54 protein-coding genes (2 of these 54 running past the window's edge) are annotated in these 55,599 nt (G+C 72.2%); 30 read left to right on the top strand and 24 right to left on the bottom strand.

Annotation, left to right across the window (positions count from 1 at the left end):
- Together FH608_RS45740 and FH608_RS45735 are read right to left on the bottom strand one after the other, a co-directional pair.
- Positions 1-1,078 carry the 5' portion of a trypsin-like serine peptidase gene (locus FH608_RS45740; RefSeq protein ID WP_226900491.1) on the bottom strand. It extends 89 nt beyond the left edge of the window, so only the first 1,078 of its 1,167 coding nucleotides appear in the window; its start codon is at positions 1,076-1,078; its stop codon lies off the left edge, out of view.
- Between the two features lie 55 nt (positions 1,079-1,133).
- The gene (locus FH608_RS45735; protein WP_139637453.1) at positions 1,134-2,153 is read right to left on the bottom strand and encodes a trypsin-like serine peptidase; all 1,020 of its coding nucleotides are present in this window, start codon (positions 2,151-2,153) and stop codon (positions 1,134-1,136) included.
- A gap of 198 nt (positions 2,154-2,351) precedes the next feature.
- Here FH608_RS45735 and dxr point away from each other — a divergent pair, with 198 nt between their 5' ends.
- The 4 genes from dxr (at position 2,352) to FH608_RS45715 (ending at position 7,374) form a co-directional block, all read left to right on the top strand.
- Positions 2,352-3,530 carry a 1-deoxy-D-xylulose-5-phosphate reductoisomerase gene (gene dxr, locus FH608_RS45730; RefSeq protein ID WP_139637452.1) on the top strand — a complete coding sequence of 393 codons (1,179 nt, stop codon included), beginning with the start codon at positions 2,352-2,354 and terminating at the stop codon, positions 3,528-3,530.
- A 31-nt stretch (positions 3,531-3,561) separates the two neighbouring features.
- A complete protein-coding gene (ispG, locus tag FH608_RS45725) occupies positions 3,562-4,725 on the top strand; it encodes a flavodoxin-dependent (E)-4-hydroxy-3-methylbut-2-enyl-diphosphate synthase (RefSeq protein WP_139637450.1) in 1,164 nt (387 codons plus the stop codon).
- A 135-nt stretch (positions 4,726-4,860) separates the two neighbouring features.
- On the top strand, positions 4,861-6,447 hold the full coding sequence (locus tag FH608_RS45720) for an alpha/beta hydrolase (protein ID WP_139637449.1): 1,587 nt from the start codon (positions 4,861-4,863) through the stop codon (positions 6,445-6,447).
- A gap of 84 nt (positions 6,448-6,531) precedes the next feature.
- Positions 6,532-7,374 carry a GNAT family N-acetyltransferase gene (locus FH608_RS45715; protein WP_139637483.1) on the top strand — a complete coding sequence of 281 codons (843 nt, stop codon included), beginning with the start codon at positions 6,532-6,534 and terminating at the stop codon, positions 7,372-7,374.
- A gap of 11 nt (positions 7,375-7,385) precedes the next feature.
- Here the strand turns inward: FH608_RS45715 and FH608_RS45710 are convergent, their stop codons facing one another.
- The 3 genes from FH608_RS45710 to FH608_RS45700 form a co-directional block, all read right to left on the bottom strand.
- A complete protein-coding gene (locus FH608_RS45710) occupies positions 7,386-7,763 on the bottom strand; it encodes a DUF3037 domain-containing protein (RefSeq protein WP_226900490.1) in 378 nt (125 codons plus the stop codon).
- On the bottom strand, positions 7,760-8,575 hold the full coding sequence (locus FH608_RS45705) for a HipA family kinase (RefSeq protein WP_139637447.1): 816 nt from the start codon (positions 8,573-8,575) through the stop codon (positions 7,760-7,762). The genes FH608_RS45710 and FH608_RS45705 overlap by 4 nt, the downstream gene beginning before the upstream one ends.
- A 67-nt stretch (positions 8,576-8,642) precedes the next feature.
- On the bottom strand, positions 8,643-9,797 hold the full coding sequence (locus FH608_RS45700) for an FAD-dependent oxidoreductase (protein WP_139637446.1): 1,155 nt from the start codon (positions 9,795-9,797) through the stop codon (positions 8,643-8,645).
- 54 nt (positions 9,798-9,851) lie between these two features.
- Here FH608_RS45700 and FH608_RS45695 point away from each other — a divergent pair, with 54 nt between their 5' ends.
- On the top strand, positions 9,852-10,313 hold the full coding sequence (locus FH608_RS45695) for a MarR family winged helix-turn-helix transcriptional regulator (protein ID WP_139637445.1): 462 nt from the start codon (positions 9,852-9,854) through the stop codon (positions 10,311-10,313).
- Positions 10,314-10,371: 58 nt separating this feature from the next.
- On the opposite strand, the gene FH608_RS52140 is transcribed toward FH608_RS45695, so the two are convergent.
- Positions 10,372-10,905, bottom strand: a complete 534-nt coding sequence (locus tag FH608_RS52140) for a hypothetical protein (protein ID WP_193319005.1) — start codon at positions 10,903-10,905, stop codon at positions 10,372-10,374.
- Between the two features lie 66 nt (positions 10,906-10,971).
- Here FH608_RS52140 and FH608_RS52135 point away from each other — a divergent pair, with 66 nt between their 5' ends.
- The 3 genes from FH608_RS52135 (at position 10,972) to FH608_RS45675 (ending at position 15,337) form a co-directional block, all read left to right on the top strand.
- The gene (locus FH608_RS52135) at positions 10,972-11,544 is read left to right on the top strand and encodes a TetR/AcrR family transcriptional regulator (protein ID WP_193319004.1); all 573 of its coding nucleotides are present in this window, start codon (positions 10,972-10,974) and stop codon (positions 11,542-11,544) included.
- Positions 11,545-11,638: 94 nt separating this feature from the next.
- The gene (locus tag FH608_RS45680) at positions 11,639-13,309 is read left to right on the top strand and encodes a serine/threonine-protein kinase (protein WP_139637441.1); all 1,671 of its coding nucleotides are present in this window, start codon (positions 11,639-11,641) and stop codon (positions 13,307-13,309) included.
- A gap of 108 nt (positions 13,310-13,417) precedes the next feature.
- Complete coding sequence (locus FH608_RS45675) at positions 13,418-15,337, top strand: PASTA domain-containing protein (RefSeq protein ID WP_139637440.1); 1,920 nt, start codon at positions 13,418-13,420, stop codon at positions 15,335-15,337.
- A 41-nt stretch (positions 15,338-15,378) separates the two neighbouring features.
- Here the strand turns inward: FH608_RS45675 and FH608_RS45670 are convergent, their stop codons facing one another.
- On the bottom strand, positions 15,379-16,596 hold the full coding sequence (locus tag FH608_RS45670) for a Gfo/Idh/MocA family protein (RefSeq protein WP_226900489.1): 1,218 nt from the start codon (positions 16,594-16,596) through the stop codon (positions 15,379-15,381).
- Between the two features lie 16 nt (positions 16,597-16,612).
- On the bottom strand, positions 16,613-17,137 hold the full coding sequence (locus FH608_RS45665) for a TetR family transcriptional regulator (RefSeq protein WP_139637438.1): 525 nt from the start codon (positions 17,135-17,137) through the stop codon (positions 16,613-16,615).
- 97 nt (positions 17,138-17,234) lie between these two features.
- Between FH608_RS45665 and FH608_RS45660 the strand changes: the two genes are divergently transcribed.
- The 5 genes from FH608_RS45660 (at position 17,235) to FH608_RS45640 (ending at position 22,658) form a co-directional block, all read left to right on the top strand.
- Positions 17,235-19,448, top strand: a complete 2,214-nt coding sequence (locus tag FH608_RS45660) for an MMPL family transporter (protein ID WP_139637437.1) — start codon at positions 17,235-17,237, stop codon at positions 19,446-19,448.
- A 48-nt stretch (positions 19,449-19,496) separates the two neighbouring features.
- On the top strand, positions 19,497-20,219 hold the full coding sequence (locus FH608_RS45655) for a dienelactone hydrolase family protein (protein ID WP_139637436.1): 723 nt from the start codon (positions 19,497-19,499) through the stop codon (positions 20,217-20,219).
- 85 nt (positions 20,220-20,304) lie between these two features.
- A complete protein-coding gene (locus FH608_RS45650; protein ID WP_139637435.1) occupies positions 20,305-21,207 on the top strand; it encodes an LLM class flavin-dependent oxidoreductase in 903 nt (300 codons plus the stop codon).
- A 49-nt stretch (positions 21,208-21,256) separates the two neighbouring features.
- Positions 21,257-21,562 (top strand): hypothetical protein, encoded by a 306-nt coding sequence (locus FH608_RS52130; RefSeq protein ID WP_193319003.1) that lies wholly within the window; start codon positions 21,257-21,259, stop codon positions 21,560-21,562.
- Between the two features lie 118 nt (positions 21,563-21,680).
- Positions 21,681-22,658, top strand: a complete 978-nt coding sequence (locus FH608_RS45640) for an alpha/beta hydrolase (protein WP_226900488.1) — start codon at positions 21,681-21,683, stop codon at positions 22,656-22,658.
- A gap of 13 nt (positions 22,659-22,671) precedes the next feature.
- Here FH608_RS45640 and FH608_RS45635 read toward each other — a convergent pair whose 3' ends face one another.
- The 5 genes from FH608_RS45635 to FH608_RS45615 form a co-directional block, all read right to left on the bottom strand.
- Positions 22,672-23,829: a PucR family transcriptional regulator gene (locus FH608_RS45635; RefSeq protein WP_139637434.1), complete on the bottom strand. Its 1,158-nt coding sequence runs from the start codon at positions 23,827-23,829 to the stop codon at positions 22,672-22,674.
- A gap of 54 nt (positions 23,830-23,883) precedes the next feature.
- Positions 23,884-25,749, bottom strand: a complete 1,866-nt coding sequence (locus FH608_RS45630) for a CHAP domain-containing protein (RefSeq protein ID WP_139637433.1) — start codon at positions 25,747-25,749, stop codon at positions 23,884-23,886.
- A gap of 307 nt (positions 25,750-26,056) precedes the next feature.
- Entirely contained in the window at positions 26,057-27,775 is a 1,719-nt protein-coding gene (locus FH608_RS45625) for a serine/threonine-protein kinase (RefSeq protein WP_193319002.1), read from the bottom strand.
- A 97-nt stretch (positions 27,776-27,872) separates the two neighbouring features.
- On the bottom strand, positions 27,873-29,354 hold the full coding sequence (locus FH608_RS45620; RefSeq protein ID WP_139637431.1) for an ATP-binding protein: 1,482 nt from the start codon (positions 29,352-29,354) through the stop codon (positions 27,873-27,875).
- Positions 29,351-31,000, bottom strand: a complete 1,650-nt coding sequence (locus tag FH608_RS45615) for an FAD-dependent oxidoreductase (protein WP_139637430.1) — start codon at positions 30,998-31,000, stop codon at positions 29,351-29,353. Before FH608_RS45615 ends, FH608_RS45620 begins: the two co-directional genes overlap by 4 nt.
- Positions 31,001-31,078: 78 nt before the next feature.
- Between FH608_RS45615 and FH608_RS45610 the strand changes: the two genes are divergently transcribed.
- Positions 31,079-31,651: a TetR/AcrR family transcriptional regulator gene (locus tag FH608_RS45610; RefSeq protein ID WP_193319001.1), complete on the top strand. Its 573-nt coding sequence runs from the start codon at positions 31,079-31,081 to the stop codon at positions 31,649-31,651.
- Between the two features lie 32 nt (positions 31,652-31,683).
- Here the strand turns inward: FH608_RS45610 and FH608_RS45605 are convergent, their stop codons facing one another.
- The gene (locus FH608_RS45605; protein ID WP_139637427.1) at positions 31,684-32,445 is read right to left on the bottom strand and encodes an SDR family oxidoreductase; all 762 of its coding nucleotides are present in this window, start codon (positions 32,443-32,445) and stop codon (positions 31,684-31,686) included.
- 36 nt (positions 32,446-32,481) lie between these two features.
- Complete coding sequence (locus FH608_RS45600; RefSeq protein ID WP_226900487.1) at positions 32,482-33,327, bottom strand: RNA polymerase sigma-70 factor; 846 nt, start codon at positions 33,325-33,327, stop codon at positions 32,482-32,484.
- 139 nt (positions 33,328-33,466) lie between these two features.
- Between FH608_RS45600 and FH608_RS45595 the strand changes: the two genes are divergently transcribed.
- Positions 33,467-34,141, top strand: coding sequence for a ThuA domain-containing protein (locus tag FH608_RS45595; RefSeq protein ID WP_139637425.1), 675 nt, complete (start codon positions 33,467-33,469; stop codon positions 34,139-34,141).
- Between the two features lie 40 nt (positions 34,142-34,181).
- On the opposite strand, the gene FH608_RS45590 is transcribed toward FH608_RS45595, so the two are convergent.
- Positions 34,182-34,595, bottom strand: coding sequence for a TIGR03668 family PPOX class F420-dependent oxidoreductase (locus FH608_RS45590; RefSeq protein ID WP_139637424.1), 414 nt, complete (start codon positions 34,593-34,595; stop codon positions 34,182-34,184).
- A 128-nt stretch (positions 34,596-34,723) separates the two neighbouring features.
- Here FH608_RS45590 and FH608_RS45585 point away from each other — a divergent pair, with 128 nt between their 5' ends.
- Positions 34,724-35,611, top strand: a complete 888-nt coding sequence (locus tag FH608_RS45585; protein ID WP_139637423.1) for a hypothetical protein — start codon at positions 34,724-34,726, stop codon at positions 35,609-35,611.
- Positions 35,612-35,709: 98 nt separating this feature from the next.
- Here the strand turns inward: FH608_RS45585 and FH608_RS45580 are convergent, their stop codons facing one another.
- Positions 35,710-36,330 carry a MerR family transcriptional regulator gene (locus FH608_RS45580; protein WP_139637422.1) on the bottom strand — a complete coding sequence of 207 codons (621 nt, stop codon included), beginning with the start codon at positions 36,328-36,330 and terminating at the stop codon, positions 35,710-35,712.
- Positions 36,331-36,345: 15 nt separating this feature from the next.
- Positions 36,346-37,194, bottom strand: coding sequence for a LysR family transcriptional regulator (locus tag FH608_RS45575; protein ID WP_139637421.1), 849 nt, complete (start codon positions 37,192-37,194; stop codon positions 36,346-36,348).
- A gap of 445 nt (positions 37,195-37,639) precedes the next feature.
- Between FH608_RS45575 and FH608_RS45565 the strand changes: the two genes are divergently transcribed.
- The gene (locus FH608_RS45565) at positions 37,640-37,897 is read left to right on the top strand and encodes a hypothetical protein (protein ID WP_139637420.1); all 258 of its coding nucleotides are present in this window, start codon (positions 37,640-37,642) and stop codon (positions 37,895-37,897) included.
- Here the strand turns inward: FH608_RS45565 and FH608_RS45560 are convergent.
- Entirely contained in the window at positions 37,894-38,862 is a 969-nt protein-coding gene (locus FH608_RS45560) for an N-acetylglucosamine kinase (protein ID WP_193319000.1), read from the bottom strand. The two genes, FH608_RS45565 and FH608_RS45560, sit on opposite strands and share 4 nt — an antisense overlap.
- 60 nt (positions 38,863-38,922) lie before the next feature.
- Between FH608_RS45560 and FH608_RS45555 the strand changes: the two genes are divergently transcribed.
- The 6 genes from FH608_RS45555 (at position 38,923) to FH608_RS53500 (ending at position 44,969) form a co-directional block, all read left to right on the top strand.
- Positions 38,923-39,795: a MurR/RpiR family transcriptional regulator gene (locus FH608_RS45555; RefSeq protein WP_226900486.1), complete on the top strand. Its 873-nt coding sequence runs from the start codon at positions 38,923-38,925 to the stop codon at positions 39,793-39,795.
- Positions 39,792-40,538 carry a sugar isomerase domain-containing protein gene (locus tag FH608_RS45550; protein ID WP_139637417.1) on the top strand — a complete coding sequence of 249 codons (747 nt, stop codon included), beginning with the start codon at positions 39,792-39,794 and terminating at the stop codon, positions 40,536-40,538. Before FH608_RS45555 ends, FH608_RS45550 begins: the two co-directional genes overlap by 4 nt.
- A 55-nt stretch (positions 40,539-40,593) precedes the next feature.
- Positions 40,594-41,949, top strand: a complete 1,356-nt coding sequence (locus FH608_RS45545; protein ID WP_139637416.1) for a cellulose binding domain-containing protein — start codon at positions 40,594-40,596, stop codon at positions 41,947-41,949.
- Positions 41,950-42,021: 72 nt separating this feature from the next.
- Positions 42,022-43,269, top strand: a complete 1,248-nt coding sequence (locus FH608_RS45540) for an extracellular solute-binding protein (RefSeq protein ID WP_139637415.1) — start codon at positions 42,022-42,024, stop codon at positions 43,267-43,269.
- A complete protein-coding gene (locus tag FH608_RS53505; protein ID WP_226900485.1) occupies positions 43,270-44,154 on the top strand; it encodes a carbohydrate ABC transporter permease in 885 nt (294 codons plus the stop codon). It abuts the gene before it with no gap.
- A complete protein-coding gene (locus FH608_RS53500; protein ID WP_226900484.1) occupies positions 44,151-44,969 on the top strand; it encodes a carbohydrate ABC transporter permease in 819 nt (272 codons plus the stop codon). The genes FH608_RS53505 and FH608_RS53500 overlap by 4 nt, the downstream gene beginning before the upstream one ends.
- 10 nt (positions 44,970-44,979) lie before the next feature.
- Here the strand turns inward: FH608_RS53500 and FH608_RS45530 are convergent, their stop codons facing one another.
- The gene (locus tag FH608_RS45530) at positions 44,980-45,942 is read right to left on the bottom strand and encodes an N-acetylglucosamine kinase (protein WP_193318999.1); all 963 of its coding nucleotides are present in this window, start codon (positions 45,940-45,942) and stop codon (positions 44,980-44,982) included.
- Between the two features lie 79 nt (positions 45,943-46,021).
- Here FH608_RS45530 and FH608_RS45525 point away from each other — a divergent pair, with 79 nt between their 5' ends.
- Genes FH608_RS45525 through FH608_RS45505 form a run of 5 tightly spaced genes read left to right on the top strand, consistent with a single transcriptional unit; the run spans position 46,022 to position 50,887 of the window.
- Complete coding sequence (locus tag FH608_RS45525) at positions 46,022-46,891, top strand: MurR/RpiR family transcriptional regulator (RefSeq protein WP_139637413.1); 870 nt, start codon at positions 46,022-46,024, stop codon at positions 46,889-46,891.
- 1 nt (position 46,892) lies between these two features.
- Positions 46,893-47,627, top strand: coding sequence for a sugar isomerase domain-containing protein (locus FH608_RS45520; protein WP_139637412.1), 735 nt, complete (start codon positions 46,893-46,895; stop codon positions 47,625-47,627).
- A 19-nt stretch (positions 47,628-47,646) separates the two neighbouring features.
- Positions 47,647-49,059, top strand: a complete 1,413-nt coding sequence (gene ngcE / locus FH608_RS45515) for an N-acetylglucosamine/diacetylchitobiose ABC transporter substrate-binding protein (protein ID WP_139637411.1) — start codon at positions 47,647-47,649, stop codon at positions 49,057-49,059.
- Positions 49,059-49,970, top strand: a complete 912-nt coding sequence (locus FH608_RS45510) for a carbohydrate ABC transporter permease (protein WP_139637410.1) — start codon at positions 49,059-49,061, stop codon at positions 49,968-49,970. Before ngcE ends, FH608_RS45510 begins: the two co-directional genes overlap by 1 nt.
- Positions 49,970-50,887 (top strand): carbohydrate ABC transporter permease, encoded by a 918-nt coding sequence (locus FH608_RS45505; protein ID WP_139637409.1) that lies wholly within the window; start codon positions 49,970-49,972, stop codon positions 50,885-50,887. The genes FH608_RS45510 and FH608_RS45505 overlap by 1 nt, the downstream gene beginning before the upstream one ends.
- 67 nt (positions 50,888-50,954) lie before the next feature.
- Here FH608_RS45505 and FH608_RS45500 read toward each other — a convergent pair whose 3' ends face one another.
- Positions 50,955-51,545 (bottom strand): TetR/AcrR family transcriptional regulator, encoded by a 591-nt coding sequence (locus tag FH608_RS45500; RefSeq protein WP_139637408.1) that lies wholly within the window; start codon positions 51,543-51,545, stop codon positions 50,955-50,957.
- Between the two features lie 85 nt (positions 51,546-51,630).
- Between FH608_RS45500 and FH608_RS45495 the strand changes: the two genes are divergently transcribed.
- Both FH608_RS45495 and FH608_RS45490 read left to right on the top strand, forming a co-directional pair.
- Complete coding sequence (locus FH608_RS45495; protein ID WP_139637407.1) at positions 51,631-52,827, top strand: alpha/beta hydrolase family protein; 1,197 nt, start codon at positions 51,631-51,633, stop codon at positions 52,825-52,827.
- 5 nt (positions 52,828-52,832) lie between these two features.
- A complete protein-coding gene (locus tag FH608_RS45490) occupies positions 52,833-53,444 on the top strand; it encodes a VC0807 family protein (protein WP_317135620.1) in 612 nt (203 codons plus the stop codon).
- Here FH608_RS45490 and FH608_RS45485 read toward each other — a convergent pair.
- The 3 genes in view from FH608_RS45485 to modA are tightly spaced (at most 5 nt apart) and all read right to left on the bottom strand, a layout consistent with a single transcriptional unit that may run on beyond the window.
- Positions 53,432-54,463: an ABC transporter ATP-binding protein gene (locus FH608_RS45485; RefSeq protein WP_139637404.1), complete on the bottom strand. Its 1,032-nt coding sequence runs from the start codon at positions 54,461-54,463 to the stop codon at positions 53,432-53,434. The two genes, FH608_RS45490 and FH608_RS45485, sit on opposite strands and share 13 nt — an antisense overlap.
- Positions 54,460-55,299 (bottom strand): molybdate ABC transporter permease subunit, encoded by an 840-nt coding sequence (gene modB, locus FH608_RS45480; RefSeq protein ID WP_139637403.1) that lies wholly within the window; start codon positions 55,297-55,299, stop codon positions 54,460-54,462. Before modB ends, FH608_RS45485 begins: the two co-directional genes overlap by 4 nt.
- A 5-nt stretch (positions 55,300-55,304) precedes the next feature.
- Positions 55,305-55,599 carry the 3' end of a molybdate ABC transporter substrate-binding protein gene (modA, locus tag FH608_RS45475; protein WP_193318998.1) on the bottom strand. Its footprint extends 506 nt past the window's final position, so the window shows 295 of its 801 coding nt (coding positions 507-801); its start codon lies off the right edge, out of view — the gene reads right to left on this strand; its stop codon occupies positions 55,305-55,307.

The raw sequence follows: 55,599 nt of genomic DNA, 5'->3' as shown, positions 1-55,599 counted from the left end.
AGCTACTCAGCGACGTGATCGTGCCCTTGCCGGTGGCCGGGTCGAACCCGGTCATCCACGGGCCGCCGCTCGAACCCGCCGTCATGTCGCAGCTCAGGCCCTGGTCGCGGCTCTGCCCGTACGGGTCCGCCCGGAGCCGTCCCGCGCAGTAGACCAGGTGGCCGCCGTCGTACGGCGGGTCGGCGGGGTAGCCGAAGCCGAACGCCTGGCCGCCGCGGGCCGCGTTGAAGGCGATCTCCTGCGTGCCCACCACGTCGGCCACGTGCCTGCCGCCCGAGGTGGCGAGCGCCACCATGCCCACGTCGTAGTTGTCGTCGCCGCCGCGTGACCACGGCCCTGCGACGAACATGCGGCGCGCCGCGAACTGCCCGTACGGCTGCTCGCCGCCCGTCCCGTAGCCGGGGACGAACGTCCAGTTGGCCGCCCACTCGCCGGCGCCGTCCTTGACGCAGTGGCCGGCGGTGACCACGACGTCCCTGTTCCCGCTCTTGACCGTGCTGGCCGAGCAGACGAAGTCGGCCCCCGCCATGGTCAGGAAGACCCGGCCCGTGGTCCTGGCCACGGCGCCGCCCGTGCTCCAGCGCGAGCCCGCCGTGCTGGTCAGCGGCCGCGCGGCCGCCTGCCGCCGCACACCCGGGACGAGCCCGGCCTTCGGGACGAGCCGCGCCTCCGGGGCCGTCCCCACGGAGGGAGCCGGCCGCGCGTCGGGAGCGGACCGCTCGTCGGGGTGGGGCCGCGCGGGCGGGGCCGGCCGCGCGCCCGGGGCGGGGCGTACGGCCGGGGCGGCCGCTGGGCCCGCGTGCCCGGTCAGGCCGCTCAGCAGGCCGGCGCCGTCCGTCACGAGGTCGAGCAGGCCGATCGGCAGCGCCCCGGCCATGCGCTCAGGCGTCCAGTAGTCGAGCACGCGCCGCTGCTCGGCGGTGGTGCGGGCGGCGACGTGCTCGACTATCTCGGCGCGCACGGCCCGAGGGGCGGGCGGGTCGGCCTGCTGCCGGCCGGGGGCCGCGCCGAGGAGGGCGGGCCCGATCAGCCCCGCCAGGAGCGGGGCGGCCGCAAGCAGGGGGGTGCTCAAGGTCATGCCCCCCGAGTGTGCACCACGAGATGTGTTCTTGTGGCTACTTTCGGTAAATTCCTTAGGCTGCGTTGGTGCTTTGCGCGGCTTGGTAGACGGCCTGAGCCTCATTCCCGAAATATGGGCCGAACATCCAGTTCGGGGCGAAGTTGTATTTGAAGCTGTTGACGGAATTCTGGGTGCCGAGCCCGGTCGACTCGTTGAAATTCAGCATCCACGGGCCGCCGCTCGAACCGCCGGTCATGTCGCAGGTCAGGCCGTGGTCCTCGCTCATGAGGTAGTCGTCGAACGTCCGGCCGCTGCAGTAGACCAGCTTGGACCCGTCGTACGGCGCCGCCGCCGGGTAGCCGAACGCGTACATCTGCTGCCGTCTTTGCTGGTTGAACGCCACGCCCTGGCCGCCCACGACGTCCACCAGCGACTTGCCGTCCAGCGGCGCGACCACGGCGGCGGCCACGTCGTAGTTGATGTCCTCGCCGGAGTTCCACTGCGGGGTGGTGAGCAGCTTCGTCGCGGGCCAGGTGCCGAACGGCCGCTGCCCGTTGGCGTAACCGGGCACGAAGACCCAGTTGGTGTGGAACGTGCCATTCAGCTTGACGCAGTGGCCCGCGGTCAGCACGACGCTCTTGTTCGCGCTGGTCACCGCCGAGCCCGAGCAGGACGCGTTCCTGCCCTGCGTGGTGAAGAAGATCCGGCCGGTCGTCTTCACGACGGTGCCGCCGCCGGTCCACGCCGCGCCGGACGACCTGGCGGCCTGCAACCGCGCGCCGGAGCGGCCCGCGCCAGCGGCGCCCGCGCCGGTGGGCTGCGCGGTCCACGGGGTGCCCTGCGCGGGCTCGTCCATGGCGAGCTCGGCGGCCTTCCCGGGGGCCGGCGCCTCCAGCGGCCGGGCCGCCTCCATGCGCTGCTCGGTCCAGTACGTCAGGACCTTCCGCTGCTCGGAGGCCGAGTCCGCGGCGGCGTGCTGGGCCGGCTTGGGCCGCGCCTGGACGCCGGCCTGCGCCGCGCCCACAGGGAGCAGGGCGGCTCCCGCGGCGAGGCCCGCGGTGAGGAGGGAAAGCCGAACGATTCTGCGGTGCATTACGTACCTCCCGAAAACCGGATCTGGGCTTCGGAAGGTAGTGGGAGCAACATCCGCATTTCTCAAGATTTGCGCATACCGCTATGGCCATATTCCGGCATAAATGAACTCCATTAACTGACGTCACTTAAGTGCGGGAGTTTTGACACGGTCGGCGCCGCGTGCCTGAGTACGCCCCGCAGCGGGGACAATGGACAGGTGCATGAAGAGACCCTCCGCTCCGTCGTCGTGCTCGGCTCCACCGGCTCCGTCGGCACCCAGGCCCTCGATGTGATCGCCGCCCGCCCGGGCGGCTTCAGGGTCGCGGCGCTGGCCGCGGGGGGTGGCAAGGTCGAGCTCCTGGCCAGGCAGGCGGCGGAGTTCGGTGTCGAGGCGGTGGCGGTGGCCGACGAGGCGGCCGTGCCCGCGCTGAAGGACGCGCTGGCGGCGCACGGCGCGCGGCCCGCCGTGCTGGCCGGCCCCGAAGGCGTCGCGGAGGTGGCGGCCTGGCCCTGCGACACGGTCCTCAACGGCATCACCGGCGCGCTCGGGCTGACCTCCACCCTGGTCGCCCTCGAAGCGGGCCGGACGCTGGCGCTGGCCAACAAGGAGTCCCTGATCATCGGCGGCCCGCTGGTCAAGCGGCTGGCCAAGCCCGGCCAGATCCTGCCGGTCGACTCCGAGCACTCGGCGCTGCAGCAGTGCCTGTGGGCCTCGGGCCCCGGCGGCCACGACCCCGACAGCGTCAAGCGGCTCGTGGTCACCGCGAGCGGCGGGCCGTTCCGCGGCATGAAGCGCGCGGAGATGGCCGGCGTCACGCCCGAGATGGCGCTGGCCCACCCCACCTGGTCGATGGGCCCCGTCATCACCATCAACTCCGCGACCCTGGTCAACAAGGGCCTCGAGGTGATCGAGGCGCACCTGCTGTTCGACCTCGGATTCGACCGCATCGAGGTGGTGGTCCACCCGCAGTCGATCATCCACTCCATGGTCGAATACGTCGACGGCTCCACCATCGCCCAGGCCAGCCCGCCCGACATGCGGCTGCCGATCGCGCTGGCGCTCGGCCACCCCGGGCGCATCCCCGGCGCGGCGCGGGCCATCGACTGGACCACGGCCCACACCTGGACGTTCGAGCCGCTCGACGACGCCGCGTTCCCCTCGGTCGCGCTGGCCCGGCACGTCGGCTCGGCGGGCGGCACCGCGCCCGCCGTCTACAACGCGGCCAACGAGGCGTGCGTCGAGGTGTTCATGCGCGGCGCGCTGCCGTTCCCGGCGATCGTCGACACCGTCGCCAAGGTGGTCGAGGAGCATCGGGTGACCCCGGCCGACTCCGTCGACGAGGTGCTCGCCGCCGATGCCTGGGCGCGCGCCCGGGCGGCGGAGCTGACTACCTAAACTGGAAACCGTCGTCACAGTAAGGGTTGAAATGACTTCTGTAGCTCTCGGCATCCCGACGGTTCGTCCCAAGCCGCTCGCCGAACGCCGACATTCTCGCCAGATCATGGTCGGCAGCGTGCCCGTGGGCGGCGACGCGCCCGTCTCGGTGCAGTCGATGACGACCACGGTGACCGCCGACGTCAACGCCACGTTGCAGCAGATCGCGGAGCTCACCGCGTCGGGCTGCCAGATCGTGCGGGTCGCCGTGCCGTCCCAGGACGACGCCGACGCGCTGCCGCTCATCGCCAGGAAGTCGCAGATCCCGGTCATCGCCGACATCCACTTCCAGCCCAAGTACGTGTTCGCCGCCATCGAGGCCGGGTGCGCGGCGGTCCGGGTCAACCCGGGAAACATCAAGAAATTCGATGACAAGGTGGGCGAGATCGCCCGCGCGGCGGCCGACCACGGCGTGCCGATCAGGATCGGCGTCAACGCCGGCTCGCTCGACCCGCGCCTGCTGCAGAAATACGGCAAGGCCACGCCCGAGGCGCTCGTGGAGTCGGCGCTGTGGGAGTGCTCGCTGTTCGAGGAGCACGGGTTCCGCGACATCAAGATCTCGGTCAAGCACAACGACCCGGTCGTCATGATCAACGCGTACCGCCTGCTCGCCGAAAAGTGCGACTACCCGCTGCACCTCGGCGTCACGGAGGCCGGTCCGGCCTTCCAGGGCACCGTCAAGTCCGCGGTGGCCTTCGGCGCCCTGCTGGCAGAGGGCATCGGCGACACCATCCGGGTCTCCCTGTCCGCGCCTCCGGTGGAGGAGGTCAAGGTCGGCACCCAGATCCTGGAGTCGCTCGGGCTGCGCGAGCGGGGGCTGGAGATCGTCTCCTGCCCGTCGTGCGGGCGCGCCCAGGTCGACGTCTACACCCTCGCCGACCAGGTGCAGGCGGGCCTCGAAGGGCTCAAGGTGCCGCTGCGGGTCGCCGTGATGGGCTGCGTCGTCAACGGGCCCGGCGAGGCCCGCGAGGCGGACCTCGGGGTGGCCTCCGGCAACGGCAAGGGCCAGATCTTCGTCAAGGGCGAGGTCATCAAGACGGTGCCCGAGTCGCAGATCGTGGAGACGCTGATCGAGGAGGCGCTCCGCCTGGCCGAGGAGATGGGCGTCGAGGTCGACCTCGGCGACGACTCCGGCCCCGAGGTCGTCGTGCGCTGAGGCCGCCCCCGCACGAGCCGTTACGTCATGCAATCATGCGATTACATGATGGCAAGCTTTTCCCCATACCCAGCGTCATGACCCCGTCACGTACGGCAGCATCGCAACGCCTACGGACACGGGGAAGGGGACCGGGTGAAGCGGGTCGTTGGGGTTGTCGCCGGTGTCGCGGTGCTAGTCGCCGGGATCGCGAGCGCGGACGGGGTGGCGGTGGCGAGCGGCGCGCGCCTTGCGCCGCAAGCTGTGGAGTGGGCGCCCTGTCCGCAGCAGCCGGGCCGGGCGGTCTCGGCCGATCTCGAATGCGCCACCGTACGCGTGCCGCTCGACTACGCCGAGCCCTGGGGCCAGACGATCAAGGTGGCCATCAACCGGATCAAGGGCAAGGTCTCCAGGGACGCCAACCACCTGGGCACGCTCCTGGTGAACCCCGGCGGGCCGGGGGCGTCCGGTCGCGACCTGACGCAGTACGTCGCCATGGCGCTGCCCCATGACGTGAGCGAGCGCTACGACATCGTCGGGTTCGACCCGCGCGGCGTCGGCGGCAGCGAGCCGGCCGTGCACTGCGTCGACCCGGAGGCGTACTACAGGGCCCCGAGGCCCGACGCGGTGCCGCACGGGCCGGACGAGGAGCGGGTGCTGCTCCGGCGGGCGGCCGACTACGCCAACCGGTGCGGCAACTACTGGGCCTGGCTGCTGCCGTACCTCACCACCGAGAACTCCGCCAGGGACATGGACACCATCCGGGCCGCGCTCGGCGAGGACCAGATCAGCTACCTCGGCTACTCGTACGGCACCTACCTGGGCGCCGTCTACGCCACGCTCTTCCCCACCCGGGTCAAGCGGCTCGTGCTGGACAGCTCCATCGACCCGACGGAGGTCTGGTACGAGTCCAACCTCAAGCAGGACCGCGCCTTCGAGCACCGCCACCGCCAGTTCCTCGCCTGGACGGCCAGGAACAACTCGGTCTACCGGCTGGGCGCCACACCCTCGCAGACCTCGTTCGCCTACTACGCGATGCGCGACCGGCTGCGGACCCGCCCGGCCGGCGGCGTCGTGGGGCCGAGCGAGCTGGACGACGTCTTCACGGTCGCCGGCTACAGCGACCGGGTCTGGCCCCGGTTCGCCGCGGCCTGGTCGGCGTACGTACGGCACGGCGACGTCAAGGGCCTGGTCGACCTCTACGAGAAGCACGGCAAGAACGACGCGAAGGACGAGAACGGCTACGCGATGTACCTGAGCGTCCAGTGCCGCGACGCCAAGTGGCCGCGCGACTGGGACAGGTGGCGGGCCGACATGACCAGGATGAACCGGCTCGCGCCGTTCCTGACCTGGCCGAACGCCTGGTTCAACGCCCCCTGCGCGTTCTGGCCGGTCGAGGGCGGCACGCCGGTCAAGGTCAAGGGGTCGCGGAAGCTGCCGCCCATTCTCATGATCCAGTCCAGGGGCGACGCGGCGACGCCGTACCAGGGGGCGCTGGAGATGCGCCGGCACTTCCAGCGCGTGACCATGGTGATCGACCGGGGCGGCAACCATGGCGTGTCGCTGGGCGGCAACCGGTGCGTGGACAACCATCTGGCGGCGTACCTGCGGGACGGCACGCTCCCGCCGCGCGACGTGTCGTGCGCCGCGGTGCCCGTGCCACAGGCGACCCAGCCCATGGCGGCGGAGCAGCAGCCCGCGGGTGGCCTGCTGGACGCGCTCGGGGTGCTGCTCGGACGTTGACGTCAAGAGGTGACGTCAAGAATGGATTACCGAGGGCGTCGCGCTATGAGGTAATCGGTAACCTTCGCGTAGTCTGACCATGTGATGCTGCGTACATCGGCGTCGCGCGTGCTCGACGACAGCGACCGGGACGAGGTGCTGGCTCTGCTGGACACCGACCCGGTCGCGAACGTCTTCGTCTCCTCCCGGGTGCGGGCCGTCGGACTCAACCCGGCGAGGCTCGGCGGGCAGATGTGGGGGTACGGCACGCGCGGCGGGCTTGTGTCGCTCTGTTACGCCGGCGCCAACCTGGTGCCGGTCAACGCCGGTCCCGAGGCCGTGCACGCGTTCGCCGACCGCGCCAGGAAGCAGGGGCGCCGCTGCTCCTCGATCGTGGGCCCGGTCGACGCGGTCTCGCTGCTGTGGGAGCGGCTCGAGCCCCACTGGGGGCGGGCCAGGGCGATCCGCTGGGCGCAGCCCGTCATGGCGACCTCGCGCCGCCCGCCGGTGCCCGCCGATCCGCTGGTGCGCCGGGTGCGGCCGGAGGAGTTCGACATCCTGCTGCCCGCCTGCGTGTCCATGTTCACCGAGGAAGTCGGCGTCTCGCCCAACCTCGGCGACGGCGGCGCCCTCTACCGCACGCGGGTGGCCGAGCTGATCCGCATCGGCCGCTCGTACGCGCGCATCGACCAGGGACGGGTGGTGTTCAAGGCGGAGATCGGGGCGGTCACGCCGCACGCCTGCCAGATCCAGGGCGTCTGGGTCGCGCCGGAGCTGCGGGGGAGGGGCCACGCCGTGGCCGGCATGGCCGCCGTCGTGGAGGCCGCGACCAGCTGCTACGCCCCCGTGGTCACGTTGTACGTCAACGACTACAACCATTCGGCCAGGGCGGTCTATCGCAAGGTCGGCTTCCAGGAGGTCGACACGTTCATGTCGGTGCTGTTCTAGCCGGTGCCGTTCTAGACGCGTACGAGCTTGTCGAACAGCCGGGCCAGCTCGACGCCGGGGTCGGCGGTGAGGCCCGCGTGCACGGGGCCCGTCTGCACGACGGTGCTGCGGGGCGCGGTCAGCCAGCGGAACCTGCCGCCGAGCGACTCCCCGGCCAGCGGCCCCGGCTTGTCGCCGCAGGCCAGCTCGTACGCGCTGAGCGCGCGACGCACGGCGTCGACATCGGCGGCCGGGTCGAGGGCGCGCAGGCGGGCGGGGTCGAGCTCGACCCGGGCGCACAGGTAGCCGCGCGGCTGGCAGTAGAGCAGCACGCCGGCGTTGATCAGCTCGCCGCGCTCGACCTTGGGCACGACGCGGATCACCGCGTACTCGTAGACGTCCCTGCTCACCGGCCGCCTCCCCGCCAGAACTCGCCCACGGAGCCCGGCCCCTGCCCCTGTCTCGGCGCCTTCTCCCCGGTCCGCACGAGCCAGTCGTGCGGGCCGTCGGCCCGCCGCAGCAGATGCTCGACGTACGCCTCGCGCACGGCCGCCGGACCGTCGAAACCGGGCTCGCCCGCCAGCCACTCGTCGGGCACGAGCGCCGTCACGGTCTCCAGCAGCTCCCTGTCGATCTTAGCGGCCAGCTCCGCGCCCGCCGCGTCGACGTCGCCGGCGTACGGCGCGAGCACGTGGTCGCCCGCGTCGAACGCCCGCCGGGGGTCGGCCGTCCGCCAGTTGTGGTGGAACCAGAGCGCCGCGCCGTGGTCGATCAGCCAGGTGTCGCGGTGCCAGATCAGCAGGTTGGGGTTGCGCCAGCTGCGGTCGATGTTGTGGATCAGCCCGTCGAACCACACCACCCGAGCCGCGAACACCGGGTCCGCCACCCAGGCCAGCGGCTCGAACCCCAGCGCGCCGGGCAGGAAGTCGACCGCCAGGTTGAGCCCGGTGCTGGCCTTAAGCAGGTCCTGCACCTCCTCGTCGGGCTCCCTGATGCCCAGCTGCGGGTCGAGGTCGACGAGCTTGAGGTCGGGGACCTTGAAGCCCAGCCGGCGGCCCAGCTCGGCGGCGATGATCTCGGCCACCAGCACCCGCCGGCCCTGACCCGCCTCACGGAACTTCACGACGTACGTGCCCAGGTCGTCGGCCTCGACCACGCCGGGCAACGACCCGCCCTCTCGCAACGGGGTCACATAACGGGTGGCTGCGATCCTTTCCAGCACAGGATGAGGCTATCGCCCATCTGACCTCGTTCTCTCCTTCGGCCTGGAATGTCCGCCGGGGTCGGCGTCAGCGGGACGGGCGCCGGAAGGGGGCGAAGGGGTGGTCGCGGGAGGCGTCCACGGCGGCGAAGGCGTAGTCGAGCATGCGGTGCTCGTACTCCGCCTTGGCGGCGGCGAGCGGCTTGCCCGCCCCTCCCAGCAGGTCGCTCAGCAGGTGGGCGTCCCTGAGCCCCACGTTCGCGCCCTCGCCCCGCCCCGGGCTCATGCTGTGGACGGCGTCGCCGACCAGCGTGACCGCGGGCTCGTCCCAGGGCTCCACGCGCCGCGCCGAGTGGGTCCGCGACACGAACGTCGCCGAAGGCTCCGCCTCCTCCACGACGCGCCGCACGCCCTCGTGCCAGTCGCGCACCGTGTCGACGGCCAGCCGGTGCAGCGCGGCCGGTGGCGCGCCGCCGGGGCGCGGGCCAGGCACGCTCAGCGTCCACGAGAAGGAGCCCGGCACGTCGGTCAGGCGCGCGCCGGGGGCGTGCCGGGCCACCGCCTCGGGCACGGGGGTGAGCGGGCGGCAGGTGGCTACGGAGACGGCCGTGCCGTCGGGGGCGATGATTCGGTTGAACGTGTCGACCAGCTCGGGCGGCGTGGTGGACAGCAGGCCGGGGGTGATCCACGTCCTGCCGTACAGGGCCCAGTCGAGCTCGTCCACCACGGCGCCGGGCAGGAGCTGCGCCCGCACCCGGGAGGCGACGCCGTCCGCCCCGACGAGCAGGTCACCGGTCACGCTCGCGCCGTCCGCGAAGTTGGCGCGCACGCGGCCGTCACCGAGCCGCTCGTACCGCTCGTACTCCATGCCGAAGCAGACGGAGCCGGACAGCCCCGTCATGAGGATCTCCCGGAGCGTCAGCCGGTTGACGCCGAGCCCGTCGAGGCCGGGCCGCTGGTCGGGGATGTCCTTGGCGAACTTGGGCCGCAGGTCCGGCTCCATGAAGATCATGCGGGTGGCGGGGCGGATGGAGGTGGCCACCGCCAGGTCGAACAGGTGGTCCGGCAGGCAGGCCCGCAGCGCCCGCGCGCCGGTCTCCTTGAGGCTGATGCGGTATCCCTGGGGGCGGTGCGCGGCCGAGGGGTCGCGCTCGAAGAGGGTGACGCCGAGGCCCGCCCGCCGCAGGCCCTGGGCCAGGCAGAGGCCGGCGATACCGCCTCCCACGATCAGGATGTCGGTCATGTCGCGACTGTAACTGTCGCGACAGCAAATGTCTACGCAGGATATTCTCGGCGGATGAACGAGAACCGCGCACCGCAGCCGGCGTTCGAGCTGGTCCTTGGGGGAGGGTCGCTGCTCGTGCAGGTGGGCAGAGAGCTGAACACCGAGACCGAGCGGCGCCTGGCCCCGCTCGGCCTCACCGCGCAGCAGGCCGCGCTGCTGCTGCACGCCTCGCGCGGCGGCGGCACGCCGAGCGAGCTGAAGAGCCGGCTCGGCACCGACACGGCGGGGATGACCAGGCTGCTCGACCGGCTGGAGGCGAAGGGGCTGCTGCGGCGGACACGGCATCCCGAGGACCGGCGCTCGATCGTCATCGAGTTGACGGACGAGGGGCAGGCCCTGGTGCCCAGCCTGCCGCCGGTCTTCGGGCGGATCAGCCATCAGGTCTTCGCGGGGTTCTCGCCGGAGGAGGTGGCGCAGGTCACGGACATGCTCCGGCGCATCCTGCACAACCTCGCCGACCATCCGGACGCCTGAGCTCCTGGCGGGAGGTGGCCGTGCGGGGCACGGGCGGCTTCGCGGAGGGCCGGCGGATTCACGGGTGGCGGGTGGCGCGGGCGCGGATGCCGGCGAGCATGAGGCGGCGGATCAGACCGCTGCCGAGGCGGATCACCAGCCAGTACCTCATGAACGCGCGCCGCGCGTCCTCGCTCGTGGCCACCACGCGGGTCTCGGTGACGAGCCTGATCCGCCCCTCGCCCGCCTCGTCCAGCAGGAAGCTCAGCGTGCCCTTCGCGTAGCCCGGCCGGTTGAACGCGCGGAAGCCGTCTCCGTCGGCGATCGCGCCCGAGCTCTCGGCGTGGCCGAGGCGCCACCACTGCCCGATGAGGCCGAGGACCACCTCGCGTCCCGGGTCCTCGGCGAGCCGGGTGAAGGCGGGCGCGACACGTGGCGGGCGGCCGCGGCTCAGCCGTACGGCCACGTTGCGGAGGGCGACGACGGGCCGAAGGTCGAGGGAGCCCGGGCGCGTGACAGCGTCCCAGACGCGGTCGCGGGGTGCGCTGATCACGATGGAGTGGCGCTCGGCGGCGTCGGGGACGGGGATGAACCGGTCGGTGAGCGTCGGCATGGGCCACCTCTTCCATACGGATGCGTATGGAAGGGACTATACGCTGGCGTATGGAAGGATGGGCGCGTGGGTCGGTTGAACGCGGACGACTGGGCGAGGGCCGCGCTGGACGCGCTGGCGGAGGGCGGCCTGGCCGCCGTGGCCGTGGAGCCGGTGGCGGTCCGGCTCGGCGTGTCGAAGGGCAGCTTCTACTGGCACTTCCCCAACCGGCAGGCGCTGGTGGAGGCGGCGCTGGAGCGCTGGGAGGCCGAGACCGAGGCGGTCATCGCCGGGCTGGAGCGGCTGCGCGATCCGGTGGAGCGGATGCGGGTCCTGATGGAGCGTGCCTTCGGCGACGGGCGCGACGCGGCCATCTCGTTCCGGCTGATCAGCGAGGTCGACGACGCGGTGACAGGGGCGGGTTCGTCGGGGGTGGGGGCGGTGGTGCGGAGGGTGAGCGAGCGGCGGCTGGCGTACATCCGGGCCGCGCTGGAGGAGGCCGGCCAGGCGCCGGAGGAGGCCGCCCGGCGGGCGCTGGCCGCGTACGCCGGCTATCTCGGGCTCGCGGCGCTGGCCCGCATCGGCGTGGCGGCGGACGGCGCCGGGCACCTCGCCGACCTGGCGATGGCGGAGCTGGGCCTTCCTTCCCGCTCGGTCTGAGCCCTTCCTGGCATGCGAGCAAACGCTTGGTCGAAATGCGTCGATTCCGGATGGCGACGCGGCGCTGATCCAAAGCCCGGCATAATCGAGAGATATGTCCGCACTCCGCGCCGATGATCCCCGACAGCTGGGCACGTACCGGCTGTCGCGCAGGCTCGGCCAGGGCGGGCAGGGCGTCGTCTACCTCGGCCACTCCGAGCAGGGGGCCCAGGTCGCGATCAAGCTGCTGCACGCGAGCCTCGGCGACGCGGACGTGCGGCGCAGGTTCCTGGCCGAGGTCGAGGCCGTGCGCAGGGTCGCCGCCTTCTGCACGGCCCAGCTGCTGGACGCCGACCTCGAAGGCGACCGCCCCTACCTGGTCAGCGAGTACGTCGAGGGCCCCTCGCTCATGGAGCACGTCGTCGCCAGCGGGCCGCGCCTCGGCGGCTCGCTCGAGCGGCTGGCCATCGGCACCGCCACCGCGCTCGGCGCCATCCACCGGGCCGGGGTGGTCCACCGCGACTTCAAGCCCGCCAACGTGCTGCTCGGGATCGACGGGCCACGGGTGATCGACTTCGGGGTGGCCCGGCTCTCCGAGGCGTCGGCGACGACCAACCTCATGCCCGTCGGCACCCCGGCGTACCTGTCGCCCGAGCGCATCAAGGGAGAGCCCGCCGGGCCGGCCGCCGACCTGTGGGCGTGGGGGCTGACCGTCGTCTACACGGCCACGGGGCGGCACGCGTACACGGCGGACACGTACCAGGAGATCCTGGCCAGGATCCTGTACGGGAGGCCGGACCTCGGCACCCTGACCGGGCGGCTGGGGGAGATCGTGGCGGCCTGCCTGGCGCCGGAGCCGGGGGACCGGCCGGACGCCGAGGAGGTCCTGCGGCGGCTGCTGGGGCAGACGGCGGCAGGTGGAGACGTCCTGTCGTCCGGCGCGCTCGCCGCCGTCGACGGCGCTCACGCGGCTCCCCGCCACTCCCGCCCGGACGCCGCCGCGGGTGAGGGCACCGAGGCGACGGAGCCCTCCAGCGAGGGCGTCGCCGCCGGCCAGGGCATCGCTACCCCGGAGGCGGATACCCGGCCGAGCGGGCCGGAGACGGATGCCGGACCGGGCGGGTCGCGGACGGGCGTCGGGCCGAGCGTGCCCGAGATGGGCGTCGGGCTGGGCGGGTCGGAGGCGGGGGTGCGGCCGGGCCGGGACGCCGGCGGGCCGGGGGCGGGCCAGGATCGCGAAGGAGATCCGGACACGGCCGGGTTGCGGCTGGTCATCGCGACCGCTCCGCCCGGTCCGGAGCCGGGCCGGATCACGGACCCCGATCCCACCACGAGCTTCCCCGCCGTCGGCCGCGACAGCACCGCGAAGCAGAAGCAGAAGCCGGGCAGGCGGGTGCGCGGCTGGCAGGTGGCCGTGGCCGCCGCGCTGCTGGTGGCGGTGGCCGGGCTGGTGTTCTGGCTGCGCGGCGCGCAGGAGCCGGGGCTGGAAGGGACGTGGACCGGCTCGGCCGAGCACTTCACTGCGCAGCGGGTCTTCCCGGTCGAGCTGAGCCTGGGCTCCGACGGCGGGGCGATGCGCTGGGGCGCGGACCTGCACTGCACGGGCCGGCTGGGCCGCGTCGAAGGCGGGACGGTCTTCACCCTCGACAGGGTCACCGGCTACGAGTGCTATCCGGGGACGCTGCGGATGTTCCCGACGTCCGATGCGAACCAGATGGCCATCAAGGTGACGCGCCAGGGTAAGGACGAAGTGACGTATTCGGGCACGGTCGCGCGAGCCTCCTGACCTGCTGTGTCACGGTCAGGCCGCGATTGCCCTGCGTACTGTTGACGGGACGCGCCGCATTGCCTTCAGTGGAGAGCAGGAAGGGGTGGCGGCGAGGGGAGGCGCCCCGTGCCAACGGCGCAGCCGCTCAGGACGGGGGACCCGCACCGACTCGGGGAGTACGAGCTTTCCGGACGGCTGGGCGAGGGCGGGCAGGGCGCGGTGTTCCTCGGTTCGAGAGCCGGGGAGTCATACGCGGTCAAGCTCCTGCACGGTCCCGTGGGTGACGAGCGGGCGGCGTTCCTGCGGGAGGTGGAGCTGGCCAAGCATGTGGCGAGGTTCTGCACGGCCCAGGTGATCGACGCGGGGTTCGACGAGGGCCGCCCGTACATCGTCAGCGAGTACGTCGACGGGCCGTCCCTGCACAGGGAGGTCGCGCTCACCGGGCCGCGCCAGGGCGGCGCGCTGGAGCGGCTGGCGGTCAGCACGGCCACCGCGCTGGCGGCGATCCACCGGGCGGGGATCGTGCACCGGGACTTCAAGCCGCAGAACGTGCTGCTCGGCTCCGACGGGCCCCGGGTGATCGACTTCGGGCTGGCCAGGGCGCTGGACGCGGCGGCCACGGTGAGCGGGCGCGGGGTGGGCACGCCCGCGTACATGGCGCCGGAGCAGATCACGGCCATGGCCGTCACGGGTGCGGCGGACGTGTTCTCGTGGGGCGCCACCATGTGCTTCGCGGCCAACGCGTCGGCGCCGTTCGGGCAGGACTCGGTCGCGCCGGTGCTGCACCGCATCCTGACCGCGCCGCCCGAGCTGGGCCGGCTGGACGGGCGGCTGCGGACGCTGGTCGAGGCGTGCCTGGACAAGGACGCACGCAACCGGCCCACCAGCAGGGATCTGCTGTTCGAGCTGCTGGGGGAGGCGAGCGACCTGCCGCCGGAGGTGCTGAGCTCGCCTCCGCCCCACGTGCTGCGGGGCGCGCCACCGCTGGTGCCCGAGCAGCGTTCCTCGACGGCCTCGGGCCCGCCGATGGCGGTGCCCGAGGAGACGGGGACGCCCGGCGGCTACCGGCTACCAGGGCCGGGTGCGCAGGACGGCGGCCCGCCGGCCGAGACGGCTCCCGGCCGCCGGCGTGCCCGGTCCTGGCCCACGGCGGCCGTCGCGGCCGGCGCGGCGCTGCTGGTCACGGCCGCCGTCCTGCTCACCGCCCTGATCCCCGCGACCCGCACCGAGACCCGGACGCAGGGGGTGCAGGCCGCCGGGCCGTCGGTCCCCTCGCGGCCCGATCCGGTACGGTCCCGGTCCTCCGCGGAGACGTCCTCGCCCGCCAAGACCAGGAAGACGCGGGAGCAGAGCGGGCCCACGGCCGCGCCGCCCGCCCCGAACCCCGCCACGGTCCAGGTCCCGGTCCCCGAACTGGTGGGAATGGACAGGAGCGCGGCGGCGAAGGCGCTCAAACGGGCCGGGCTGGTGCTCGGAACCGTCACCGAGGCCGACTCGGCGCAGAAGATCGGCCGGGTGCTGAGCGCCGAGCCCGCGCCGGGCGCGGCGGTGGCCAAGGGCACCTCGGTCTCGCTGCGGGTCTCGGCGGGCGTCGCCGTCCCCGACGTCACGGGGCGGCAGAGCGAGACCGCCGAGTCCGCGCTCACCGACGCCGGGCTGAAGGCCGGCGCCGTCACGCGTTCCTGCTCCGACCGGCCGGACGACGAGGTCATTTCCACGCAGCCCAAGGCGGGGCGGCGGGTCTCGGGCGGCACCTCGGTGGCGCTCACGGTGGCCAGGAACGGCACCGAGGTCCCGGCGGTCGTCGGCCGGTCCCGCGCGGACGGGCGGGCGGCGCTGAAGGAGGCGGGTTTCAGGGCACGGGTCAGGGGCCAGGTCGTCGACGACGCCTCGCGCGCCGGCGTGATCCTCAGCCAGAGCGTCGATCCCGGGAGCTGCGCCAGGCGGGGCGCCCAGGTCCTGATCGTGGTCGGCCTCGCCTCCCAGACAGGCCCCGGCCCCGGCGAGCCCGAGGAGACGCCCACCACCACCCCCGCCGGCGAGTGATGACGGCCCGCTCGCGCCTCGCCACCGTCGCGGGGGAGGGCTCAGCTCAGGGTGACGGTCTCGCCGCGCAGGCGCGACCGCTCGGCGGCCCAGGCGACGAGGTGGCTGTGCAGGCTCTCGCCCGGCGAGGACAGGATCGAGGAGCCGTCCCTGGTCGCGACCGCGGCGAGGAACGCCTCGACCAGCCCCTCGTCACCACCCCCGTGCCCGCCCCGAGCCGTGGCGTCGCCGCCCGGCCGGGTGTCCACGGTCTCCGAGCGGCCGGTGACGAAGTCGTGCACGGTCAGCCGCTCGCCGTCGCCGTCGATCGAGCCGCGGGTGCCGAAGATCCGGGTCTGCCGGTGCAGCGCCGGGGTGAACGCCGTCATCGTGAACGACGCCGTCGTCCCGCCCTCGAACTCCAGGTTCACGACCTGGTGGTCGACCACGTCGTTGTCGCAGGCGTACACGCACCTGCCGTACGGGCCGGTCCTGAGCGCCTCCAGCACGCCGCGCTCCGAGACGTCGTCGGTGAGCACCGACAGCGGCCACACCTCGCGCCCGGCCAGCGGGAGATAGATCCGCTTGGCCGAGTACGGGCAGGCGGCCTCGACGGAGCAGTCCAGGCAGCGGTCGGCCGCGCCCTCCGGGCGGTGCTCGGGACGGAAGTGCCGCAGGCCGCCGAACGACGACACCCGCGCCACCCGCCTGCCCGTGAGATGCACCAGCCAGTCGAGGTCGTGGCACGACTTGGCGAGCAGCATGAACGTGGACTCGTCGGCGCGCCTCCAGTTGCCCCGCACGTACGAGTGGGCCTGGTGCCACCATCCGACGGGCTCCAGGTGCTGGATGCTGACGATCTCGCCGATCCGGCCGGTGTCCAGCAGCGCCTTCAGCGCCCGCGTGTACGGCGTGTAGCGCAGCACGTGGCAGACGGCGAAGATCGCGCCGGAGCGTTCGGCGGCCGCGACGATGGCGCGGCAGTCCTCCTCGGAGACCGCCATCGGCTTCTCCAGCAGCACGTCGTAGCCCAGCTCGGCGAAGCGCACCGCGGGCTCGACGTGGTCCCTGTCCTGGGTGGCGACGATCACCGCGTCGGCCCGGCGGGGGAGCGCGGCCAGGTCGCGCCAGTCGGCGTACCGCTCGGCCTCGGGGAACCTGTCGCGGCGCGAGTCGAGCGGGTCGGCCACCGCGACGACCCGCGCCCGGCCCGTGGCGGCGGCGTGGTGGGCGTAGCCGGCGCCCCGCGATCCCGCGCCGACGACCGCCAGAGTGATCATGGTGTCCTCCATGCGCCTACAGGCTCCGTACCGAGGCGAGCAGTGCGTCCCGGACCTGCTCCTCCGGCACGTCCATCGTCTTGACCGCGCCCCACTGCAACGCCCCGAGCAGGGCCCAGCTGCGCAGCCGCATCTCCGGGGTCGGGTCCTCGCCCGCGAGCCTGGTGAAGATCTCGTCCCTGAACGACCGGACCGTCGCCTCGCGCTCCGTGCCGGGCCCGTCGGCGTCGTCGCCGGCCAGGTCCTCCATGAACAGCCGGATCACCGAGCGGTAGCGCACCGCGAACGTCACCAGCGCCTCGACCAGCGCCTCCCGGCTGGGGAAGTCGGTCCCGAGGAGCGCCAGCATGTCATCGGCCGCGGGGGCGAGCAGCTCGGAGGCCAGGCGGTCCTTCGGGTGGAAGTGGTAGGCGACGGCGGTCTTGGTCAGCCCCACGGCCGCCGCGATGTCGGCCAGGGACGTGCCCGCGTAGCCGCGCTCGGCGAACAACTCCCTGGCCGCGGCCAGGATCCGGGTCCGGGTGTCGTCGGGTGTGGTCATGGTCTCATTTCCGTGCGATCCGTACGCTCCGGATATATCGCGCTTTATCGTAGTCCTGTACGCGCGTACAGGACAGCCGTCGAGAGGGACACGGGCGATGACGCGGTTTCTTGGACGGCTGGGTGGCTGGTGCGCGCGGCACGGGCGGATCGTCCTGGCGCTATGGGTGGTCGCGGCGGGGGCGCTGATGGGCGGGAGCCTCGTGTTCGGCAGTCCCGTCAGCAACGACGTGACGATTCCCGGCACCGACGCGCAGCGGGCGCACGACCTCATGAAGACCGGCTTCGGGCCGGGCTACGGCAGCGGCGGCACCGTGCAGCTGCTGCTCTACTCCGCCGACGGGCCCCTCATCGACGAGCGGCGCAAGCGGGCGGTCGAGGACGCGCTCGACCGGCTGCGCGCCATGCCGCACGTCGTGCGGGTGGACGGCCCGTTCCGGCGCGGCGGCATCTCCTCCAACCTGCAGATCGGGCTCATCGGCATCCGCATGCGGGGCCACGACGGCGGCAAGCTCGCCGAGATCACCAGTGCGCTGTCGAAGGCGGCCGATCCGGCGCGGGCCGCCGGGATCGAGGTGGTGGCGGCCGGCAGCGCCTCGCCCGCCGACAAGGAGCTCAAGACCGGGCCCAGCGAGATCATCGGCGTGGCGTGCGCGCTGCTGGTGCTGGTGTTCGCGTTCGGGACGCTGGTGGCGGCGATGGTGCCGATCTTCACGGCGCTGGTCAGCGTCGCGTCGGGGCTCGGCGTGATCGGGCTGCTCGGACACGTGATGGACGTGCCCAAGCAGGCGGGCATCATGGCCACGATGATCGGCCTGGGCGTGGGCATCGACTACGCGCTGTTCCTGCTGTCCCGGCACCGGCGGCTGCTGGCGGACGGGGTGCCCGTCGTGGAGTCCGTACGGCGGACCGTGGCGAGCTCGGGCGGCGCCGTGGTGTTCGCGGGCGGCACGGTGATCATCGCGTTGAGCGCGCTCATGCTGGGCGGCTTCCCGCTGCTGCGCACCCTCGGCTGGATCACCGGCATCTCCGTCGTCGCCGCCGTGCTGACCTCGATCACGCTCGTCCCCGCCCTGCTGGGGCTGCTCGGCCACCGCGTCAACGCGCTCAAGGTGCCCTTCCTGCGCGGCGGCGGCTCGTCCGGCACGGGCTGGGCGGGCCTCGGCTCGTGGGTGGCGCGCCGGCCGTGGCGGGTGCTGGCCGCCAGCGTGCTGGTGCTGGCCGCGGTGGCCGCGCCCGCGCTCGCGCTGAAGCTCGGCCCGCTCGACAACGGGTACGGCGCGCAGGGCTCGGAGTCGCGGCGCGCGTACGAGCTGATGGCCACCGGCTTCGGCCCCGGCGCCAACGGCCCGCTGATCGTGGTCGCCGAGCTGCCCTCCCGCGTGGCCGACCAGGGGGACCCCGTGGTCGACCAGGTGGTCCGCGAGGTCGAGCACGTGGACGGCGTCGCCCACGTCGCCACCCCCGAGGTCAACACCTCCGGTCGCTCGGTCCTGCTCCAGGTCGTCACCGACTACGCCCCCAGCGACGCCAGGGCCGCCGGGGTGGTGGCGGAGATCAGGGCCGTCTCGCTGCCCGGAGTGGGCGTGCACGTCGGCGGCGAGGTCGCGGCACTGACCGACGCGGGGGACCGCATGGCCGAGCGCACCCCGCTGGTCATCGCCGTGGTGGTGGTGCTCAGCGCCCTGCTCCTGCTGCTCGCCTTCCGCGCCCCGATCGTCGCGGTGAAGGCCGCCGTGATGAACCTCATCTCGCTCGGCGCCGCCTTCGGCACGCTGGCCCTGGTGTTCTCGACCGGCCTCGGCAGCCGCCTGGTGGGGATGGATCCGCCGGTCAGCTCCTCGTACGTGCAGACGCTGTTCTTCTCGGTGCCGATCGAGAGCTACGTGCCGCTGATGCTGTTCGCGGTGCTGTTCGGGCTGTCGATGGACTACGAGGTGTTCCTGCTGACGGCGGTGCGGCAGGCGTACCAGCGGCACGGGGACAACGCGCGGGCGGTGGCCGAGGGGCTGGGCTCGACCGGCCGGGTCATCACGTCGGCCGCGCTGATCATGGTGGCGGTGTTCGTGGCGTTCATCGCGTACCCGGACCCGATGGTGAAGACGTTCGGCGTGGGGCTCGCGGCCGCCATCGCGGTGGACGCCACCCTCATCAGGGGGTTCCTGGTGCCGGCCACGATGGTGCTGCTGGGCCGGCTCAACTGGTGGTGCCCCCGCTGGCTGGACCGGCTGCTGCCGAACCTGTCGGTCGAGGGCGAGGAGGACGAGCACGACGCCGCCCCCGAGCCGGAGCGGCAGCTCGTCGGCGCCTGACACCCGCCGCGGTTGGATAGTGAGAATCATCACGGGCATGCTGATCACATGTGCCACTCCACCGACAGCAGACCGCCCGCCCCGCCGATCCAGGGCGAGGTGGCCTCTCATGAGCAGATCGAGCTGACCGCCGCCGACGGCAACCGGTTCACCGCCTACCGGGCCGAGCCCGCCGAGCCGAACGGGCGCAGCGTGGTCATCCTGCCCGACGTGCGCGGTCTGCACCCGTACTACCGGGATCTCGCCGTACGGTTCGCCGAGGCGGGCTTCCGTACGATCGCGATCGACTACTTCGGCCGCACGGCCGGCACCGGCGAGCGCGGCGACGACTTCGACCACGGGCCGCACGTCAAGCAGCTCACCAGCGAGCACGTCAGGGCCGACGCCAGGGCCGCCACCGAGGCGCTGGACGGGCCGGTCTTCACGGTCGGCTTCTGCATGGGCGGCGGCCACTCGTGGCGGCAGGCGTACGAGGGCAACGGCCTGGCCGGCGGCATCGGCTTCTACGGCGTCCTGCGGATGATCGAGGAGCCGACGACCGGTCCGGGCGCGCCCGTCCTGATGCTCCTGGGCGAGGCCGACAGGGCCACCACGCCAGAGGAGTACGCCTCCTTCCAGGCCGCGCTCGACCGGGTGGGCACGGAGCACGAGGAGCACGTCTACGAGGGCGCGCCCCACTCCTTCTTCGACCGCTCCTACGGCGAGTGGGCGGAGGTGTGCCAGGACGCCTGGCGCCGCATCCTGTCGTTCACCGAACGCCACACGTCCTGATCTCTGCCGACCGGGCCCGTGCCGATCCGGGGCGGGCCCGGGTGGGCGCTGGACGCGTGCACCGATGAACGCTATGCCGTGAGACATGACACAGACCACGAGGTTCGCCGTCTCGATCCCCCAGCAGTACGCCGACGGGACGTTCGATCCCGCCGCCTTCCGCGACTACCTGCGCCGGGCCGAGGAGCTGGGCTTCCACAGCGCGTGGACCCGCGAGAGCGTGCTGGCGCCCGCGCCGCTGCCCGTGCTCGGCCCCATGGAGGCCATGACGTACGCGGCCGCCTGCACCGAACGGCTGCGCGTCGGGTGCGCGGTGTTCATCAGCACCGTGCACAGCCCGCTCCACCTCGCCAAGAGCATCAGCACCCTTGACCAGCTCAGCCGGGGCCGCCTGGAGGTCGGCGTCGCGCTGGGCGGCCGCGACAACCTGGCGGGCTTCGGGGTGTCGCCGGAGGGGCTGGTGTCGCGGTTCACCGAGGGCATCGAGCTGATGAAGACCTGCTGGACGGAGCCCAAGGTCGGCTTCGACGGGCGGTTCTGGCAGGTGGACGCCGCCATGGAGCCCAAGCCGTACCAGAAGCCGCATCCGCCTCTGTGGATCGGCGGGCACAAGCCCGCGGCGGTCCGGCGCGCCGTCCGCCACGGCGACGGCTTCTTCGGCGCGGGCGGCGCCACGACGGCGGCGTTCGCCGAGCAGGTGGGCATCGTCCGCGATGAGCTCGCCCGCGCCGGCCGCGAGCCCGGCAGTTTCCGGATCGCCAAGCGCGTCTACGTCTCGGTCGGGGACGACCAGCGCATCTCGGGCATCCTCCAGCGCATCTACGGGGACGCGAGCATCGCCGTCGCCGGGCCGCCGGAGGAGTGCGTACGCGGGCTCCGCGAGGTCATCGAGGCGGGGGCGGACCTGGTGCTGCTCGACCCGATGGTCGACGAGCCGGAGCAGCTGGAGCTCCTCGCCGCCGACGTCCTGCCCGCCCTGCAGAATTGACACTCAGTGTGCTTGTCGCTTTACTCTGAGTGTCGAAAGGGGCGAGGTGGTGCGGATCCGGCGGGCCGCTGTGGCGGCCGTCCTGCTCGCGGCCCTCGCGCCGTCCCACGCCGCCCAGGCCGCCTTCCTGTACGACTTCGGCGCCCGGGACGTGATCATCTGGAGCGAGCCCAGGGCCGGTTCCACCCCCGTCGGCCTCGGCCAGCCCGGCGAGGGGTTCGAGTCGGAGTGGTCGCAGGAGCGGGAGCCGTACCAGTGCGAGTGGTTCGACAGCGTCCTGTGGCACCACGGCCGCAACACGACCACCGGCGTCGCCGGCTGGGTCCCGGCCTGCGAGCTCGACGACTCCGACTAGACCTGTCCTTGAGGGAAAGCGGCCTCGCCGAACGGCGGGCCTGAAAGGCGCAATGGCCGCCGGATGGCGGTTGTGCGTCGCGGCACCGGCTCCGACCATCGAAGGGTAACCTCCGCAGATGGGAGATCTCATGGCGTTCCACCCCAACCTCGATCCGGAGATCCGCGCCGCGCTCGAGCTCACGCCGCCTCCGACGTTCGACATGGCGACCCTGACCGCCGAGGCGCTGCCCGGGCACCGGGCGCAGATGAGGGCGTTCCTCACCGTCGCGCCGCCCCCCGACACCGACGTGGTCATCGAGGACCGTCACGTGCCCGGCCCCGACGGCGCCCCTGACGTGCGCGTACGCGTCTACCGCCCGGCCGGCGACGGCGAGGGGCGGCCGGGGCTCTACTGGATCCACGGCGGCGGCATGATCCTCGGCGCGCCGGAGATGGACGACGCGATGCTGATCTCGTACGTCGAGCAGCTCGGCCTCGTGGCGGTCGCCGTCGACTACCGGCTGGCGCCGGAGCACCCGCATCCCGCGCCCGTCGAGGACTGCTACGCCGGGCTGGTGTGGACCGCGAAATCGGCGGGCGAGCTGGGCATCGACCCCTCCAGGCTGGCCGTCGGCGGCGCCAGCGCCGGGGGCGGGCTGGCCGCCGCCACCGTCCTGCTGGCCCGCGACCGCGGCGGCCCAGAGGTGGCGTTCCAGCTGCTGCTCTGCCCGATGCTGGACGACCGCAACATCACGCCCTCCAGCCACCAGTTCGCCGAGGCCGTGGTGTGGGACAGGACCGCCAACATCTTCGGCTGGACCGCCCTGCTGGGAGACCGGATCGGAGCCGACGACGTGTCCCCGTACGCGGCTCCCGCCAGGGCCACCGACCTGGCCGGGCTGCCGCCCGCGTTCGTCGACGTCGGGGAACTGGAGGTGTTCAGGGACGAGGACGTCGACTACGCGCTGCGGCTGTCGCAGGCGGGGGTGTCAACCGAGCTCCACCTGTATCCGGGGGGCTTCCACGGGTTCGACATGATGGTGCCGGACGCCGCGCTCAGCAAGCGCGCCCGGGCGGCTCGGCTGGCCGCGCTCAAGCGGGCGTACCGGCTCTGACCTGCCGGCGCGCTCAGGACGTGCGCGCTTCCGGGGCGGAGTTCGCGTGCAGGCGGGTGAGGGCGAGGGCCAGGTGGGCGCGCAGGCGTCCGGCCGGGTCGGCGAGCGAGAACCCCAGCACGGCCTCGGCGCGGGCGATGCGTGCGGCCATCGAGCTGTGGTGCAGGTGCAGGGCGGTGGCCGCGCCGCGTACGGAGCCCGCCAGGCACAGTGCCCGCACCGCCGCCACGGCATCCTCGCCGAGCCGCGCCACCGCCCGTACGTCGTCCAGGGCCGCGATCGCCTGCTCGGGAAGGCCGGCGAACAACGCCAGCGCGCCCAGCTCCGACCAGCGCATCACCCGGTCGTGCGGGCCCGTGAAGCGCAGCGCCGTACGCGCCCCGGCCCACGACTCGGCCACCCGCTCACCAGGCACCTCGGGCCCGATCCCCACCCGCGCTCCCTCGGGCAGCTGAGGCTCGATCCCCCCGGCCGGCCGAGGGCCGATTCCCGGCCAAGAGCCCGCGGGCGACCGTTGACCGCCCCCCGCCTGTGCGGGTTCGGAGTGGGTTCCCGCACGCGCGCCGGCGGGCAGGGTCGTCGCCACGAGGACCGCTTCCGTGTCACCGATCGTCGTGGCGCGCACCTGGTGGCCCATCGCGCGCAGGCCCGAGGCCGGCTCCTCGCCGGGCAGCGCGATCGCGAGAGCCTGGAGCGGGGTGGACGGGGCGAAACCGAGCAGGCGCAGGGCACGGGCGCGTTCGGCCTCGCCGGTCTCGGCCGACAGGACCAGCTCCACCAGCGCGGGATCACGTCCCGAACGCGCCAGGGCGGCCGCCCGTTCCAGGGTCACCTCGGCCGCCGCCGCGTACCGCTCCAGCACGATGTCGTCCAACCCGTGCGGCGGCCCCTCGCGCTCCATCCACACCGCCCCGAGCCCGGACGACAGCTCCCTGACCTGCTCCGGCGCGGCGGCCGGGGTGTCGACGGTGCCGCGGGGCGAGGTGCGGGTGCGTCGGCCGGTGGCCGCGTCGAGCAGCCCCACCGGGCACTGCGCCAGCCGCGCCGTGGCGGCCATCAGCACCGGTACGCTGACGTGGTCGCGGAGCAGGGAGTCGAAGTAGGCGATGACGCGCACCGCGCTCTCCGCGTCGGAGTCGAGTGTGGAGAGGCGCAGCAGCAGTCCCTGCATGGCCACAGACTATGTCCCGGAAGCCGCCGCCGGACCATGTCCACGAGGCGGGTGTCAGGCGCGGTGCCGGCCCCGTCCTCTCCGGCCCTGGCGACTGGTTGCGGCGTGGCCTGGGCCGGGTCTGCCCGGCTGGCCCGGAGCGCTGCGGGCCGTCTGGCCTGAGGTGGCCCGCGGCGGCTGGGATCGGGCGCCTGCGCTTGCGCCGACCAGCTCGCGGTCGTCCTCGCGCCGGGGCGGCGGCGGGAACGCGGTGGTGTGGCGGCGGCCGGTCAGAGGGTGGTCCTGGCCGCCCGTGTGGGCGTTCTGCGCCGCGCCCGCGTGGACGCTCTGCGGGCCGCTGACGTGGATGTTCTGTGCGCCGCCGATGTGGATGCCCTGCTGGGTGGGCGCCGGGCGGCGGTGGCGGCGTCCGCGCAGGGGGAGGTCGGATGAGGGAAACTCCTCGACCGGGTGGTCGTGGCGGCGGCGACGGCCCCGGTAGGTGACGCCGATGTCCGGGACGCCACCGCCCTGGACGCCGCTGTTCGGGACGTCGCCGGCCTGGACGTCGCCCAGGCCTCTGGTCGCCGGGGCGAAGGCGTCGAAGGTGCTGGTCGCCCCCGGGATGATGATGCGCTCGAACGGGCCGGTGTCGACGAAGCGCTCCAGCGGTCCCGTGTCCAGCACGATCTCGACCGGCCCCGTGGTGGCGGGGTCGTGTGGACGAATGCCGGAGATGGTCTCGAACGCGGAGAAGGGCTCGAACGCGGGGACGGACTCCAGCGGGCCGGTTCGGGTGGCGGGTCGGTCGGGGGTGAAGGTGGGCGTGAAGGGGGCGGTGTCGGGGAGACGGCGGCGCGAGGGGGCGTCCCCCGTGGTGCTCGTCCGTACCATCGCGGCGGTGGTGGTGGCGGTGCGGCGGCGACGGCGGCGGTTGGCGTTGGAGCGGGGTGCCGGGCTTCCGGCGGCGGCCGGGGCCATCCGAAGGCGGCGGGTCTTGGCCACGGCGAGCAGCGCCAGTGCCGCGACCAGCGCCGACCCCACGAGCGTCGGTGAGGGGACGGCCGGTAGGGGGCCGGTGGTCGAGGCGTCGGCGTTCGCGAGGAGGGGTTCGGCGGTCGCGGCCGTGGTGTCGGCCGTCGTGGGCTTGGCGTGCTTGGCCTTCTTGGGCTGCTCGGCCACGGCCTGCCGCTGCTGGGTCTGCTCGGAGCGGGACTCGTGAGAGCCGGACTGGCGCTTGCCGTCCCTCGCGGTGCCGGTGCCGGTGGCGGTCTTGGGGGACGGGGCGGGGGAGCTGCCGGTGCTCGGCGCGTGGGCGGGCTCCTCGATCTGGGAGCGGGGGATCAGGGACGAGAGCGACTCGTGGCCGGGCAGGTCGAGCGTGCCGACATCGGTGCCGGGGCCGGGCGGCGCCGCGGCCCGCTCCTCGGCCTTTTTCCTGGCCTCGCGCTCCACCTGGGCCGCCTCCTCGTCCAGGCGGGCCTTGATGCGCTCCGGGTAGCCGTACCCGACGACCTTGCTCGTGTCGCGCTCCTTGCGCTTGGCGAGGCCGCCGTCGATGTTGCCCTCGATGGTGAAGATCGTGTCGCCCACGACCTTGGTGACGACGCCGACGTGGTCGATGCGGTCGATGTCGTTGGAGCCGCTCCAGTCGTAGAAGACGAACGCCCCGGGCTTGGGCTTGTGGCCCCACGCCCCCTGCTCCTTGAACCACTTCGCGTGCGAGACGGTCCACGCGAACTGCCCCATCCAGTCCTCGTACCCGAGCTTGTGCGCAGCCCACGAGAGGTACATGTCGCACCACGGGGCGGAGGTGTAGTCGGCGTCGAACTCGACGTGCTTGCCGTACCACTTGCCGAACTTGGTGTACGCCCCGGCCCTCTCGGAGTAGCCGAGCTGGCTCTCGAGGAGGTCGATGAACTTCTGCATCTCTGGCGTCATGGAAGCTTGGGAGCACCTTCCGGGCAAGACCGGGTTTATCAGCACAAATCCGGGTAAAGGGGGAACCCGGGACTTCTGTGACAAAACCGGAGGCTTGTCGTCTTCCGTGATGAGCGAGGCTACCGCGCCGTACGGCAGGTCAAGAACGAACCAAGGGAGCGTCAAGGGTTCGTAGGCAAAGAACCTGCTGGTCAAAGATGTTGCCAGAAATGTCCAAGCGAAGGTGGTTTAATCCAAAAAGATCTATCTTGTGCCCAGGTGAGAGGCATAGAGGCCCTGTGCCCTGATCGGCTCCGGCGGCCCGTTCCTAGGGTGAGGGCTCGCCGGAAGGCGAGGCGGCCGGCCGCTGCGGCGTCCCCGCGAGCGACTGCTCCGTTGCGGCAGGTGTGGGCAACGGGGTCGGCGTGGCGGAGCGGGAGGTCGGCGTGGGCGTGGGGCAGGGCGGGCCGTCCACGGCGGCCTCGCTCACCTGGGGTCCGTTGCTCGCCGCCGGCTCCGTCATCACGACAATCCCGGCATACGCCCGCTCACCACACGAAACCTTCCCGAAATCGTTCGTGACGTCGCTGGTGTAGGCCGTGCTGCCCCGTAAGGTGCGGGTCTCCTGGCGCACCGTCCTCGCCGGCCCGCCCTCCCCGTCGCGCCGCGTGAACGTGATGCGCAGCCGTACGGGCCCCGTGCCGTCCGCCGAGACCCTGACAGCCCCCGCGGTGCCGCTCCACCGCACGATGCCGGCCGCCTGGACGGCCGCGGGCCGCGGCGGCGCGGAGGTCGGGGCCGTGGGGGACGGGGGCGCCGGAGGGGACGGCGGCGCGGAGCCGCTGAGCGTCCGTGAAGGGGCGGGGCTGCCGGGCGCTCGCGAAGGGGTGGAAGAGGGACGCCGGGGTGTGGCGGCCGGGCGCGTCCGGCTGGGCGTGCCGGCGTCGGCGGGCTCGGACGCGGGCTCCGGATCCGGGTCGGCCGGCGTCGTCTCGGGCGGAGGCATCAGGATCGCGCCGGGCCCGAGCGGCAGCCGCCCGCCCGACAGCATGAGCGTAAGCGCCACCGCGACCACCGTCGCCCCCGCGACCCACAAGTGCGGCGGCAGACGGGGGATGCGCAGCACGCGGTCCCGGAGGGTGAGCGCGGCTCCGGCAGTCGGGCGCTCGGTCCTGGCCAGCGGGAAGCGCAGGGCGAGCAGCGTGGCGAGCTCGCCCAGGTGCCGCCGCCCCCGCTTCTCCCACTGGGGCCCGTACGCGGCGACCGCGTCCTCCTCCAGCTCGGCCGCGAACTGCCTGGCCGAGGCGTACCTCTCCACCGGGTCCTTGGCCATCCCGCGCCTGAGCAGGTCGCGCAGCGCGTCGGGCGCCACCTCCAGCGGCACCGGCTCCGCCAGGTGCCCGTCCCGCACGGCCGGGACGTCCGGCTCCCCGCCGTCCTTGACGGCCCGGTACGGCGGCCGCCCTCTGACCGCCTCGAAGAGCACGCACGCCGCCGCGTACAGGTCGGCCGGCGGCCCGGCCAGGCCCCGCGTCCACAGCTCGGGCGACATGTACGCCGGACTGCCCGCCGGCACGCCCGGCTCCTCGGCGTGCACGACGATGCCGAAGTCGGCGAGCCTGCTGGTGCCGTCCGCCTGGACGAGGATGTTCTCCGGCTTGACGTCGCGGTGCGCCACGCCCCGCTCGTGGGCGGCGGCCAGGGCCAGCAGCGTGCTCTTCAGCACGGCGAGCGCCGCCTCCGGGCTGATCCCGCGGTGCTCGGCCAGCAGCGTGCGCAGCGACACGCCGTCCACGAGCTCCATGACCACGGCGGCCCTGGTGGGGGTCTCGACGTACTCGTAGAGCCTGACCACGTTCGGGTCGTCGATCTCGACCAGCTCGTGGGTGTCGGAGCGGAAGCGCTCCATGAACTCGGTGTCCCTGCGCAGCGTGGCGTTCAGATATTTGATCGCGACGTAGGCGCCGGTCTCCTGGTAGGTGGCGAGGAACACACGGCCGGTGCGTCCGGCGCCGAGCTGGCGTACTTCACGGTAACCAGGGACCAAGTCCAACCCCCATCAGCGGCCGTCTCCGATTTGACGGTCTCACCCGGGGTGGGGGTTGTCACGACTTACCCATGTTCGGGCTTTTTCGCCGGGAACGCTACGCGGCCGGGGTCGGCTCCCGCAGCGGCAGGCGTACCTCGAACCACGTGTCACCCGGCACCGAGCGCACCTTGATCTCCCCGCCGTGCCGCCCGGCCACGATGCGGTACGAGATGTCGAGGCCGAGGCCCGTGCCCTGCCCCACGCTCTTCGTCGTGAAGAACGGCTCGAAGATCCGCTCCTTGATCGAGTCGGGCACGCCCGGGCCGGTGTCGCCGATCTCGACGATCGCCTCGTCCTCGTCGTACGCGGTGCGCACCGTCAGCGTGCCCTCCTCGCCCATCGCGTCGAGCGCGTTGTGGATGAGGTTGGTCCACACCTGGTTGAGCTCGCCCGCGTAGCAGGGGATGGGCGGCAGCGTGCGGTCGTAGTCGGTGACGACGCTGATGCCCGGAGGGATCTTGCCCCGGAAGATCGCGAGCGTGCTGTCGAGCAGGTCGTGCACGTTGGCCTGCTGGAACGGCGCCCGGTCCATCTGCGAGTACTGCTTGGCCGACCGGATCAGCGACGTGATGCGCTCGGTGGCCTCGGTCACCTCGTCGATCATCTGCGAGATCTCGATCGCCTGCGCGAGCCACTGCACCGCGGCGGGGGTGTGCTCCTCGCCCACCTTGCCGCGGATCTTCTCCAGATCCTTGTGCGAGAACCCGGCGTTGACCAGCGCGGGCGCCAGGTCCCACGCCTCCGCGACGCCCAGGTCGTCCAGCGCGGTGCCCAGCTCGTCCTCCGCGTCGGAGATCTCCAGCGGCGAGCGCTGCGGCAGGTGGCCGAGGGCGCTGGTGCAGGACTCCTGCCACTCGATCAGCGTGCGCAGCTTCTCCGGCGGGATGCCCTTCTCGGCGAGGTACGCGAGCTGGAGGCGCGAGGTGCCGACCAGCGTGCGCAGCTCGTTCGCCGCGCGGACGGCCGCCGCGGCCGGGTTGTTGAGCTCGTGCGTGAGCCCGGCCGTGATCGTGCCGAGCGCGGTCAGCCGCTGCCGCCGGTCGATGGCCTCGCGCTGCATCCGCCCGCCCGACATGAGGCCGTCGAGCAGGTGCATCGCCATCGGGAACCACTCGGCGACGATGTAGGCGAACTTCTTGGCCGGCAGCAGGAACATCCGCGAGGGCGCGGTGGCCCGCAGCGTGTGCTGGTAGTTCTGCGGCGCGCGGTCGCCGAGGTAGGCGGCGGTGGCGCCGCCGTAGACGCCGGGCTGCGCGGTGCGGGGCATGGCGACGGTCCCGGCGCTGACCGTCTCGCTGAGCATCTGCACCTCGCCCTCGATCAGCACCGCGAAGCACTCGGCCGGGTCGCCCTGGCGCAGGATGATCTCGTCGGTCTCGAACGACCGCACCCGGCCGCTGCCGGCGAGCTTGGTGAGCTGCGCGTCGTCCAGCCGCTCGAAGAGGAAGAGCTTGCGGAGCTCGTCGATGTCGATGTTCGGCGCTTCGTCGTCCGGCGCTTCGTTGTTGGGCGCTTCGTTGTTGGGTGCTTCGGTCATTGCTTCTCCAGGTAGCGATGCACGAGCGCGACGGCCATCGCGCCCTCGCCGACGGCGGAGGCCACTCTCTTGATCGATTCGGCGCGCACGTCGCCCGCGGCCAGCACCCCGGGCACGTTCGTCTCCAGGTAGTACGGCTCGCGCCGCAGCGGCCAGTTACGCGGCCGCTTCCCGCCCTGCAGCAGGTCGGGACCGGTCAGCACGAAGCCCTTGGCGTCCCGCTCGATCGTCTCGCCCAGCCACGCGGTGTACGGCTCGGCCCCGATGAAGACGAACAGCCACTGCGCGTCGACCGTACGCGTCTCGCCCTTGGTCGACAGCCGCAGCCGTTCCAGGTGGCCGTCGCCCTCGCCGCCGACGACCTCCGTCTGGAGGTGCACCTCGATGGAGGGGATCGCGGCTATCTGCTCGATGAGGTAGTGAGACATGGACTTCTCCAAACCATCACCCCTCACCAACAAATGGACCTTGCTCGCAAATCCCGACAGGTAGACCGCTGCCTGCCCGGCGGAGTTGGCCGCGCCCACGATGTGGACCTCGGTGTCCTGGCAGGCCGGCGCCTCGGTCAGGGCGGCGCCGTAGTAGACGCCCCGGCCCACGAAGTCGTCCAGCCCCGGCGCCTCCAGGCGGCGGTAGGTGACGCCGGTCGCCAGGATCACCGCGTGCGCCGCGATCTCCCCGCCGTCCTTGAACCCGACCACCCGCGCCTGGCCGCGCGGCTCCAGCGAGACCACCTTGCGCGCGGTCAGCAGCTCCGCCCCGAACTTCAGCGCCTGCCTGCGCGCCCGGTCGGCCAGCTGCTGCCCCGAGACGCCGTCGGGGAAGCCCAGGTAGTTCTCGATCCTGGAGCTCTGCCCCGCCTGGCCGCCCGACGAGTACGCCTCGACCAGCACGGTGTTCAGCCCCTCGGAGGCGCCGTAGACGGCCGCGCCGAGCCCGGCGGGCCCGCCGCCCACCACGATGAGGTCGTAGAAGTCGGTGGCGGGCGTGGTCGACAGGCCCACCGCCGAGGCCAGCGTGGCCTGGTCGGGCGACTCCAGCGTGACGCCGTCGGAGGTCACGACGAGCGGCAGGTGGCAGCCCTCGCCGGCCGCCGTCACGAGCTGCGCGCCGTCCGGGTCCTCCGCCAGCATCCAGCGGTACGGAACGTGGTTGCGGGCCAGGAAGTCACGGATCTTGTACGACTGCGCCGACCACCGGTCGCCCACGACCCGCAGCTCGGACCGCTCGACGCGCTCCGTGCGCATCCAGGCGTCGAGCTGCCCGTCGATCACCGGGTAGAACTTCTCCTCCGGCGGGTCCCACGGCTTGAGCAGGTAGTGGTCGAGGTCCACGACGTTGATCGCCTGGATCGCGGCGTCGGTGTCGGCGTAGGCCGTCAGCAGCACCCTGCGCGCGTACGGATACATGTCCATGGCGGCCTCGAGGAACTGCACGCCGTTCATCTGCGGCATGCGGTAGTCGGCCAGGATGGCGGCCACATCGTCGCCGCGCAGCCGCATCTCCTTGACCGCCTCGATGCCTTCCCGGGCCGCCTCAGCGCGGACAATCCGGTACTCATGGCCATAGCGGCGTCTCAGATCGCGGGCGACCGCCCGTGAGACGCCGGGGTCGTCGTCCACCGTAACGATGACCGGCTTGTCCATATCTTCTCCCCACTGGTCCCTAAAAGAAGGATGTCATGTGCTCCGGGGTCGGTGGACAGGCGCTCATATCATGGGCGGATGCGCACACGCGATCGCATCATCGACGCCGCCGAGCAGGCCATCCGGGAGTTCGGCATCACGGGTGCGACCACCAGGCGCATCGCCCGGCAGGCCGGGTGTTCGGAGGCGCTGATCTACAAGCACTTCTCCGGCAAGGAGGAGCTGTTCCTGGCCGTCCTGCTGGAGCGGCTGCCCGCGCTCGGCCCCGCGCTGGCGCGGCTGCGCCTCGCGACCGGGCAGGGCGACCTGGCCGCCAACCTGACGGAGTTCGCGCTGAAGGCGCTGGAGTTCTACGCCAGGGCGGCCGGCATCGCCTCGGGCGTGCTGGCCGACCCGTCGCTCCTGGACGGGTTCAGGTCCATGCTCGCCAAGGCCGACATGGGCCCCCACCTGCCGATCCAGGCACTGGCCGGGATCCTGCGCGACGAGCAGCGCGGCGGGCGCCTCGACGGTGGCCTCGACCCCGACGCCGCCGCCGCGATGCTGATGGGCGCCTGCTTCCACCGGGCGAATCTGTCGTACTTCGTCGAGTTGCCCCAGGAGGACAAGCCGTGGGCGGCGGCGGTGGTCGGCACGATCGTCAGGTGCTGACCCCCCCCTCGACGAGGCTTCCTCGTCGAGGGTCAGGCGATGACGCGGCTCTCGCCGCCGTCCACCAGCATCGAGATGCCGTTCACGAACGAGGCCCGCTCGCTGGCCAGGAACGCCACCACGTCCCCCACCTCCTGAGCCTCGCCGATGCGGCCGATCGGCACCGCCGCGGCCCGCTCGGCCAGGGCCTGCTCGTCGCCCGCCAGCTCCCGCAGCCGGTCGGTGTCGATGGGGCCCGGCATCACGTTGTTGACCAGCACGCCGTCGCCGGCGACCTCGCGGGCGAGGGTGCGCACGACGCCGGCCACCGCCGAGCGCATGGCGTTGGACAGCGCCAGGCCGTCGAGTGCCTCCCTGGCCGACCTGCTGGTGATCGTGACGATGCGTCCCCAGCCGCGCGAGCGCATCTCGGGCAGGACGGCGTGGATCAAACGCACGGTGCCGAGCAGGTTGCGCTGGACGGCGACGTCCCAGTCGGCCAGGCCGGTCTCGTCGAAGCGGCCGGCCGGCGGCCCGCCCGCGCTCGCCACCAGGATGTCGATCGGGCCGAGCACGTCGCGCGTCTCCTCGACCACCCGCCGGGCGGCGCTCGGGTCCTCCACGTCGGCCAGCACGGCGTGCACGACCTTGCCGTACTCCTGCAGCTGCACGACGGCGTCGGCGAGCTTGTCCGGATTGCGGGCGCTGACGCAGACGTCGCAGCCCTCCCGCGCGAGGCTCTTGGCCGCCGCGAGCCCGATGCCCGCGCTGCCTCCGGTGACGAGGGCGACCTTGCCCGAGATGCCGAGATCCATAGGGGCGACTATAGATCGTGACGGCGCGCCGCGGCCTCAGGCGGAGGTGACACGGGCGAGCTTGTCCGGGTTCAGCACGCTGTAGACGCCGCTGATGAGCCCGTCGCGGATGTCGATGGCCACGACCTGGGAGGAGCCGTTGATCACCGCCCAGACCGCCGGCCAGCCGTTGACGTCGATCAGCCGCGCGTCCCTGACCTCGTAGCGCTTGAGCAGCCCGGCCAGGAAGCCCACCACCTTGCGCCGGCCCTGGAGGGGCCGCAGTGCCGCCTTGACCTTGCCGCCGCCGTCGTTGTAGGCCACGACGTCCTCGTGGAACAGCTCGGCGAGCGCGGCCAGGTCGCCGCCCGAGGCCGCGTCGATGAACCGCGTCAGCAGCTCGGTGTGGTCCTGCGCCGACGGCCGGAACCGGTCGCGCCCCTCGGCCAGCCGCGCGGACGCGCGGTGGTGCAACTGCCTGGCGTTGGCCACGGACGAGCCGACGATCTCCGCGATCTCGTTGTACGGCAGCTCGAACGCCTCCCGCAGCACGAACACCGCCCGCTCCGGCGGCGACAGCCGCTCCATCAGGTGAAGCGTCGCGAACGACACCGTGTCGCGCAGCTCCGCCGTGTCCAGCGGACCCGCCTCCGAGGTCATCACCGGCTCGGGCAGCCACGGCCCGGTGTACGCCTCCCGCCTGACCCGTGCCGAGCGCAACTGGTCGATCGCCAGCCGCGAGACCACGGTCAGCAGGAACGCCCGCGGCTCCCTGATCTCGTCCTGGTCGGCGCCCTCCCAGCGCAGCCAGGCCTCCTGCACCACGTCTTCGGCGTCCCACATGCTGCCGAGCAGGCGATAGGCCAGCCCGAGCAGCATGGGGCGGTACTCCTCGAACTCCACAGCCGGAATCATGCCCGGTCACCCAGGTGGGTGGCATGCCGGGGCCACCAGGTGCGCGCCACCTCTCCTCGGCCTCGACCGGTGGGATGTGACGACCCGCGGGCTGGAAAAGCCGGGACGGGCGTGATGAGCTTGGGAAATGGCGAGAAATCTGATCCTGTCGGGAGGGCTGTTCCACGACTTCGCCGCCACGTCGGCCGCGCTCGCCGAGGTGCTCGCCGAGGTGGGGCTGGAGTCGGAGATCACCGAGGACATCGCGGGCGCGCTGAGCGAGCCGTCCGAGGTCCAGCTCATCACCGTCAACGCGCTGCGCTGGCAGATGGCCGAGGACCGCTTCGCCGACCTGCGGGGCGAGTGGCGCTTCACGCTGCCCGCGGAGGCCCGCACGACGCTGCTCGACCACCTGGAGCGGGGTGGCGGGCTGCTGTGCATGCACGCGGCGTCGATCTGCTTCGACGACTGGCAGGGCTGGCCGCGCGTCCTGGGCGGCTGCTGGAGCTGGCCCAAGTCCCACCACCCGCCGCTGGGCTGGACGGGCGTGCGCGTGCACGGCGGCCACCCGGTGGTCGACGGCCTGCGGGACTTCGACGTGGTCGACGAGGTCTACAGCGACCTCGACGTGCTGCCCGACGTCCGGCCGCTGGCCTCCTCCAACGGCCAGCCGCTGATCTGGGCGCGGCCGGTGCGCCGGGGCCGGGTGTTCTACGACGCGCTGGGGCACGACACCAGGTCGTACGAGAACGAGGTGCACAGGGCGCTGCTCCAGCGGGCCGCGCTGTGGCTGCTCAAGCGGCCCGTCACCATCACGGAGTGAACCCCGCCTCCGTCAAGCCCGCAGGGGTTGGCCGTCACCGTCACGGAGTGAACGACCATCCGCTCCAGCGGGTGACGTCCACGACGATCACCGGGCCGGCCGGCCGGTGCTCGCGGTACTGGCCGTATTTGGCGGCCAGCGCGTCGATCGCCGGCTCGCGCTCGGGGCCCTCCTCCACGACCCTGGCCAGGCCGTCGGCGCGCACCCACCACAGCTGCGCCCAGTCGTCCTCGTAGTGGTCGGCCAGCAGGCTGACGTGCGGGTTCTCCCGGATGTTGCGCAGCCGCCGCAGGGCGGTGGTGGTCTTCGGCTTGTGGTCGATCGCGATGACCACCCGGTCGCCGGCGACGGCGAACGTGACGGGCACCAGGTGCGGCGTGCCGTCGCGGCTCGCCGTGGCGAGCCGTGCCACCCGCTCCCCGCGGAACCTCGCGCGGGCCTGCTCGCCGTCCACGCCTCCATTCTGTCGGCCCCATTCTGTCGGCCCGGGACCCGGCTGGGGAGCGGCCCGGGTCCGTCGGCCGGGCAACGTGTCCGGAAGCTACAAGACCGCATGTCGCCGCCGTGGGCAGGATGACTCCCATGAACGTGAACCTCACCGCGATCGCCGGCTTCCTCGCCGGGCACGCGCGTGTCCTCGACCGCCGCCGCTACGACCACCTCATGGGGAACGGTGACGCGGCGTCCGTGCTGGCCGCGCTGGAGGCCTACCGCAACCCCGACGGCGGCTACGGCTGGGGCCTGGAGCCGGACCTGCGCTCGCCCGAGAGCCAGCCGGGGGCGGCGCTGCACGCCTTCGAGGTGTTCGAGGACATCGCCCCCGAGACCGCTCCGCAGGCCGTGGTGCTCTGCGACTGGCTCGGCTCGGTCACGCTGCCCGACGGCGGGCTGCCGTTCTCGTTGCCGCTCACGCTCGCCGACGCCACCGCCCCCTGGTGGGCGGGCGGCGACGCGGGCACCTCGTCCCTGCAGATCACCGCGATCTCCGCGGCCTCCGCCCACCGCGTGGCCGCCCACGACCCGGCCGTGGCCGCGCACCCGTGGCCGGCGCGGGCCACCCGCTACTGCCTGGACACGATCCAGGCGCTCGACGCGGCGCCGCACGCGTACGAGCTGGCGTTCGCCGTGCGCTTCCTCGACGCCGTGTACGACCGGGAGCCCAGGGCGGCCGGCCTGCTCAAGCGGCTCGGCGAGCACATCCCGGCGGACGGGCGGGTGCCCGTCGAGGGCGGCGCCGAGGGCGAGGCGCTGCGCCCGCTCGACTTCGCCCCGCACCCGGGCCGGCCGGTCCGCGACCTGTTCGAGCCCGACGTGATCGCGGCCGACCTCGTCCGGCTGGCGGGGGAGCAGCACGACGACGGCGGCTGGAGCGTGGACTACGCGCGCATCTCGCCCGCCGGGGCACTCGAATGGCGCGGCGCCGCCACCCTGCGCGCCGTCGAGGTGCTGCGCGCCAACGGCATGATCTAGCCAAGCCCTGCGTGCCGACGGCGTGATCTGCAGAAACCTGCGCGTCGGCGGCATGATCCGGTGAACCCTGCGCGTCGGCGGCCTGATCCGGCGACGATCTACTCCGACAGGCGGCGGGCCGACTCCGACTCCTGGGCCATGCGGCGCAGCGCGTCGAACGCCCTGCCGTACAGGACCGTGCCGAGCACCAGGGCCTCCACGGCGGCGTCGCGCGGGCCGTGGAACGGGATCTTGTCCATGTCGATCTCGGACACCAGCTTCTGCGCGACCTCCGCGTACGGCGCCAGGTCGATGGACAGGCCGAGCTGCCGCATCCTGACGAGCGTCTGGGCCAGCTCGTCCCGGGTGGGGGCCTGCGGGGTGACGTTCCAGCCCAGGTCGGCGATGAGGCGGTCCACCTGGTCGCGGGCGAGCCGCCAGTCCTCGCCGGACTCCGGCTCGACGGCGGGGCTCAGGGCGTAGTGGGCGGTGCCCAGCATCTGGTGGACAGGGAGCGACTCGTCCTCGACCGCCTCGACGACCTTCTTGATCGAGGCCACGGGGAGCCTGCCGACCTCCAGCAGGGACCGGATCAGGCGGAGCCTGCGCAGGTGGGACTCGTCGTACTCGGCCCTGGTCGCGGCCGTCTGCCGGCCCTGGGGCAGCAGGCCCTCGCGCAGGTAGTACTTGATGGTCGGGATGGCCACGCCCGACCGGGCGCTGAGTTCGGAGATGCGCATCGATGGATAATACCGCTATCCAGATCGGGCGAGATGGCGGGCCGCGCTGAGGAGCTCGTGCACGTCGGTCTGGCGGTTCCAGAGGAAGACCACGTCCAGCGACGGCACCTCCTCCTTGATCGGGATGAAGGTGAGCGTGTCCGGCACGGTGGTGCCCTCGTGGACGCACAGCGCGTACCCGGCGCCCTCCTCCACCATGGCGATGACCAGGTCGTGCGTGGCGGCGGCCGGGCCGAGGCGGGGGTGCAGGCGGTGCCGTACGAAGCCCTCCAGGAAGCGGCGGGCCCCGGCCACCGCGTCCGACTCCGGCATGACCAGCGGCTCGCCCGCCAGGTCCGCCAGCGACACCGCCCCGTGCGCCGCCAGGGGATGGTCGCGGTGCACCAGCGCTCGCACCGGGAAGCGGTGGACCAGCATGCGGGCCACGCCCCTCGGCAGCGAGCCCGGCGCGTACCCGAGCCCGGCCTGGAGCGTGCCGTCCACGATGGAGACGATCTGCTCGGCCGTCCCCATGGGCGCCACCCGCAGGTTCGCGTTCTGGAGCTGGGAGAGCAGCCGGGCCACCACGTCCGCCAGCCCGTCGGCCACGCCCAGGCGCGCGGTCTTCTCCGTGCACCGGGCGGCGGCCACCGCCCGGTCGAAGGCGTCGACCGCCACCGTCGCGCGAGCCAGGAACGCCTCGCCCGCATCGGTCAGCCGGACGCCGCTGGACGAGCGGCTGAACAACTCGACGCCGATCTCCTTCTCCAGCGCCCTGAGCTGCTCGGACAGCGTCGGCTGCGCGATGTGCAACGCGGCGGCGGCCTTGCGGAGACTCCCGGCCCTGGCGATCGCCATCGCGTAGCGGACGTAGCGTAGATCCATCCCTCACCTCAGCGTGATGATGATGGGCTATCGATTGATCGCACCTCCGTATTACAAGAGCGTCTGGCTCCCGTGAAGATACGCAGTTATTACCGGGTGAAAATCGCCTGAAATACCGAGACGTACGAACGCATACTCGGCTACGCCGTGCGCCGCTGCGACCGCCGCGGCCAGGCCAGGCACCGGCACAGAAGCGTCGAGCCGGGCGCGATCGCCCGGGAGTTCCGCGCGCTCTCCGACGCCGACCAGGAGCTGATCGCGCTCGTCGCCTGGGAGGGACTGGACCACGGCCGGATCGCCCGGGTTCTCGGCTGCTCGCGCAACGCCGTACGGCATCCGGCTCTACCGCGCCCGCAGGCGCTTCTCCAAGGCGCTCGCCGGCGCCGGCATCCCCGTCCACCACGTCGTCATGGAGTCGCTGTGAACGACCTGCAGAACCTGGCCCGTGCCCGCGACGAGAACCTCGCCGGGCAGGCGTCCGGCGCGGGGGCGCGGGCGCCGTCGCGGCCTCCAGGCGGTCTTCCAGGTCATCACCCCTGCTCCTGGCAACGTCGGCTACCGCGTCGACCCGGCGCGGCAGCAGGCCGAGGTCGGCAACGACTGGATCGTCTGGAGGGCGGAGCCGGAGCAGGCGGGCGTGCTGCGCCTGCTGGTGACCGAGGAACGCCTGCCCAGGAATCCCACCGGCCCCGCCGACGGCTAGCGCGTGAACCGGGGGTGGCGCGCCTCGGACTCCCGCGGCCCCAGTGAGGGGCGCGCCGCCAGCCAGGCCGCCGCCCCCGCCGGGTCCCCCGCCGTGACGGCACCCTCCAGCAGGCCCTGTACGGCTTCCCGTACGGGGCCTTCCGCCGTGAGCACGCCGCCCGCGAGCACGATCGGAAGGCCGGGGTCGGACACCTGGGCGGCGGTTCTCGCCAGCCGGGACGCGGCCTCGGCGACGAGGGCCTGCGCGGTCGGGTCGCCTGACTCGGCGGCCTGGCTGACGAGGGGTGCCAGCTCGGCGAGCGCGAGCGGCGGCCGCGCGTACACCGCAGCCGCGACCTGAGCCGACGGATCCGCGCCCGCGCCTCCTGGCAACAGCCGCCGCAGGACCAGCTCCGCCAGCAACCCGTCACCCGCCGTGACGCCGCCCGCCGTCGGGGTGGCGGGAGCGGGGCGGGGCCGGTGGGCGGCGAGGGCGCGGACGGTGGCGCTGGTGGCGGCGCGGCCGAGCCAGAAGGCGGAGCCCTCGTCCCCGAGCAGCCACCCGTACCCGTCGGCGGTGGCGACAGCGACATGGTCGATAATTTTTGCCGCGATGGCCCCCGTCCCGGAGATGAGCACAGCGCCCGAGGGGGACGGCGTCCCGGCGGCGAAGGCGGTCACGACGTCGCCGACGACCCGGATCGGCGTTGCTTCCGGCAGGAGCGGCCGGAGTACGCGCTCGGCCAGTGACCTGCCCGCCCCGGCGTTTCCCGCCAACCCCACCACCACCGCCTCGACCTGCGAGTTCAAGGGATGGGGAACGGCCTCCAGGACGGCGGCGGTCAGGTGCGCGGCAGCCTGCTCCGGTCCGAGCGTGACCGGGTTGCCCCCGGCGGCCCGTCCGCGCCCCACCGGCTCCCCGTCCACCGTGTACAGCGCGGCCCGCGAGGAGGTGCCGCCGGCGTCGATGCCCAGAACCAGCATGTCAAAAATTATTGCCCAACCACCTTGACCCCGCCAAGATATGAGCATAATTTTCACCGCGTGGAGCTACTCAACCGCATCGAGGCGGAGCAGCACGACATGCCGGAGGCGCTGCGCAAGGTGGCCGAGGCGATCCTGGCCGCCCCCGCCGAGACCGCCCGGCTGACCATCGTCGACCTGGCCGAGCGGAGCGGGACGTCCACGGCGACCATCACGCGCTTCTGCCGGGCACTCGGCTTCACCGGGTACGCCGAGCTGCGCGTGAGCGTCGCCACCGAGACCGGCCGCAAGGCGCAGCAGACCTGGCAGACCGACATCGGCCAGGAGATCCTGCCCGACGACAATCTCGACAAGGTGCTCGGCGTCGTGTCCGGCAACGACATCCGCCTGATCCAGGAGACCGCCGACCAGCTGGATCTCGCGGTGGTGGAGAAGGTCGCGCAGGCCGTGGCCAGGGCCGGGCGGGTGCTGCTGTTCGGGGTGTCGAGCAGCGCGGCCGTGGCCAGCGAGATGGAATACCGCCTGCAGCGCATGCGCGTGCCGACCTGGAGCAGGTCCGACGCGCACAGCGCGCTGACGGACGCCGCGCTGCTCGGCCAGGGCGACGTGGCGATCGGCATCTCCCACAGCGGCCGCACGCGCGAGGTCATCGAGGTGCTGGCGGAGGCGGGCAGCCACGGCGCGATCACCGTGGCCGTCACCTCGCAGCCGCGCTCGCCGCTGGCCGAGGTGGCCGAGCTGGTGCTGACCACGGCCAGCCGGGCGACGAGCTTCAGGTCGGAGGGGTTCGCCGCGATCCATTCACAGCTGCTCGTGCTCGACGTCGTGTACGTGTCGGTGGCTCAGCACACGTACGAGCGCACGAAACAGGCGTTCGACGTGACCGTCAGGGCGGTCGCAGGACACCGCCTACCCGAGGGGGAGAACCCATGACCGTAGATCCCGCGGCGTACGCCCAGCACATCGCCGACCTCGTCCGGGTCATCCCGGGCGATCCGGAGATCTCCCGGGCGGCCGGCCTGTTCACCAGGGCGCTGAACGCGGGCGGCGTCATCCAGGCGTTCGGCTCCGGTCACTCCGAGGCCGTCGCGATGGAGATCGCCGGGCGCGCCGGCGGCCTCGTGCCCACCAGCAAGCTCGCGCTCAGGGACATCGTCCTGTACGGCGACGCCCCGCGCGCCGAGCTGGACCGCTACGACCTCGAACGCGACCCGGCGATCGCCCGCACCATCCTCGACCTGGCCCCGGTCCACCCGGCCGACCTGTTCGTGGTGATCTCCAACTCGGGCGTCAACGGCGTGGTCGTCGAGCTGGCCACGCTCGTCAAGGAGCGCGGTCACGACCTGATCGCCATCACCTCGCGCGCCCACAGCGAAGCGGTCGCGTCCCGCCACCCCTCGGGCCGCAAGCTCGCCGACCTCGCCGACGTCGTCCTGGACAACCGCGCACCCTACGGCGACGCCGTCCTTCCCCTGCCCGACGGAGGCGCCACCGGAGCCGTCTCCACCATCACCTCGGCGCTCCTCGCCCAGCTCGTCGTGGCTGAGACCGTACGCAACCTGCTCGAAGCGGGCGAGGTGCCGCCGGTCTACCTCTCGGCCAACGTCCCGGAGGGCGACGCGCACAACCTCAAGCTCGAAGCGCTGTACGAGGGCCGCATCCGCCGGGGCGCCTGACCCGCCGGCACGTACGACATCTCGGGGGACCGCACACCCAAGGAGAACCCCGCCCATGTCACGAAAATTCGGAAAAGTCCTCCTCTCCTTAGCCATCCCCGCCGTCCTGATCACGACCGCCCTGGCCGCACCCGCCAACGCCGACCAGGCCGTCCGCCTCCAGTACCGGACCAGCGCGCCCGGCGCCACCACCGCCCAGGCGGAGCCCTGGCTCCGGCTCTTCAACGACGGCACCACCACGATCCCGCTCAACCAGGTCAAGATCCGCTATTACCTGACCGGTGCGGAGACGTACCGCTTCGCCTGCTCCTGGGCGGTGGTGAGCTGCTCGACGGTGACCGGCCAGTTCGTCCGCCAGGCGGGCGCCGACCAGTACCTCGAGGTCGGCTTCACCTCCGGCAGCCTGGCCCCCGGCGCGAACACCAGCGACATGCAGCTGCGCTTCTACCGCTCCGACTGGCAGACGTTCACGCAGAGCGACGACTACTCCTACGGCTCCCAGACGAGCTACTCCAACTGGGACAAGATCGCCGTATACGTCAACGGCGCGCTCGCCTGGGGCGAGCCGAACGGCGGCAGCGACCCCGACCCCACCGACCCGCCCACCGACCCGCCCGGCCAGAGCGGCGAGCTGTTCGACGACTTCACCTACACGGGCTCGAACGACCCGCGCCTCGCCCAGCGCGGCTGGACGGTCCGCTCCAGCTCGGGAGGCCCCGGCGTGCCCGGCGCCACCTGGTCGCCCTCGGCGGTCTCGTTCCCCGGCGGCCTGCTGACGCTCGACTCCTCGACGAACGGCACCGCCGGTGGCACCGTGCAGACCGAGCTGTCGACCGCGAACCGCAAGTTCTTCGAGGGCACGTACGCCGCCCGCGTGCGCTTCAGTGACGCGCCGACCAGCGGCCCCGACGGGGAGCACGTGGTGCAGACCTTCTTCACCATCACCCCGCTGCGCTACAACCTGGACCCCGACTACGGCGAGCTCGACTTCGAGTACCTCCCGAACGGCGGCTGGGGCGAGCCGTCCAACATCCTCTACACCACCAGCTGGGAGACCTACCAGGGCGACCCCTGGCAGGCCGTCAACACCCACACCCTGGAGCGCGCGAGCTTCGCCGGCTGGCACGACCTGGTGATCCAGGTCTCCGGCGGGCGGATGAAGTACTACGTGGACGGCCGGCTGTTCGCCGACCACGGTGACATCTACTATCCCGAGACGCCCATGTGGATCATGTTCAACCAGTGGTTCATCGATCTGCAGGGCGCGACCGGGACCCGTACGTACCGGCAGCAGGTGGACTGGCTCTACTACAGCGGCAACGAGGTCGTCTCGCCCGCCGACGTCGGCAGCCGGGTCGCCGCCCTGCGCGCGGCCGGCACCGCCTTCAAGGACACCGTTCCCAACCCCTGACACCAGCCCAATCCCTGACACCAGCCCCGCGCCCGCCCCGGGCGGGCGCGGGCACCCCCAAAGAGGATCGCCATGAAGAACCGCATCCTGGCGCTGGCGGCCGTGTTCGCGGTGGCCGCGTGCGGCGCCGCCGAGGAGCCCCAGGCACCGGCGGGCCCCGCCAAGCTGACCGTCTGGATCATGGACGGCAGCGTCACCGAGGATCTGCTCAAGACGTTCGAGACCACGTACGAGGGCGCCCACCAGGGTGTGGACCTCGACATCCAGATCCAGGCGTGGGACGGCATCGGCGAGCGCGTCACCGCGGCCCTGGCCAGCACCGACGCCCCCGACGTGATCGAGGTGGGCAACACCCAGGTCGCGCAGTACGCCGCCAGCGGCGGCGTGACGGACCTGACGGCCAAGGTCGCCGACCTCAAGGGCGAGGACTGGCTGCCCGGCCTCGCCCAGCCGGGCAACATCGACGGCAAGCAGTACGGCGTCCCCTGGTACGCCGCCAACCGCGTGGTGGTCTACAACAAGGACCTGTTCGCCGCGGCGGGCATCAAGGAGCCCCCGAAAACCAGGGATGAATGGCTAAATATCACTGCAAAGCTCAATAAAGGCGGAAACCAGGGCATCTATTTGACCGGCCAGACCTGGTACGCCCTGGCCGGCTTCATCTGGGACGAGGGCGGCGACCTCGCCGTCCAGGAGAACGGCAAGTGGAAGGGCGCCCTCGACACCCCGCAGGCCCTGGCCGGCATGGACTTCTACAAGCGCCTCCAGGCCCTCGGCAAGGGTCCCAAGGACGCCGACGAGGCCAACCCGCCGCAGCACGAGGTCTTCGCGCACGGCAAGGTCGCGCAGATCATCGCCGTCCCCGGCGTCGCCGCCCGCGTCCTGGAGGTCGACGCGAAGCTCAAGGACAAGATGGGCTTCTTCCCCATCCCGGGCAAGACGGCCGACAAGCCGGGCACCGTCTTCACCGGCGGCTCCGACCTGATCATCCCGGTCGCCTCCAAGCACCAGGACGAGGCGTACGAGCTGGTCAAGGCCCTGGCGGGGGAGCAGTTCCAGACCGACCTCGCCAAGGCGATGAGCTTCGTGCCCAACCGCACCTCGCTGTCCGGCGTGCTGTCCGGCGACGAGGGCACCGCCGCCATGGCCGAGGGCGCCGCGGTGGGACGCGCCACACCCAACACGCCCAACTGGGCCGCCGTCGAGGCCACCTCCGTGATCAAGCAGTACATGACCGCCGTGCTCACCGGCGCCGACCCCGCGACGGAGGCGAAGAAGGTCTCGGAGACCATCACCACGACCCTGAACAGCGGATCCTGAATGCGCACCAGGAGCGGCTCGATCTGGCCCTACCTGCTCATCGCGCCCACGGTGGCGGGCGGGGCCTTCCTCCTGCTGTACCCGCTGCTCAAGGCGACGGTGATCTCGTTCCAGCACTTCCGCATGGGCGAGCTGATCAGGGGCGGCGCGGCCTTCGCCGGGCTGGACAACTACGCCGAGCTGCTGTCCGGCACGGAGTTCTGGCAGGTGCTCTGGCGTACGGCCGGATGGACCGCGATCAACGTGGTGCTGATCGTGGTCCTGTCCACCGGTGTGGCTCTGATGCTGGTCCGCCTGGGCCGCGGCCTGCGCCTGGCCCTGATGAGCGCCCTGGCGCTGGCCTGGGCCATGCCGATCATCGCGGCCACGACGGTCTTCCAGTGGCTGTTCCAGTCGGAGCTCGGGGTGGTCAACTGGCTGCTGGTGACGCTCGGGTTCGACTCCTTCCGCGGCTACACCTGGTTCGCGAACGGCACGGCCACGTTCGCCGTGCTCGTGATCCTCGTCGTGTGGCAGTCGGTGCCGTTCGCCGCGCTCACCCTCTACGCCGGGCTCACCACGATCCCGGCGGAGCTGTACGAGTCCGCCAGGATCGACGGCGGCAACGGCTGGCAGGTGTTCTGGAAGATCACCGTGCCGATGCTCAGGCAGCTGTTCGCCCTGGTCGCCTCGCTGGAGGTGATCTGGGTGGCCAAGTGCTTCCCGCAGATCTGGGTGCTCAGCCAGGGCGGCCCCGACGGCGCGACGACCACGCTGCCGGTCTACGCGTTCAAGATCGCCCGGGTGCTGCACCGGTACGACCTGGGCTCGGCGGTCGCCATGCTCACGGTCGTCATCCTCGCCGTCGCCCTGGTCAGCAACCTGCGAAGGATGGTGCGCCAGTGAAGAGGCTGACGCTCAACGCGGCCGCGGTCGTCGTACTGGTGACCACGATCTTCCCGGTCTACTGGATGTTCCTGACGGCGTTCAAGCCGACCGGGGACATCCAGTCGGCCACGCCGGCGTTCTGGCCGGCGCACCCGACGCTGGAGCACTTCGTGACGGCGGTGAACGCGCCGGGGTTCTGGACCTACTGGCGCAACAGCCTCGTCGTCACCGTGGCCGCCGTGCTGATCGCCCTCGTGACGGCGCTGCTGGCGGCCTTCGCGGTGGCGCGGATGCGCTGGCGGGGGAGAGGGGCGTTCGTCATCGCGGTGTTCGCGGCGCAGATGGCGCCCTGGGAGGCGCTCCTGGTGCCGGTGTTCATCATCGCCAGGGACACCGAGCTGCTGGACTCGCTGGCCATGCTGACCGGCGTCTACTTCATGATCACGCTGCCGTTCACGATCGTGACGCTGCGCGGGTTCCTGGCCGCGATCCCGCCGGAGCTGGAGGAGGCGGCGCAGGTGGACGGGTGCGGCCGGCTGGCGGCCTTCCGCCGGGTGGTGTTCCCGCTGCTGGCGCCCGGGCTGATGGCGACCTCGCTGTTCGGCTTCATCACGGCGTGGAACGAGTTCGCGTTCGTGAACGTGCTGATCATCAAGGACCAGGACAAGCGCACGCTGCCCGTGTGGCTGTCGTCGTTCCGCGACGTCTTCGGCACCGACTGGGGCGCCACGATGGCCGCCGCCAGCCTCTTCGCCCTGCCGGCGCTGCTGCTCTTCCTCTTCCTGCAGCGCCGCGTCGGCACCGGCATGACGGCGGGGGCGGTCAAGGGCTGAGCGCGTTCCGTCAGGCGTCGGCGGCGGTGAACGCCGGGTGGAGCGCCCTGGCCTCCGCCTCCGGCAGCAGGTCGCGGGCCGCCAGCCAGGCCGCGGCCCCAGCCGCGTCGCCCGCCGTGGTGACGCTCACGCCCGCCAGCAACTCCTCCACCGCGGCGCGTACCGGGCCCTCGCTGGTCAGCACGCTGCCCGCGAGCACCACGGGGCCGGATTCGTGCACCCGACGCAACGTGGCGACCAGATGCCCGGCGGCCTCCTTCGTGACCTCGATCGCTGCCGGGTCACCCGCCGTGGCGGCCCGGCTGACGAGCGCGGACACGGCGGCCAGGCGCATGTGGTCGGCCTGCGCCAGCCGTACGATGCGATCGGCGGCGGCACGCGGCGCCGCGGGCCGCTCGTCGCCGAGGAAGTGCCCCACCACGAGCTCCGCCAGCACGCCACCACCGGCGGGCGGGACCGGCACGCCTCGGTCGAGGGCGGCGACCACCGCCTTGACGCCCTGGCGCCCGATCCAGAACCCCGACCCCTCGTCGCCCAGCAGCCACCCGAGACCGTCGGCGATCCTGTCGAGCTCGAAGCCCACGATCCTGGCCGCCACGGCGCCCGTGCCCGACAGCAGCATCGACCCGTCGGGCTCGGCGGAGCCCGCGGCGTAGGCGATCGCGACGTCGCCCATGTAACGAGGCCCCTCGGCGATGCCGTGGCCGGCCCAGACCTCGGCCAGCGCGGGCACCATCTCCTCGACCTTGCCCGCCACCCCGGCCAGCGAGCCGACGACCCGTGCCCCGTCGAGCGTCCCGAGAGCCTCCCCGAGCGCGGCGGCGATCGCCGACACCGCCTTGCCGAGTCCGTGAGCTGTGGGATTGCCCGCGCCGGCCCGCGCGTATCCGACCCTGGCGCCGTCGAGGGCGTGCACGGCGACCCGCGTGGACGTGGCCCCGGCGTCGACGCCGACCACTAGCGATTCAGTCACGGTCCGAGTTTGGGGGTTGACGTGACCCGGAAGCAAGAATAATTTTCGCCAGAAGACCGAGTATTCGGAAGGAATATTCGTGACTTCAGGAGCGCTCGGGCGCGTCGAAACAGAGCTTCCCGGCTTGCCGGAGGCGTTGCGCAGGGTCGGCGAGGTGATTCTCGGTGACCCGGCGGAGGCCGCGCGCTCGACCATCATCGCGCTGGCCGAGCGGGCCGGCAGCTCGCCCGCGACCGTGACCAGGTTCTGCCGCGCGTTCGGCTTCTCGGGCTACGCCGAGCTGCGCGTCGCCCTGGCCACCGAGACCGGCCGGGCCGCGCAGGCGGGCTGGGGCGCGGGCGTCGGCCACGAGATCGGCCCCGACGACCCGCTCGACGCGGCCATCGAGGTGATGGCCGCCGCCGACACCCGGCTCATCCAGGACACCGCCGCGCAACTCGACCTCGACGTCGTCGGGCGGGTCGCCGACGCGATCGTGGCCGCGTCGCGTGTCCTCCTCGTCGGCGTCTCCACCAGCGGTAACGTCGCGACCATGCTCGAAGGCCGGCTGCGCCGCATCGGCATCCCGTGCTGGAGCGCCTGCGACGCGCACGTGGCGCTGTCGGACGCGGCGCTGCTCAAGGATGGCGACGTGGCGATCGGCATCAGCCACAGGGGCCGCACCCGCGAGGTCATGGAGGCGCTGGCCGAGGCGGGCGGCCACGGCGCGCTGACGGTCGCGGTCACGTCCTTCGCGCGCTCCCCCCTGGCGGAGCTGGCCGAGCTGGTGCTGACCACGGCCAGCAGGGAGACCACGTTCCGGCTCGGCGGGCTGGCCGCCGTGCATTCGCAGCTGTTCGTGCTGGACGCCGTGTACGTGGCGGTGGCCCAGCAGACGTACGAACGCACGAACGAGGCGTTCGAGCGCACGATCAGCGCGGTGGAGAGCCATCGGGTGGAGAGAGGCTGAAGTGACGTACGCATCCAAGGTGCTCGACCTGGCACACCAGGTCGCGGAGAGCCAGGCCGAGCCGGTGAAGGAGGCCGCGGCGCTGCTCGTGGCCTCGATCCGGGCCGGCGGCGTGGTCAACGCGTTCGGCTCGGGGCATTCCGAGGCCATCGCCATGGAGATCGCCGGACGGGCCGGCGGCCTCGTCCCCAGCAACCGTCTCACCCCCAGAGACCTCGTCCTGTACGGCGGGCGCCCGGCCGGTGTGCTGACCCCCGAGCTGGAGCGCGACCCGGCCATCGCGCACGAGATCTACGCCCTGGCGCCGGTGGAGCCGCAGGACGTGTTCGTGCTCATCTCCAGCTCCGGCGTGAACGGCACGGTCGTCGAGCTCGCCACGCTCGTCAAGGAGCGCGGCCACCCGCTGATCGCGCTGACCTCGGTCAAGCACAGCAGCCAGATGACCTCGCGCCACCCGTCGGGCCGCAAGCTGCTCGACCTGGCCGACGTCGTGCTGGACAACGGCGCCCCGTACGGCGACGCCATCCTCGACCTGCCCGGCGGCGGCACGTACGGCGCGGTGTCCACGATCACCTCGGCGCTGCTCGCGCAGATGGTGGTCACCGAGGCGGTGGACGCACTCGTCGCCCAGGGCGAGACGCCTCCCATCTACCTGTCGGCCAACGTGACCGGCGGCGATGAGCACAACAAGGCGCTGGAGAGCCGCTACGCAGGGCGCATCCGACGCGGATCATGAAAGATCAGGAGTAGCCATCATGTCTGACACCCCCCATATCAACAGGCGTGGATTCCTCCGTGGCGCCGCACTGGTGCCCGTGGCGGGCGCGCTGGCCGCGTGCGCCACTCCGGCCGCCAAGCCCACGGCTTCGGCCTCGGCGGCACCGGTCGCGACTAGCGCGGCCAACCCGTTCGGCATGGCGGAGAACAAGCCGCTGGAGGTGTGGATCTTCGACGGCGGCTTCGGCCAGGACTACGCCAAGAACATCCACCAGCCGCTGTTCAAGTCCAAGCACCCCAACGTCGAGATCAAGCACAACGCGACCAAGGAGATCACCAAGGTCCTCCAGCCGCGCTTCGCCGGCGGCAACCCGCCGGACGTGATCGACAACTCCGGCGCCAACGCCATGGACTTCGGCGCGCTGGCCCAGGACGGCCAGCTCCAGGACCTGACCGCGCTGCTCGACGCGCCGAGCTGGGACGACCCGAACACCAAGGTCCGGGACACCATCGACCAGGCCGTGATCGAGCTCGGCACGTACGACGGCGCCTTCAGCGTGGTCGGCTACGTCAACTACATCCACGGCATCTGGTACTCGCAGAAGGTGTTCAAGGACAACGGCTGGGAGGTGCCCAAGACCTGGGACGAGTTCCTCGCGCTCTGCGAGACGATCAAGAAGTCCGGCAAGATGGCGGCCTTCACCTATGCGGGAAAGCATCCGCAGTACCTGTACGAACCGCTGCTGACCATGGCGGCCAAGATCGGCGGCAACGAGGTGCTGGTCAACATCGACAACCTCGAGGACGGCGCCTGGACCACCGACGCCATGAAGACCGCGGCCACGGCCTGGGCCGAGATCGGTGCCAAATACCTCATGGAGGGCACGGCCGGCCTCGACCACGTGCAGACCCAGACGGCCCAGAACAAGCTCAAGGTCGCCATGTTGCCCTGCGGCTCCTGGCTGGAGAACGAGCAGAAGACCACCACTCCCGCCGACTTCGAGTACGGCATGTTCCCCATCCCCGACTTCACCGGCTCCGACAAGATGCCCTACGGCACCCTGCACAGCCAGCCGAGCGAGAACTTCATCGTCCCGTCCAAGAGCGCCAACCCGCAGGGCGGCATGGAGTACCTGCGCGCCATGTTGTCGAAGAAGGCGGCCGGCGACTTCAGCGAGCTGGTCAAGACGGTCTCGGTGGTCAAGGGCGCGGGCGAGGGCCGTGAGCTGTCGCCGGGCGCCGCGAGCGCGACCAAGGCCCTGACCGACGCGGGCACCAACCTCGTCTACTACCGCTGGCGCACGTGGTACCTCCCGCTCGACGACGAGGTCAAGGCCGCCACGGGCGAGCTGATGGCCGGCGGGGTCAAGCCTGAGGCCTATCTCGAGCGCATTCAGAAGAAGGCCGACGAGATCAAGAACGACTCCTCGATCAAGAAGTACAAGCGCTGATGCTCTTCAACAGGTATCGCCGCGGGCTGTTCATCACCTCGTTCCTGGCAGCCCCGGTGATTCTCTATCTGGTCTACGTGATCTCGCCGTACATCCAGGCGTTCTACATCGCGATGACCGACTGGCGTGGGGTCACCGCCACGCCGGGCTTCATCGGCCTGGAGAACTTCGTACGGCTCTTCGGCGACCGGGTCTTCTGGAAGGCGGTCACGCACAACGCGGCGCTGCTCGTCCTGCTGCCGCTCTTCACCATCGTCATCGCCCTGTTCTTCGCCTTCCTCCTCAACGTGGGCGGGGCGCGGGGCGTGACGGGGATCCGCGGGTCGCAGTTCTACCGGGTGGTCTTCTTCTTCCCGCAGGTCCTCGCCGTGGCCGTGGTGGCGGTGCTGTTCCAGCAGGTGTTCCGCCCCGACGGCAGCGGCATGCTGAACGGGCCGCTGATGGCGCTCGGGGCCGAGCCCATCGGCTTCCTGTCCAACCCCAACGTGGCGTTCTGGTCGGTGCTGGGCGTCATGGTCTGGCAGGCCGTCGGCTTCTACGTCGTGCTCTTCTCCGCCGGCCTGGCCTCCATCCCCCGGGACATGTTCGAGGCCGCGCAGATCGACGGTGCCGGCCGGCTCAGCCTGTTCTTCCGCATCACGCTGCCGCTGCTCTGGGACACCGTACAGGTGGCATGGGTCTATCTGGGGATCCTGGCGCTGGACGTGTTCGCGATCGTGTGGGTGATGACCGACCAGCACGGCGGGCCCGACTGGTCGACCACGGTCATGGCCGCCGAGATCTACCGCAACGCGTTCCAGTACTTCCGCTTCGGCTACGCCTCCGCGCTGGGCGTGGTGATGTTCTTCTTCACCGTCGGCTTCGCGATCCTCTCGCTGCGGCTGTCCCGGCGCGAACGAATCGAGTACTGATGACAACGATGCTCTCGAGGACCGCGGCCACCTCCCGCAAGCTCGCCCGCGAGGAGCGCAGGCGCCGGCTCGGCCCGCTCGGCGTGCTGACGCACGTGGCGCTGCTGGTCTGGACGCTGCTGGTGATGGTGCCGATCCTGTGGACGTTCCTGGCCTCGGTCAAGAGCGAGGACGAGATCTTCGGCGACGCCTGGTCCCTGCCCGCCACCCTGCAGTGGGACAACTTCGCCCGGGCCTGGGATCAGGCGCACATCGGGCAGTACATGCTCAACAGCATCATCGTCGTGTCGTTCAGTACGTTCGGGACGATGCTGATCGGGTCGATGGCGGCGTACGTGCTGGCCCGCTACCCCTTCCGGGGCAACCGGGCCATCTACTTCCTGTTCGTCTCCGGCCTGGCCTTCCCCGTCTACCTAGCCCTGACCCCGCTCTTCTTCGTCGTCCAGAACATGGGCAGCGTGCCGCTGATCGGGCCGTTCATCGGCCTGAACACGTACGCGGGCCTGGTGCTGGTCTACATCGCGTACTCGATGCCGTTCACGGTCTTCTTCCTGTCGGCCTTCTTCCGCACGCTGCCCACCGCCGTCGGCGAGGCCGCCATGGTGGACGGAGCCTCCCACACCAGGGTGTTCTTCCAGATCATGCTCCCGATGGCCAAGCCGGGCATCATCAGTATCACGATCTTCAACATCCTGGGCCAGTGGAACCAGTACCAGCTGCCGCTGGTGCTGCTGCAGGAGCGGGACAAGTGGGTGCTCACGCAGGGCATCGCCGACATCTCCACGGCCGCCGGCTACGACCAGGACTGGTCGGCCCTCTTCGCCGCCCTCACCCTGGCCATCCTGCCGATGCTCGTGGTCTACACGATCTTCCAGCGCCAGATCCAGAGCGGCCTGACCTCCGGAGCCCTGAAGTAGGCCGCCACGCCGTGTCACGGCGCCGCCGCCCACCCGTTGCCTGATCACCGGGTGGGCCCGCCGGGCATCAGGACTCCGGCGCGGCCGGGCCGGACGCCGGCGGCGAAGGGGCCAGGCGCAGCAGCCGGTCCACGAGCATGCGCGCGTGCTCGGCCCCGACCGGCCGGTTGAAGAAGATCAGGTGGTAGTACAGCGGCGCGATCACCACCTCCATCAGTTCCAGCAGGTCCGGCGGCCGTTCGCCCCGTGCCGCGGCGCGTTCGAGCATGGCGTTGAGCTGCACGGCCCGCTGCAGCAGATACGTCTCGCCCTCGGGCCCCTTCGAGCCGACCATCGCCGCCCGTACGTAGAGCATGCCCATGGGTGAGGCCACGTCCTCGGCCACCTTGACCGCGTAGGCCTCCAGATCGCCGCGGAGAGTGCCGGTGTCGGGCACCGGCGAGCCGGCCGTGAGCCGGCCGGTGACGATGTCGTCCACCAGCGCGCTCAGCGACCCCCAGCGCCGGTAGATGGTCGCCTGGTGCACCCCGGACCGTTCGGCGACCAGCGGGATGCTCAGGTTGTCCCAGGCCTCTTCTTTCAGCAGGTCGAGCACCGCTTCGTGGACCTGCGCGCGGACTCGGGCCGTGCGGCCTCCTGGGCGTCGTGCGGGTGGCATGGAGCCATATTAACGCGAAGCGCCTTGCGTTAAGCACTCAGCCGTGCCTATCTTTAAGCGAAGAAATTCGCATTAAGGGGTACGGATGCAACCGTTGATCTTCGAGAAGGACCCGACCTTCTGGTACGAGACGCTGCGCTCGTTCGGCCACATCGCCTACGGCGGCGCCGACTTCGGCGAGGTCGTCATGACCGCGCAGCGCATCGCCGAGGGCGACTACGACAGCTGGCACGACGAGTGGCTGGCCACGGCCGACCGGGTCGCGGCCGAGGCGCGGGCGGCACTGGCCGGCGGCCACGCGGTCAGCGCCAGGGACGGCTTCCTGCGCGCGTCGAACTACTACCGCTCCGCCGAGTTCTTCCTGCACGGCGCCCCCGACGACCCGCGCGTCGACGCCGCCTACACCCGCCAGGTCGCCTGCTTCCGCGCCTACGCCGAGCTCGTCGAGCACATCGAGCCGGTCCTGATCCCGTACGGGCCGGCCACGCTCAGCGGCTACTTCTACCGCGGCACCCGCGGAGCGACCGTGGTCATGCACAACGGCTTCGACGGCAGCGCCGAGGAGATGCACTTCTTCGCCGCCGCCGCCCTGCACGAGCGCGGCTACAACGTCCTGACCTTCGACGGCCCCGGCCAGCCCGCCGCGATGCGCGCGGGCCTGCTTCTCCGGCCCGACTGGGAGCACGTCGTCGGCCCCGTGCTGGACTGGCTGCTGTCGTCGTCATCGGGCGCGCCGTACGACGTCGACCCGGAGCGGGTGGCGCTGCTCGGCGCCAGCATGGGCGGGCTGCTCGCGCCCCGCGCGGCGGCGTTCGAGCCGCGCGTGAAGGCGCTGATCGCCTTCGACGGCGTGTACGACATGGGCGCGGTGATCGCCGCGCACGTCGGCGGCGACCGTGCGGCGGCCCGCGCGGCCCTGGAGCAACCCGAGGCCGACGAGTTCATCCGCGGCCTGATGGCACAGCATCCGGTGGCCCGCTGGGCCTTCACCCACGGCACCTGGGTGACCGGCTCCACGCGGGCCGGATACGCCCTGAAGATGCTCGACTACCACCTGCGCGACGGCGTCGCCGAGCGCATCGCCTGCCCCACGCTGGTGTGCGCCGCGCCGGACGACTTCAGCTTCCAGGGCCAGCCCGAAGCCCTGTACGAGCACCTGACCTGCGAGAAGACCCTGATCGAGTTCAGCGCGGCCGAAGGCGCCGACGCGCACTGCCAGTCAGGCGCGCAGAAGCTCGCCCTCGCCCGCATCGCCGACTGGCTGGAAGGAGCCCTCCGGTGAAGAAGATGCTGCCCGTCGTGGCGCTCGACGTGCTCCCCGTCGTCGCCGCCTACTACGTACTGCGCTGGGCGGGCGTGGGCGAATACGCCGCGCTGCTGGTGGCGACCGGGACCGGTGCCGCCCGCGTGGCCTGGGTGGCGATCAAGGACCGGCGTCTGGACGGCTTCGCCGCCTGCACCGGCCTGGTCTTCGCCCTCGGCATGGCCCTGTCGTTCGTGACCGGCGACGAGCGGTTCCTGATGGCCGTCAAGTCGGTCACCACCGCGGTCCTGGCCGCGGTCCTCGTCGGCACCTGCGTGGCCGGCAGGCCGGCCGCCTTCGGCATCGCCAAGCGCCTCGGTGCCGAGGACGAGGCGACCGCCGCCCGCTGGGACGTCCTGTACGCCGACCGGCCAGCCTTCCGCCGCGTCTATCTGGTCATGACCCTCGTGTGGGCCGGCGCGCTGCTGGCGGAGTCCGCGGTGCGCGTTCCGCTGGTGTACCTGCTGCCCGTCGACGTGATGACGGGCCTGTCCACGGGGCTGCTGCTGGGCACGCTCGGTCTGCTGGCCCTGTGGAGCGGGTGGTACGGCAGGCGCGGCGAGCTGGCCGCGGCCACGACGGCTCACGCGGGGTAGGCGTGCGTCTCGGTGGCCTTGACCGAGGCCCAGATCTGCTGGCCCGGCGTCAGATCGAGGTCGGCCAGGGCGGCGGGCGTGATGTCGGCGAACGCGGTGATGGGGCCGTCGAGGTGGACGCGCACGTTGTCGCCGTGGCGTTCGATGCCCTCGATGCGGGCCTGCCACAGGTTGCGGGGGCTGCCGTCCGGCCGGGACCGGTAGAGCGCCACGGCCGCCGGCGGGAACGCGACGAACGCCGCTCCTTCCAGGCGGTCGGACGTGCTGAACAGCAGCTCGCCCACCTTGACCCGCGCCCCCTCGGCCACCGCCCGATAGAGGTTGAGCCCGACCAGACGGGCGACGTAGTCGGTGCGCGGCCGCCGCGCCACCTCGCTCGGCGAGCCCTCCTGCACGATGCCGCCGTTCTCGATGACGATGAGCCGGTCGGCCAGCACCATCGCGTCGAGCGGGTCATGGGTGACGAGGACGGTGGCGCCGTCGAAGTCCTCCAGGTGGCGGCGCAGGTGCGAGCGGATCTCCAGCCGGGTGTGGGCGTCCAGCGCGGCCAGCGGCTCGTCCAGCAGCAGCAGCCGCGGCCGTACGGCGAGTGCGCGGGCCAGCGCGACCCGCTGCGCCTGGCCTCCGGAGAGCTGCCGGGGCCTGGCGGCGGCGTGGTCGGCGAGCCCGACGCGGTGCAGGAGGGCGGCGGCGGCACGGCGGGCCTCGGCCTTGGGCACGCCCTGGCAGCGCGGCCCGAACGCGACGTTGTCGAGGGCGGACAGGTGCGGGAAGAGCAGGTAGTCCTGGAAGACCATGCCGACCGGGCGCTCCTCGGGCGGCAGGGCGTGCAGGGGCTGCCCGTCCAGGGTGATCTGCCCGCCGGTCATGGCGGTCAGCCCGGCCAGGGCGCGCAGCGCGGTGGTCTTGCCCGCGCCGTTGGGGCCGAGCAGCGCGACCACCTCGCCCGGCCCGGCCCGCAGCGCGAGATCCAGCCGGAAGGCGGGCCGGGAGACGACCACCCGAGCCTCCAGTGTCATGCCGCGCTCACCCACCGATCCCGCAGGCTGGCCAGGATGACGACCGAGACGGCCAGCAGCACCAGGCTCAGCACGATCGCCGCCTCGGGCTCGGTCTCCAAGGCCAGGTAGACCGCCAGCGGCATCGTCCGCGTGGTGCCGGGGAAGTTGCCGGCGAAGGTGATGGTGGCACCGAACTCGCCGAGCGCCCGCGCCCAGCACAGCACCGCGCCCGCCACCACCCCGGGCATGATCAGCGGCAGGGTGACACGGCGGAACGCCGTCCAGCGGGAGGCTCCCAGCGTGGCGGCGGCCTCCTCGAAGCGCTGGTCGGCGGCGCGCAGCGCGCCTTCGACGCTGACGACGAGGAACGGCATCGCCACGAACGCCTCGGCCACGATGACGCCGGCCGTGGTGAACGGCAGCGAGACCCCGAAACTCGCCTCCAGCCACTGCCCGACCAGCCCTCGCCGGCCGAGCACCAGCAGCAGCGCCACGCCCCCGACCACGGGCGGCAGCACCAGCGGCACGGTGACCAGCGCCCGCACCACCCGGCGGGCCGGGAAGTCCACCCGGGCCAGCAGCCAGGCCAGCGGCACGCCGAGCAGCAGGCACACCGCGGTGGCGACGGTGGCGCACACCAGCGACAACCGCAACGCCTCCAGCACCTGCGGCTCGGCCAGCCGCCGCACCAGCGTCGGCCAGGGCGCGCGGATCAGCAGCCCGGCCAGCGGCAGCACCAGGAACGCCAGCCCGGCAAGCGCGGGCAGCACCAGCATCCAGGGCAGGCGGCCGGAGGCCCGGTCGGATCGCGCCAGGCGAGGGCTCACCGGTTCGACACGGTCGGAGGCGGCCATGCGGATCAGGGGGCCTCGAAGCCGGCCTTGGCCAGCACGTCTCTGCCCTGCTGCGACAGCACCAGGTCGACGAACCGCTGGGCCAGCGGGCCGGCGGGCGCCTCGGCCAGCGTCGCGATCGGGTAGTCGTTGATCGCCTGGTCGGCCTCGGGGAAGGCGACGCCCTTCACCTTGCCCGCCGCGGCGATCACGTCCGTCGCGTAGACCAGCGCCGCGTCCACCTCGCCCAGCTCGACCTTCGTCAGCGTGGCTTTGACGTCCTGCTCCAGGGTGACGGGGGTGACCTTCAGCCGGGCCGCG

It is taken from the genome of Nonomuraea phyllanthi (assembly GCF_006334985.2).
GTDB classification, from domain to species: domain Bacteria; phylum Actinomycetota; class Actinomycetes; order Streptosporangiales; family Streptosporangiaceae; genus Nonomuraea; species Nonomuraea phyllanthi.
The sequence above is the reverse complement of the archived record's forward strand: the minus strand, read 5'-3'. Positions and strand labels throughout refer to the sequence as shown.

Bases quoted from the DNA above. Each gene is read 5' to 3' on its own strand.
- FH608_RS45735 (WP_139637453.1), bottom strand. From the start codon at position 2,153: ATGCACCGCAGAATCGTTCGGCTTTCCCTCCTCACCGCGGGCCTCGCC.
- ispG (WP_139637450.1), top strand. From the start codon at position 3,562: ATGACTTCTGTAGCTCTCGGCATCCCGACGGTTCGTCCCAAGCCGCTC.
- FH608_RS45715 (WP_139637483.1), top strand. From the start codon at position 6,532: ATGCTGCGTACATCGGCGTCGCGCGTGCTCGACGACAGCGACCGGGAC.
- FH608_RS45700 (WP_139637446.1), bottom strand. From the start codon at position 9,797: ATGACCGACATCCTGATCGTGGGAGGCGGTATCGCCGGCCTCTGCCTG.
- FH608_RS45695 (WP_139637445.1), top strand. From the start codon at position 9,852: ATGAACGAGAACCGCGCACCGCAGCCGGCGTTCGAGCTGGTCCTTGGG.
- FH608_RS52140 (WP_193319005.1), bottom strand. From the start codon at position 10,905: ATGCCGACGCTCACCGACCGGTTCATCCCCGTCCCCGACGCCGCCGAG.
- FH608_RS45680 (WP_139637441.1), top strand. From the start codon at position 11,639: ATGTCCGCACTCCGCGCCGATGATCCCCGACAGCTGGGCACGTACCGG.
- FH608_RS45670 (WP_226900489.1), bottom strand. From the start codon at position 16,596: ATGATCACTCTGGCGGTCGTCGGCGCGGGATCGCGGGGCGCCGGCTAC.
- FH608_RS45665 (WP_139637438.1), bottom strand. From the start codon at position 17,137: ATGACCACACCCGACGACACCCGGACCCGGATCCTGGCCGCGGCCAGG.
- FH608_RS45660 (WP_139637437.1), top strand. From the start codon at position 17,235: ATGACGCGGTTTCTTGGACGGCTGGGTGGCTGGTGCGCGCGGCACGGG.
- FH608_RS45655 (WP_139637436.1), top strand. From the start codon at position 19,497: ATGTGCCACTCCACCGACAGCAGACCGCCCGCCCCGCCGATCCAGGGC.
- FH608_RS45650 (WP_139637435.1), top strand. From the start codon at position 20,305: ATGACACAGACCACGAGGTTCGCCGTCTCGATCCCCCAGCAGTACGCC.
- FH608_RS45640 (WP_226900488.1), top strand. From the start codon at position 21,681: ATGGGAGATCTCATGGCGTTCCACCCCAACCTCGATCCGGAGATCCGC.
- FH608_RS45635 (WP_139637434.1), bottom strand. From the start codon at position 23,829: ATGCAGGGACTGCTGCTGCGCCTCTCCACACTCGACTCCGACGCGGAG.
- FH608_RS45630 (WP_139637433.1), bottom strand. From the start codon at position 25,749: ATGACGCCAGAGATGCAGAAGTTCATCGACCTCCTCGAGAGCCAGCTC.
- FH608_RS45620 (WP_139637431.1), bottom strand. From the start codon at position 29,354: ATGACCGAAGCACCCAACAACGAAGCGCCCAACAACGAAGCGCCGGAC.
- FH608_RS45615 (WP_139637430.1), bottom strand. From the start codon at position 31,000: ATGGACAAGCCGGTCATCGTTACGGTGGACGACGACCCCGGCGTCTCA.
- FH608_RS45610 (WP_193319001.1), top strand. From the start codon at position 31,079: ATGCGCACACGCGATCGCATCATCGACGCCGCCGAGCAGGCCATCCGG.
- FH608_RS45605 (WP_139637427.1), bottom strand. From the start codon at position 32,445: ATGGATCTCGGCATCTCGGGCAAGGTCGCCCTCGTCACCGGAGGCAGC.
- FH608_RS45595 (WP_139637425.1), top strand. From the start codon at position 33,467: ATGGCGAGAAATCTGATCCTGTCGGGAGGGCTGTTCCACGACTTCGCC.
- FH608_RS45585 (WP_139637423.1), top strand. From the start codon at position 34,724: ATGAACGTGAACCTCACCGCGATCGCCGGCTTCCTCGCCGGGCACGCG.
- FH608_RS45580 (WP_139637422.1), bottom strand. From the start codon at position 36,330: ATGCGCATCTCCGAACTCAGCGCCCGGTCGGGCGTGGCCATCCCGACC.
- FH608_RS45575 (WP_139637421.1), bottom strand. From the start codon at position 37,194: ATGGATCTACGCTACGTCCGCTACGCGATGGCGATCGCCAGGGCCGGG.
- FH608_RS45560 (WP_193319000.1), bottom strand. From the start codon at position 38,862: ATGCTGGTTCTGGGCATCGACGCCGGCGGCACCTCCTCGCGGGCCGCG.
- FH608_RS45550 (WP_139637417.1), top strand. From the start codon at position 39,792: ATGACCGTAGATCCCGCGGCGTACGCCCAGCACATCGCCGACCTCGTC.
- FH608_RS45545 (WP_139637416.1), top strand. From the start codon at position 40,594: ATGTCACGAAAATTCGGAAAAGTCCTCCTCTCCTTAGCCATCCCCGCC.
- FH608_RS45540 (WP_139637415.1), top strand. From the start codon at position 42,022: ATGAAGAACCGCATCCTGGCGCTGGCGGCCGTGTTCGCGGTGGCCGCG.
- FH608_RS53505 (WP_226900485.1), top strand. From the start codon at position 43,270: ATGCGCACCAGGAGCGGCTCGATCTGGCCCTACCTGCTCATCGCGCCC.
- ngcE (WP_139637411.1), top strand. From the start codon at position 47,647: ATGTCTGACACCCCCCATATCAACAGGCGTGGATTCCTCCGTGGCGCC.
- FH608_RS45510 (WP_139637410.1), top strand. From the start codon at position 49,059: ATGCTCTTCAACAGGTATCGCCGCGGGCTGTTCATCACCTCGTTCCTG.
- FH608_RS45505 (WP_139637409.1), top strand. From the start codon at position 49,970: ATGACAACGATGCTCTCGAGGACCGCGGCCACCTCCCGCAAGCTCGCC.
- FH608_RS45500 (WP_139637408.1), bottom strand. From the start codon at position 51,545: ATGCCACCCGCACGACGCCCAGGAGGCCGCACGGCCCGAGTCCGCGCG.
- FH608_RS45495 (WP_139637407.1), top strand. From the start codon at position 51,631: ATGCAACCGTTGATCTTCGAGAAGGACCCGACCTTCTGGTACGAGACG.
- FH608_RS45490 (WP_317135620.1), top strand. From the start codon at position 52,833: ATGCTGCCCGTCGTGGCGCTCGACGTGCTCCCCGTCGTCGCCGCCTAC.
- FH608_RS45485 (WP_139637404.1), bottom strand. From the start codon at position 54,463: ATGACACTGGAGGCTCGGGTGGTCGTCTCCCGGCCCGCCTTCCGGCTG.
- modB (WP_139637403.1), bottom strand. From the start codon at position 55,299: ATGGCCGCCTCCGACCGTGTCGAACCGGTGAGCCCTCGCCTGGCGCGA.